Annotated in this window: 54 protein-coding genes and 1 pseudogene (2 of these 55 only partly in view); 15 read left to right on the plus strand and 40 right to left on the minus strand. The window is 52.5% G+C overall.

The genetic code is table 11. The features are described 5' to 3' along the window. Window positions 1–622 carry the 3' portion of a 3-mercaptopyruvate sulfurtransferase gene (gene sseA, locus OH663_RS14590; protein ID WP_045446151.1) on the plus strand. Its footprint begins 221 nt before the window's first position, so the window shows 622 of its 843 coding nt (coding positions 222–843); its start codon lies off the left edge, out of view; it ends in the stop codon at window positions 620–622. A 44-nt stretch (window positions 623–666) separates the two neighbouring features. Here the strand turns inward: sseA and sseB are convergent, their stop codons facing one another. From sseB to trmJ, 11 genes are all read right to left on the minus strand, one after another. Next, window positions 667–1,443 (minus strand): enhanced serine sensitivity protein SseB, encoded by a 777-nt coding sequence (sseB, locus tag OH663_RS14595; RefSeq protein ID WP_200010317.1) that lies wholly within the window; start codon window positions 1,441–1,443, stop codon window positions 667–669. Between the two features lie 70 nt (window positions 1,444–1,513). Further along, on the minus strand, window positions 1,514–2,797 hold the full coding sequence (gene pepB / locus OH663_RS14600; RefSeq protein WP_045446154.1) for an aminopeptidase PepB: 1,284 nt from the start codon (window positions 2,795–2,797) through the stop codon (window positions 1,514–1,516). A 53-nt stretch (window positions 2,798–2,850) separates the two neighbouring features. Further along, window positions 2,851–3,051: a Fe-S cluster assembly protein IscX gene (iscX, locus tag OH663_RS14605; RefSeq protein ID WP_045446157.1), complete on the minus strand. Its 201-nt coding sequence runs from the start codon at window positions 3,049–3,051 to the stop codon at window positions 2,851–2,853. 11 nt (window positions 3,052–3,062) lie between these two features. Beyond that, a complete protein-coding gene (fdx, locus tag OH663_RS14610; protein WP_042317595.1) occupies window positions 3,063–3,398 on the minus strand; it encodes an ISC system 2Fe-2S type ferredoxin in 336 nt (111 codons plus the stop codon). A gap of 1 nt (window position 3,399) precedes the next feature. Then, the gene (gene hscA / locus OH663_RS14615) at window positions 3,400–5,250 is read right to left on the minus strand and encodes a Fe-S protein assembly chaperone HscA (RefSeq protein WP_200010318.1); all 1,851 of its coding nucleotides are present in this window, start codon (window positions 5,248–5,250) and stop codon (window positions 3,400–3,402) included. A 14-nt stretch (window positions 5,251–5,264) separates the two neighbouring features. Further along, window positions 5,265–5,780 carry a co-chaperone HscB gene (hscB, locus tag OH663_RS14620; protein WP_045446165.1) on the minus strand — a complete coding sequence of 172 codons (516 nt, stop codon included), beginning with the start codon at window positions 5,778–5,780 and terminating at the stop codon, window positions 5,265–5,267. A 108-nt stretch (window positions 5,781–5,888) separates the two neighbouring features. After that, window positions 5,889–6,212 (minus strand): iron-sulfur cluster assembly protein IscA, encoded by a 324-nt coding sequence (gene iscA / locus OH663_RS14625; RefSeq protein WP_003037681.1) that lies wholly within the window; start codon window positions 6,210–6,212, stop codon window positions 5,889–5,891. 20 nt (window positions 6,213–6,232) lie between these two features. Beyond that, a complete protein-coding gene (gene iscU / locus OH663_RS14630) occupies window positions 6,233–6,619 on the minus strand; it encodes a Fe-S cluster assembly scaffold IscU (RefSeq protein WP_002913991.1) in 387 nt (128 codons plus the stop codon). Between the two features lie 23 nt (window positions 6,620–6,642). Continuing rightward, complete coding sequence (gene iscS, locus OH663_RS14635) at window positions 6,643–7,857, minus strand: cysteine desulfurase (protein ID WP_045446170.1); 1,215 nt, start codon at window positions 7,855–7,857, stop codon at window positions 6,643–6,645. A 112-nt stretch (window positions 7,858–7,969) separates the two neighbouring features. Next, complete coding sequence (gene iscR, locus OH663_RS14640) at window positions 7,970–8,461, minus strand: Fe-S cluster assembly transcriptional regulator IscR (RefSeq protein ID WP_003037674.1); 492 nt, start codon at window positions 8,459–8,461, stop codon at window positions 7,970–7,972. Window positions 8,462–8,656: 195 nt separating this feature from the next. Continuing rightward, on the minus strand, window positions 8,657–9,388 hold the full coding sequence (trmJ, locus tag OH663_RS14645; protein WP_045446173.1) for a tRNA (cytosine(32)/uridine(32)-2'-O)-methyltransferase TrmJ: 732 nt from the start codon (window positions 9,386–9,388) through the stop codon (window positions 8,657–8,659). A 118-nt stretch (window positions 9,389–9,506) separates the two neighbouring features. Between trmJ and suhB the strand changes: the two genes are divergently transcribed. Further along, on the plus strand, window positions 9,507–10,310 hold the full coding sequence (gene suhB / locus OH663_RS14650; protein WP_045446176.1) for an inositol-1-monophosphatase: 804 nt from the start codon (window positions 9,507–9,509) through the stop codon (window positions 10,308–10,310). A 58-nt stretch (window positions 10,311–10,368) separates the two neighbouring features. Here suhB and OH663_RS14655 read toward each other — a convergent pair whose 3' ends face one another. Together OH663_RS14655 and OH663_RS14660 are read right to left on the minus strand one after the other, a co-directional pair. Beyond that, complete coding sequence (locus OH663_RS14655) at window positions 10,369–11,349, minus strand: nickel/cobalt transporter (RefSeq protein WP_200010319.1); 981 nt, start codon at window positions 11,347–11,349, stop codon at window positions 10,369–10,371. Then, window positions 11,340–11,978: a DUF1007 family protein gene (locus tag OH663_RS14660; protein WP_200010321.1), complete on the minus strand. Its 639-nt coding sequence runs from the start codon at window positions 11,976–11,978 to the stop codon at window positions 11,340–11,342. The genes OH663_RS14655 and OH663_RS14660 overlap by 10 nt, the downstream gene beginning before the upstream one ends. A 422-nt stretch (window positions 11,979–12,400) precedes the next feature. On the opposite strand from OH663_RS14660, the gene OH663_RS14665 reads away from it, so the two are divergent. The 7 genes from OH663_RS14665 to csiE all read left to right on the plus strand — a co-directional run bounded on the left by OH663_RS14665 (window position 12,401) and on the right by csiE (window position 20,708). Then, window positions 12,401–13,384 carry an autoinducer 2 ABC transporter substrate-binding protein gene (locus OH663_RS14665; protein ID WP_045446184.1) on the plus strand — a complete coding sequence of 328 codons (984 nt, stop codon included), beginning with the start codon at window positions 12,401–12,403 and terminating at the stop codon, window positions 13,382–13,384. Window positions 13,385–13,486: 102 nt separating this feature from the next. After that, complete coding sequence (locus tag OH663_RS14670; protein WP_045446187.1) at window positions 13,487–14,995, plus strand: sugar ABC transporter ATP-binding protein; 1,509 nt, start codon at window positions 13,487–13,489, stop codon at window positions 14,993–14,995. Further along, a complete protein-coding gene (locus OH663_RS14675; RefSeq protein ID WP_045446190.1) occupies window positions 14,988–15,977 on the plus strand; it encodes an ABC transporter permease in 990 nt (329 codons plus the stop codon). The genes OH663_RS14670 and OH663_RS14675 overlap by 8 nt, the downstream gene beginning before the upstream one ends. A 1-nt stretch (window position 15,978) precedes the next feature. Continuing rightward, a complete protein-coding gene (locus tag OH663_RS14680; RefSeq protein WP_045446193.1) occupies window positions 15,979–16,932 on the plus strand; it encodes an ABC transporter permease in 954 nt (317 codons plus the stop codon). A gap of 17 nt (window positions 16,933–16,949) precedes the next feature. Further along, window positions 16,950–18,587, plus strand: coding sequence for an FGGY-family carbohydrate kinase (locus OH663_RS14685; protein ID WP_048220814.1), 1,638 nt, complete (start codon window positions 16,950–16,952; stop codon window positions 18,585–18,587). Next, on the plus strand, window positions 18,584–19,189 hold the full coding sequence (locus tag OH663_RS14690) for a KpsF/GutQ family sugar-phosphate isomerase (RefSeq protein ID WP_045446199.1): 606 nt from the start codon (window positions 18,584–18,586) through the stop codon (window positions 19,187–19,189). The genes OH663_RS14685 and OH663_RS14690 overlap by 4 nt, the downstream gene beginning before the upstream one ends. A 241-nt stretch (window positions 19,190–19,430) precedes the next feature. After that, a complete protein-coding gene (gene csiE, locus OH663_RS14695) occupies window positions 19,431–20,708 on the plus strand; it encodes a stationary phase inducible protein CsiE (protein WP_045446202.1) in 1,278 nt (425 codons plus the stop codon). On the opposite strand, the gene OH663_RS14700 is transcribed toward csiE, so the two are convergent. The 4 genes from OH663_RS14700 to OH663_RS14715 all read right to left on the minus strand — a co-directional run bounded on the left by OH663_RS14700 (window position 20,703) and on the right by OH663_RS14715 (window position 27,560). Then, window positions 20,703–21,851 (minus strand): 3-phenylpropionate MFS transporter, encoded by a 1,149-nt coding sequence (locus OH663_RS14700; protein WP_200010329.1) that lies wholly within the window; start codon window positions 21,849–21,851, stop codon window positions 20,703–20,705. The genes csiE and OH663_RS14700 overlap by 6 nt on opposite strands. 88 nt (window positions 21,852–21,939) lie before the next feature. After that, a complete protein-coding gene (locus tag OH663_RS14705; RefSeq protein WP_200010331.1) occupies window positions 21,940–22,782 on the minus strand; it encodes an aldose 1-epimerase in 843 nt (280 codons plus the stop codon). Beyond that, window positions 22,782–24,221, minus strand: coding sequence for a sugar porter family MFS transporter (locus tag OH663_RS14710; protein WP_045446211.1), 1,440 nt, complete (start codon window positions 24,219–24,221; stop codon window positions 22,782–22,784). Before OH663_RS14710 ends, OH663_RS14705 begins: the two co-directional genes overlap by 1 nt. 72 nt (window positions 24,222–24,293) lie before the next feature. Beyond that, window positions 24,294–27,560, minus strand: a complete 3,267-nt coding sequence (locus OH663_RS14715; protein WP_045446216.1) for a DUF5107 domain-containing protein — start codon at window positions 27,558–27,560, stop codon at window positions 24,294–24,296. A gap of 114 nt (window positions 27,561–27,674) precedes the next feature. Here OH663_RS14715 and OH663_RS14720 point away from each other — a divergent pair, with 114 nt between their 5' ends. Then, window positions 27,675–28,868, plus strand: a complete 1,194-nt coding sequence (locus OH663_RS14720; protein ID WP_045446219.1) for an ROK family transcriptional regulator — start codon at window positions 27,675–27,677, stop codon at window positions 28,866–28,868. Here OH663_RS14720 and OH663_RS14725 read toward each other — a convergent pair. Next, window positions 28,832–29,153 (minus strand): annotated as a pseudogene (locus OH663_RS14725) (hypothetical protein); the annotation flags it as partial. The gene OH663_RS14720 and the pseudogene OH663_RS14725 sit on opposite strands and share 37 nt — an antisense overlap. A gap of 150 nt (window positions 29,154–29,303) precedes the next feature. Further along, complete coding sequence (glyA, locus tag OH663_RS14730) at window positions 29,304–30,557, minus strand: serine hydroxymethyltransferase (RefSeq protein ID WP_045446222.1); 1,254 nt, start codon at window positions 30,555–30,557, stop codon at window positions 29,304–29,306. Window positions 30,558–30,883: 326 nt separating this feature from the next. Between glyA and hmpA the strand changes: the two genes are divergently transcribed. Next, entirely contained in the window at window positions 30,884–32,074 is a 1,191-nt protein-coding gene (gene hmpA, locus OH663_RS14735; protein WP_200010334.1) for an NO-inducible flavohemoprotein, read from the plus strand. A 59-nt stretch (window positions 32,075–32,133) separates the two neighbouring features. Here the strand turns inward: hmpA and glnB are convergent, their stop codons facing one another. The 5 genes from glnB to purL form a co-directional block, all read right to left on the minus strand. Continuing rightward, window positions 32,134–32,472: a nitrogen regulatory protein P-II gene (glnB, locus tag OH663_RS14740; protein ID WP_002914032.1), complete on the minus strand. Its 339-nt coding sequence runs from the start codon at window positions 32,470–32,472 to the stop codon at window positions 32,134–32,136. A 112-nt stretch (window positions 32,473–32,584) separates the two neighbouring features. Next, window positions 32,585–33,919 (minus strand): two-component system response regulator GlrR, encoded by a 1,335-nt coding sequence (gene glrR / locus OH663_RS14745; protein ID WP_304413159.1) that lies wholly within the window; start codon window positions 33,917–33,919, stop codon window positions 32,585–32,587. Continuing rightward, entirely contained in the window at window positions 33,919–34,662 is a 744-nt protein-coding gene (qseG, locus tag OH663_RS14750) for a two-component system QseEF-associated lipoprotein QseG (protein ID WP_200010336.1), read from the minus strand. Before qseG ends, glrR begins: the two co-directional genes overlap by 1 nt. A gap of 22 nt (window positions 34,663–34,684) precedes the next feature. Beyond that, the gene (gene qseE / locus OH663_RS14755) at window positions 34,685–36,115 is read right to left on the minus strand and encodes a two component system sensor histidine kinase QseE/GlrK (RefSeq protein ID WP_045446234.1); all 1,431 of its coding nucleotides are present in this window, start codon (window positions 36,113–36,115) and stop codon (window positions 34,685–34,687) included. Between the two features lie 576 nt (window positions 36,116–36,691). Beyond that, entirely contained in the window at window positions 36,692–40,579 is a 3,888-nt protein-coding gene (gene purL, locus OH663_RS14760) for a phosphoribosylformylglycinamidine synthase (RefSeq protein ID WP_200010338.1), read from the minus strand. 268 nt (window positions 40,580–40,847) lie between these two features. On the opposite strand from purL, the gene mltF reads away from it, so the two are divergent. Then, window positions 40,848–42,398, plus strand: a complete 1,551-nt coding sequence (gene mltF, locus OH663_RS14765) for a membrane-bound lytic murein transglycosylase MltF (RefSeq protein ID WP_200010340.1) — start codon at window positions 40,848–40,850, stop codon at window positions 42,396–42,398. A 27-nt stretch (window positions 42,399–42,425) separates the two neighbouring features. Here mltF and tadA read toward each other — a convergent pair whose 3' ends face one another. The 4 genes from tadA to murQ are packed head-to-tail and all read right to left on the minus strand — an operon-like array spanning window position 42,426 to window position 45,885. Beyond that, on the minus strand, window positions 42,426–42,962 hold the full coding sequence (gene tadA / locus OH663_RS14770; RefSeq protein ID WP_200010342.1) for a tRNA adenosine(34) deaminase TadA: 537 nt from the start codon (window positions 42,960–42,962) through the stop codon (window positions 42,426–42,428). Window positions 42,963–42,979: 17 nt separating this feature from the next. Beyond that, window positions 42,980–43,615: a phosphatidylglycerophosphatase C gene (yfhb, locus tag OH663_RS14775; protein WP_200010344.1), complete on the minus strand. Its 636-nt coding sequence runs from the start codon at window positions 43,613–43,615 to the stop codon at window positions 42,980–42,982. A 3-nt stretch (window positions 43,616–43,618) separates the two neighbouring features. Continuing rightward, window positions 43,619–44,983, minus strand: a complete 1,365-nt coding sequence (locus OH663_RS14780; protein WP_045446252.1) for a PTS transporter subunit EIIC — start codon at window positions 44,981–44,983, stop codon at window positions 43,619–43,621. Window positions 44,984–44,991: 8 nt separating this feature from the next. Next, window positions 44,992–45,885, minus strand: a complete 894-nt coding sequence (gene murQ, locus OH663_RS14785; protein ID WP_200010346.1) for an N-acetylmuramic acid 6-phosphate etherase — start codon at window positions 45,883–45,885, stop codon at window positions 44,992–44,994. 117 nt (window positions 45,886–46,002) lie between these two features. Here murQ and OH663_RS14790 point away from each other — a divergent pair, with 117 nt between their 5' ends. Together OH663_RS14790 and OH663_RS14795 are read left to right on the plus strand one after the other, a co-directional pair. Continuing rightward, window positions 46,003–46,851, plus strand: coding sequence for a MurR/RpiR family transcriptional regulator (locus tag OH663_RS14790; protein ID WP_045446258.1), 849 nt, complete (start codon window positions 46,003–46,005; stop codon window positions 46,849–46,851). A 55-nt stretch (window positions 46,852–46,906) separates the two neighbouring features. Continuing rightward, on the plus strand, window positions 46,907–47,167 hold the full coding sequence (locus tag OH663_RS14795; RefSeq protein ID WP_003037590.1) for a YfhL family 4Fe-4S dicluster ferredoxin: 261 nt from the start codon (window positions 46,907–46,909) through the stop codon (window positions 47,165–47,167). Here the strand turns inward: OH663_RS14795 and acpS are convergent. From acpS to rseD, 12 genes are all read right to left on the minus strand, one after another. Further along, window positions 47,164–47,544 (minus strand): holo-ACP synthase, encoded by a 381-nt coding sequence (acpS, locus tag OH663_RS14800; protein WP_045446261.1) that lies wholly within the window; start codon window positions 47,542–47,544, stop codon window positions 47,164–47,166. The genes OH663_RS14795 and acpS overlap by 4 nt on opposite strands. Beyond that, window positions 47,544–48,275 carry a pyridoxine 5'-phosphate synthase gene (pdxJ, locus tag OH663_RS14805; RefSeq protein WP_045446263.1) on the minus strand — a complete coding sequence of 244 codons (732 nt, stop codon included), beginning with the start codon at window positions 48,273–48,275 and terminating at the stop codon, window positions 47,544–47,546. Before pdxJ ends, acpS begins: the two co-directional genes overlap by 1 nt. An 11-nt stretch (window positions 48,276–48,286) precedes the next feature. Further along, on the minus strand, window positions 48,287–49,015 hold the full coding sequence (gene recO / locus OH663_RS14810; protein WP_045449747.1) for a DNA repair protein RecO: 729 nt from the start codon (window positions 49,013–49,015) through the stop codon (window positions 48,287–48,289). 29 nt (window positions 49,016–49,044) lie between these two features. Further along, complete coding sequence (gene era / locus OH663_RS14815; RefSeq protein WP_045446265.1) at window positions 49,045–49,950, minus strand: GTPase Era; 906 nt, start codon at window positions 49,948–49,950, stop codon at window positions 49,045–49,047. Then, the gene (rnc, locus tag OH663_RS14820) at window positions 49,947–50,627 is read right to left on the minus strand and encodes a ribonuclease III (RefSeq protein ID WP_003037579.1); all 681 of its coding nucleotides are present in this window, start codon (window positions 50,625–50,627) and stop codon (window positions 49,947–49,949) included. Before rnc ends, era begins: the two co-directional genes overlap by 4 nt. A 270-nt stretch (window positions 50,628–50,897) precedes the next feature. Further along, window positions 50,898–51,872: a signal peptidase I gene (gene lepB / locus OH663_RS14825; RefSeq protein WP_048220793.1), complete on the minus strand. Its 975-nt coding sequence runs from the start codon at window positions 51,870–51,872 to the stop codon at window positions 50,898–50,900. Between the two features lie 15 nt (window positions 51,873–51,887). Next, a complete protein-coding gene (gene lepA / locus OH663_RS14830; protein WP_048220792.1) occupies window positions 51,888–53,687 on the minus strand; it encodes a translation elongation factor 4 in 1,800 nt (599 codons plus the stop codon). A 275-nt stretch (window positions 53,688–53,962) separates the two neighbouring features. After that, window positions 53,963–54,442, minus strand: a complete 480-nt coding sequence (gene rseC, locus OH663_RS14835) for a SoxR-reducing system protein RseC (protein WP_045446278.1) — start codon at window positions 54,440–54,442, stop codon at window positions 53,963–53,965. Continuing rightward, window positions 54,439–55,395, minus strand: a complete 957-nt coding sequence (rseB, locus tag OH663_RS14840) for a sigma-E factor regulatory protein RseB (RefSeq protein WP_045446281.1) — start codon at window positions 55,393–55,395, stop codon at window positions 54,439–54,441. Before rseB ends, rseC begins: the two co-directional genes overlap by 4 nt. Then, a complete protein-coding gene (rseA, locus tag OH663_RS14845; protein WP_045446284.1) occupies window positions 55,395–56,045 on the minus strand; it encodes an anti-sigma-E factor RseA in 651 nt (216 codons plus the stop codon). Before rseA ends, rseB begins: the two co-directional genes overlap by 1 nt. A 31-nt stretch (window positions 56,046–56,076) precedes the next feature. Beyond that, entirely contained in the window at window positions 56,077–56,652 is a 576-nt protein-coding gene (gene rpoE, locus OH663_RS14850) for an RNA polymerase sigma factor RpoE (protein ID WP_045446287.1), read from the minus strand. Further along, window positions 56,649–56,813 carry a rpoE leader peptide RseD gene (rseD, locus tag OH663_RS14855; protein ID WP_136345495.1) on the minus strand — a complete coding sequence of 55 codons (165 nt, stop codon included), beginning with the start codon at window positions 56,811–56,813 and terminating at the stop codon, window positions 56,649–56,651. Before rseD ends, rpoE begins: the two co-directional genes overlap by 4 nt. A gap of 263 nt (window positions 56,814–57,076) precedes the next feature. Here rseD and nadB point away from each other — a divergent pair, with 263 nt between their 5' ends. Next, window positions 57,077–57,671, plus strand: the 5' portion of a protein-coding gene (gene nadB / locus OH663_RS14860; protein WP_200010348.1) for an L-aspartate oxidase. The gene runs 1,028 nt beyond the window's last position; 595 of the gene's 1,623 nt are visible here — the first part of the coding sequence; its start codon is at window positions 57,077–57,079; the stop codon falls past the right edge of the window.

Genomic DNA, 57,671 nt, shown 5'->3' on the forward strand with positions numbered 1-57,671 from the left:
TTTCGCCGTCGCCATGCGCGAGTCTGGTATTCATCAGGATAAACATTTGGTGATCTACGACGAAGGCAATCTGTTCTCTGCCCCGCGCGCATGGTGGATGCTGAGGACATTTGGCGTAGAAAATGTCTCTATTCTGGCGGGCGGGCTGGCGGGCTGGCAGCGTGATGAGCTACCGCTGCAGGAAGGAATCGTTGATTTACCAGAGGGTGAGTTTGACGTGGCGTTTACACCAGAAGCTGTAGTTAAGGTGACCGATGTCCTGTTGGCCAGCCATGAAAAAACGGCACAGATCGTGGATGCCCGTCCGGCTGCACGTTTTAATGCGCAGATTGACGAACCGCGTCCTGGCCTGAAGCGCGGCCATGTTCCCGGTGCACTGAACGTACCGTGGACAGAACTGGTTCGTGACGGGGAATTAAAAACAACCGACGAGCTGGATGCCATTTTCTTTAGCCACGGCGTCAGTTTCGACAGACCAATCATTGCCAGTTGTGGTTCCGGCGTTACGGCTGCCGTCGTGGTGCTGGCGCTTGCTACTCTTGGCGTCCCCAACGTGGCGTTGTATGACGGCGCGTGGAGCGAATGGGGAGCGCGCAACGATTTACCAGTAGAACCGGCATAACGTTTGAAATGCCGGATAACACTTCGCTTATCCGGCAACATCTTTTAGATAATTCGATTCTGTTTAAAATCGCGCAGGAAACCGCCCCAGCGGCGCTCGTAGAACGGCGCGATGTGCTCGGTAATAAAGTGGCTGACCCCTTTTTCACCTTTCACCACCTGGCAGATATCAATCGGTTCATCACCCGGTAACGTATCCGTTGCTACACTGCCTGTGGCATGAATAATCTCTTCAATATCACCATCGGCTTCAATGCCAATCAGCAGGTTCGGCTGAGCATCAGGACTCTCTTTAATCGAGCAGATAAATGCCCGTTTAACGGGTTTAATGGTTTTAAACAGCGTGGTCAGTGAGTCAATCATCTGTGCCGGCGGTTCCGCAACCTCAGAGAGGATAAGCGACTCGCCGCCTTCCAGTACTTCCTGGGTACTCAGTGGATTGCCTTCCTCTCCCATCAACAAGCTGATCTCGCGCGGCATAAATTCTTTGCCCGTCGGCAGCTTGGCATTGAGAAACAGCGTCTCGCCCAGCGTCATTTCAAACAGTGTACGCACCGGCATGACGACAAACGCCTGCTCATCTTCAACGGCCTGTTCCAGCGCTTCAAGGGAGGTGAAAAACGGGATTACAGTAGTGCCGTCTTCTTTTTCCCAGTGCTGCAAATCCAGCGCACTGTCTTCAACCACCGCCTCACCTTCTGCGGCTGTACCCGGTACCCAGACGGTAGACTCCAGCAAAGTGCGAAAAAATGCCGGACGATGCGCAGGCTCTGTCGCGGCTTTTTCCAGCAACGTTTCTAATTCGTTTTTTGTTTCAGACATAAGAACCACAAATTGGATGAATACGTGCAAGCCGGATGCGCGAAACGCCATCCGGCAATACAGTCATAAGTTACGCGGTTAACAGGTTAGCAATCGTGCGTACACCCAGCCCGGTCGCTCCCGCAGACCATTGCTCAACTGGCGCTTTACGATAAGTTGCAGAGCAGTCGATATGCAACCAGCCTTGCTGATAGTTTTCGACGAAGTGTGACAGGAACCCCGCAGCGGTACTCGCACCTGCTGGATAGGCAGCACTACCGGTATTATTCAGTTCCGCAAAATTAGACGGCAACTGACTCCGGTGGAATTCCGCCAGCGGCAGACGCCAGAACGGTTCGTTTTCCTCAGCAGCGCTTGCCAGCAGGCGAGCCGCTAACTTGTCATCAAAGCTGAATAGCGCGTGATAATCATTACCTAACGCCGTTTTCGCTGCACCTGTCAGGGTAGCGGCATCAATAATCAGCTCCGGCTTCTGCGCACTGGCGTCAATTAAACCATCCGCCAGTACCAGACGCCCTTCAGCGTCAGTGTTCATCACTTCAACATTTTTGCCGTTGCGATAGCGAATGATATCGCCCAGCTTGAACGCGTTACCGCTAATCAGGTTATCCGCACAGCACAGGTACAGCTTCACACGTTTGTTCAGACCACGGGTGATTGCAAACGCCAGCGCGCCGGTCACCGTTGCCGCACCGCCCATGTCAGACTTCATGGAGTCCATAAACGCGCTTTGTTTGATGCTGTAACCACCGGAGTCAAAGGTAATCCCTTTGCCGACCAGGCAGGCATAGACAGGCGCTTCTTTATCGCCTGTCGGGTTGTAGTCCAGCGCCAGCAGTACCGGCGGGCGTTCAGAACCCCGGCCAACCGTATGTAGTCCCATATAATTCTGTTCGCGCAGATCTTCACCTTTGGTGATGCGATAAGAAACGTTATCACACGCCACGCTGCACAGCAGGTCAACAGCACGCTGCGCCAGTTGTTCCGGGCCAAGCTCTTCTGCCGGGGCATTGATGGTGTCTCGTACCCAGTCAATGATTTTCAGGCGGCTGTCCAGCTCTTTGCGCTGCGCCTCATCCAGGGTTGCCCATTCAACTTTGCGGCTGCCTTTAGGCCCTTTGTAGCCTTGCCAGAATGCCCAGCTACGCTCGATATCCCAGCCTTCGCCGTCAAGTTGGGCATGTTTGATACCCAGACCATCAATTTTACGCGCGGCACGCTGAATAAGCCCCAGATCATCTTTTCCATTAAGGTGCAGGGTAATGCCGTCATTATTAATACTGTATGTCGCCTTTTCACCCCAGCGAGCATCGGCCGGTTGCGTGGAAAGCGTAATTTTCATGGCTTCTGTCATTTTATTTATCCTTATTAGCAAACGGGCCGCCATATGGCAGCCCGTTATGTGACTTACTCTGCTTCATCTAACCAGACTAGCAGAATCGCCTCCAGAATTTTTTCATTGGATGCGCCAGGGTCGTCATCAAATTCCTCAAGATCGCAGATCCACTGATGAAGATCGGTGAAACGAACGGTCTTAGGATCGAGATCGGGGAACGCATCATACAGCGCCTCACCGATTTCGCGGCTATCGGTCCACTTCAGTCCCATACTACCCTCTGTTAATGCTCACGCGCATGATTGATTGTGTAACGTGGGATTTCGACCACTAAATCATCCCCGGTGACGCGCGCCTGACAGCTTAAACGGCTCTCCGGCTCCAGCCCCCAGGCTTTATCCAGCATGTCGTCTTCTTCTTCCGTACTTTCCGGTAAAGAGTCAAAACCTTCACGTACGATGCAGTGACAGGTAGTGCAGGCACAGGATTTTTCACAGGCGTGTTCAATCTCAATGCCGTTACGCAGGGCAACGTCGAGAATAGTTTCGCCGGTCTCAGCTTCCAGAACTGCGCCATCGGGACAGAGATCCTGATGAGGCAAAATAACAATCTTTGGCATATTAAACCTCGTCCACGGAATGGCCTTTCAGCGCGCTACGGACGGATTTATCCATACGGCGAGCGGCAAATTCCTGGGTTTGTTTGTCTACGTTTTTAATGGCTTGTTCGATAGCGTCAACATCGTCGCCCTGTGCAACCTCGCTCAAATGCGCGGCGGCGGCGTCGATAGCCTGACGTTCTGCGGCGCTTAACAGCGCGGCATCAGCAGCGAGCGCACCGGATAAACTTTCCAGCACACGTGCCGCTTCGACTTTTTGTTCTGCCAACATGCGGGCTTTGACATCCTGCTCGGCAAAACTCATCGAATCCTGAATCATTGAGGCGATTTCACCGTCGGTCAATCCGTAGGATGGTTTGACCTGGATGGAGGATTCCACGCCAGTGGATTTCTCCATGGCGGTCACGCTTAGCAGTCCGTCCGCATCGACCTGGAAGGTGACGCGGATATGCGCGCCGCCTGCTGGCAGCGCCGGAATACCACGCAGCGCAAAACGCGCCAGTGAACGGCAGTCCTGCACCAGCTCACGCTCGCCCTGCATCACGTGGATGGACATCGCGGTTTGACCGTCTTTAAAGGTGGTGAAATCCTGTGCGCGCGCCACCGGAATAGTGGTGTTACGCGGGATCACTTTTTCCACCAGACCGCCCATGGTTTCAAGCCCCAGGGACAGAGGGATAACGTCCAGCAACAGCATTTCGCTGTCTGGTTTATTCCCGACCAGAATATCAGCCTGGATTGCCGCGCCGATGGCGACCACTTTATCCGGATCAATAGAAGTCAGCGGCGTACGGCCAAAGAATTCACCCACGCGCTCACGCACCAGCGGCACGCGCGTTGAACCACCGACCATCACCACTTCCAGCACATCCTGCGGCTCTACGCCCGCATCTTTCAACGCGCGACGACAGGCCAGCAGCGTACGCTTAACCAGTGCGGAGATCAGTTCATTAAAGGTTTCACGGGAGATTTCACCCTGCCATCCCGCCACGTTGACCGTCACGGACCCGGCGTCGCTGAGCGCAATTTTAGCGGCAATGGCGGCATCCAGCAGTTCACGCTGCACGCGATTATCGCTGCGATCGGCAACGCCCGCCTGCTCGCGAATGTAATCAGCCAGCAGGTGGTCGAAGTCGTCGCCGCCGAGCGCGGAATCACCACCGGTCGCCAGTACTTCGAACACGCCACGGCTCAGACGCAGAATAGAAATATCAAAAGTACCGCCACCGAGGTCATAAACGGCAATCACACCTTCCTGACCGGAATCCAGGCCATAGGCGATTGCCGCAGCTGTCGGTTCGTTCAACAGGCGCAGCACGTGCAAGCCAGCCAGGCGCGCGGCGTCTTTCGTCCCCTGACGCTGAGCATCATCAAAGTAAGCCGGAACAGTGATCACCACGCCATCCAGTTCGCCGGACAGCGCTTCGGTCGCCCGCGCGGCCAGCGCTTTCAGTATGTCGGCTGAGACGCGTACCGGATTGAGCAAACCGGCAGCGGTTTCGATCATCGGCAAGCCGTTTTCGCTCGCCTGGAACGAATAAGGTAAATGCGGGTAGCGCGCCTGGATATCCGCCAGCGAGCGGCCCATCATACGTTTTACCGAGCTAACAGTGTTTGCCGTATCAAGCGCAGCGTTGGCACGAGCATCGTAACCAACCGAATACCCCTGCTGCTGATAGTGAACCACTGACGGCAACAGGTGGCGACCTTCGTGGTCAGCCAGCGTTTCGGCCTGGCCGCTGCGTACGGTCGCGACCAGAGAGTTGGTGGTGCCTAAGTCGATGCCTGCCGCCAGACGACGCTGGTGTGGCGCAGCGCTCAGACCAGGCTCACTAATTTGTAATAAGGCCATTTTCGCTTCCGAAATTAAAAATCGAGCAGTTTTTCTTCGAGTTGTTCTGCACTGCTTCGCAGTTTATCGAGAAAACGCAGTTTACGCACGGTATCTGCCGCCACGTCCCACGCCTCGCTATCCAGCTGTTCCACCATCAGTTGATGACGAACGGTGTACATGTCATTGATGCGTTTCATCAATGCATCCAGACGTTCACTGTCTTTTGCCTGTTCAATTTCATCCAGCTCTTCGCGCAGTTCGAGCTGCTCCATCAGGAACGCGGTATCACGCACCGTATGCTGCTCGCTTTGGATATCAAAGCCGTGTAAAGACAGTAAATATTCGGCGCGCATCAAGGGATGGCGCAGCGTTTGCCAGGCCTGGTTGATAGTGGCGGACTGCGAAACAGCAGCGAGTTGTTCCGCCTGGGAACCGCTGGCGAATTTATCAGGATGATACTGACGTTGTAGATCCTGAAAACGTAGGCTCAGCGCCTGAGTATCGAGCTGATAACGGGCCGGTAAGCCAAAGAGGGTGAAGTAGTCCATAACATTCTCAGGGCATCGATTCTCTGTTGTTCGATGTGGCAAAACCAGAGAGTCAGGTAAAACAAACCCCACGCGCAGGCGACCACGGTGGGGTTATCGGTAAGCGCGTTACACGTGGAAGCTTTCGCCGCACCCACATTCGTCTTTCACGTTCGGGTTGGTGAACTTAAACCCTTCGTTCAGACCTTCTTTGACGAAGTCTAACTGCGTACCGTCGAGGAATTGCAGGCTCTTGCCGTCGACCACAACTTTAACGCCTTTGTCTTCAAACACGGTATCTTCAGCCGCCGGCTCGTCAACAAATTCCAGTACATAGGCCATACCTGAGCAGCCGGAGGTTCTCACGCCCAGACGCAGACCAAACCCTTTACCGCGGTTTGCCAGGAAGGTATTTACACGCGCTGCTGCACTGTCGCTTAAGGTAATCGACATAATAAAACCTCAACTCTTAATTATTTTGCTTCACGTTTGCTTTTGTAATCCGCAATCGCGGCTTTGATCGCGTCTTCAGCCAGAATAGAACAGTGAATTTTCACTGGTGGCAGTTCAAGCTCGTCAGCGATATCGGTATTTTTAATCGCCTGTGCTTCGTCCAGTGATTTCCCTTTCACCCATTCGGTGACCAGAGAACTGGAGGCAATCGCGGAACCGCAGCCATAAGTCTTGAAACGCGCGTCTTCAATGATACCCTCATTGTTGACTTTGATCTGCAACTTCATCACGTCGCCACAAGCAGGTGCACCCACCATGCCGCTGCCCACGTTCTCGTCGCTATTGTCAAAAGAGCCCACGTTACGTGGATTCTCGTAATGATCGATTACTTTTTCGCTGTAAGCCATGATGAATTCTCCTTATCTACCGATTAGTGATGTGACCATTCAATGCTGTTCAGGTCCACGCCCTGTTTGAACATTTCCCACAGCGGAGAAAGGTCACGCAGACGGCCGATGGAGTTGCGAACCAGATTGATGGTGTAGTCAATCTCTTCTTCGGTAGTAAAACGACCTAAAGAGAAACGGATTGAGCTGTGTGCCAGCTCGTCAGTCATACCCAGCGCGCGCAGCACGTAGGATGGTTCCAGACTTGCAGAAGTACAAGCAGAACCGGAGGATACAGCCAGATCTTTCAGCGCCATAATCAACGACTCACCTTCAACAAAGTTGAAGCTGACGTTGAGAATGTTCGGAGCGCCATGCTCGAGATCACCGTTGAGGTACACCTCTTCCATATCTTTAACGCCGTTCCACAGACGGTTACGCAGACCGCGCAGACGCGCCATCTCGGTTTCCATCTCTTCTTTCGCGATACGGTAAGCTTCACCCATACCAACGATCTGGTGGACAGGCAGCGTACCGGAACGCATACCGCGCTCGTGACCACCGCCGTGCATCTGAGCTTCGATGCGAATACGTGGTTTACGACGAACGTACAGCGCACCAATACCTTTCGGACCGTAAATTTTGTGACCGGAGAAGGACATCAGGTCAACTTTCAGCTGGCTCAGATCGATAGGCAGTTTGCCCACGCTCTGGGTCGCATCAACGTGGTAGATGATGCCACGCGCACGGCACATTTCGCCGATAGTCGCGATATCCTGTACCACACCGATTTCGTTGTTCACGTGCATGATAGAAACCAGAATGGTGTCATCACGCATCGCCGCTTCAAGCTCTTTCAGATCGATGATGCCGTTGCGCTGTGGGGCGAGGTAAGTCACTTCAAACCCTTCACGCTCCAGTTGACGACAGGTGTCCAGCACGGCTTTGTGTTCCGTTTTGCTGGTGATGATGTGCTTGCCTTTTTTCTGATAAAAGTTGGCAGCACCTTTAATCGCCAGGTTGTCGGATTCAGTCGCACCAGAGGTAAAGACGATTTCACGCGGATCGGCACCGACCAGATCAGCAATCTGATTACGGGCGATATCTACCGCTTCTTCTGCTTGCCAGCCGAAACGGTGTGAACGAGAGGCCGGGTTACCAAAGGTTCCGTCCAGGGTCAAAAACTGCATCATTTTCTCGGCAACACGCGGGTCCACCGGCGTGGTTGCGGAGTAATCGAGATAGATCGGTAATTTCATTGCTCTATAAACTCCGTACATCGCTTCAATGCAAGGAATCAGGCAACCGGCTGGATGTACGACCGAGTTAACGGGGTGTGCAACACCCCGGCCTGATTCTGAAATACTATTATTAAGCGCGTAACTTAACGTCGATCGCGTCTTGTGCACGGTTAGTGCGTGGAGCGTCATGCGTGTGCTGGCGACCAGACACATCCAGTACTTCCTGGTTATTCACCAGTTCACCTAAGGTTATGTTGTTGAGGAAACCGGTCAGACGGTCACTCAAATCACGCCACAGCGCATGTGTCAGGCACTTATCACCACCCTGACAACCACCTTTGCCCTGGCAACGAGTGGCGTCAACCGACTCGTCAACAGCGCTGATTACTTCACCTACTGCGATGCTACCTGCATCTTTACCCAGCAGATACCCGCCGCCTGGTCCACGTACGCTGGAAACCAGACCGTTTTTACGCAAACGGGAGAACAGCTGCTCCAGATATGACAGGGAAATTCCCTGACGTTCAGAAATATCAGCCAACGGTACCGGGCCCGTTTCGGAGTTGAGCGCAACGTCCAACATTGCGGTCACGGCATAACGCCCTTTTGATGTCAGTCTCATGTCTTACTTAGCCTCAAACTCGCCCCTGCCCGGGGTTTTTTATTGTAAAATGGGGGTATTGCATAGCAGGGGCAAGTCTGACATTCCCGACTAAATCAGTCAACTATTTACTTGACTAATTTAGTCAAGTATTTAACTTTCAGTGCGCTATTCTTAGCGCCGGATAAGCGCAGCGCCATCCAGCATTAAAGCGGTCTATTTTCCTTTATTCTGCTGCTCAATAGATGCAAGCATTCCACGCAGAATATTCAGCTCCTGGCTCTCCGGGCGCGCACGGGTAAACAGACGGCGCAGTTTATTCATTACCTGCCCCGGATGGTTCTCACGAATAAAGCCCGTCGACAACAGCGTCTGTTCCAGATGACCGTAAAAACGTTCTAAATCATCCACCAACGGATACTGAGTTTCTTCATAGTCCGCAGCCTTACCGCTTTCCTGCGTTGCCAGCCAGGCCATACGCACTTCATAAGAAATGACCTGCACTGCCATCGCCAGATTAAGCGAACTGTATTCCGGGTTAGCAGCAATGGCGACGTGATAATGGCATTTCTGCAGTTCGTCGTTGGTCAACCCAACGCGCTCACGACCAAAGACCAGCGCCACAGGAGTATTCGCCGCTTCAGCGACGCTTTTTAATCCGCATTCGCGTGGGTCGAGCATCGGCCACGGTAATGTACGCGAACGCGCACTGGTACCGACAACCAGACTGCAACCGGCCAGCGCTTCATCAAGCGTGTCAACGATTTGCGCACTGCCAATCACGTCACTGGCACCGGCCGCCAGGGCGATGGCCTGGGAGTCCGGTTTTACCAGTGGATTTACCAGCCACAGATTGGTTAAACCCATGGTTTTCATGGCACGGGCGACAGAACCCATATTGCCAGTGTGAGAAGTCTCCACCAGCACAATTCGAATATTTTGCAGCATTGTATTTCTTCAGCTTAAGATTATTCGGCCATATTATCATAAAACGAAGACATATTCCGAACTCGCTGCTATACTCTGCGCCGTTTTCCCGTTCTTTAACATCCAGTGAGAGAGACCGATGCATCCGATGCTGACCATCGCCGTGCGCGCAGCGCGCAAGGCGGGTAATGTAATTGCCAAACACTACGAAACGCCTGACTCTGTAGAAACCAGCCAGAAAGGCAGCAATGATTTCGTGACTAACGTCGATAAAGCCGCAGAAGCGATTATTATCGAAACGATCCGCAAATCTTACCCACAGCACACCATCATCACCGAAGAAAGCGGTGAACATGTTGGTGAAGATCTGGATGTTCAATGGGTTATCGATCCACTGGATGGCACTACCAACTTCGTAAAACGTCTGCCGCACTTCGCGGTATCCATCGCAGTACGCATCAAAGGCCGTACTGAAGTCGCTGTTGTTTACGATCCAATGCGTAACGAACTCTTCACCGCAACTCGCGGCCAGGGCGCACAGCTGAATGGTTACCGTCTGCGTGGTAGCACCGCTCGCGATCTGGACGGCACTATCATCGCTACTGGTTTCCCGTTTAAAGCGAAGCAACACGCCGCCTCTTACATGAAGATCCTTGGCAAAATGTTTACCGAGTGCGCTGACTTCCGTCGCACCGGCTCTGCTGCGCTGGATCTGGCCTATGTTGCCGCCGCTCGTGTTGACGGTTACTTCGAAATCGGCCTTAAGCCGTGGGATTTTGCCGCAGGTGAACTGATTGCTCGTGAAGCAGGCGCACTGGTGTGCGACTTCACCGGTGGTCATAACTACATGTCAACCGGCAACATCGTTGCAGGCAATCCGCGCGTCGTTAAAGCTATGCTGGCGAACATGCGTGACGAACTGAGTGATGCGCTGAAGCGTTAATCTCAGCAGTGCCCGGTGGCGTTACCGCCTGCCGGGCCTGAAAACTATCCGGCACTTTTCAAAACGGTCTTAATCCCCTGCCAACCGGTACTGCACTTACCCACATCACCACAGCAGCAACAATCAACACCGCCCCCCCGGCTAATGCCAGCGTGCTCCAGCCGACCTGACGCCATAACACCGGTGCCTTATTTCTACTGAGCCTCACCGCCAGCGTACGGAAAAAGTGTACCAGTAATGCCAGAGAAGAAATGGTAAGGGATGTTCCCGCCGCCATTGCCAGCGCCGATGCCATTCCCCAGCTAAATACACCAACCACTTTACTGAACAGCAACACCATAATCGCCCCGGAACACGGGCGCATACCCATTGAGAGAATAATCATCATCCGGGCGCGCCAGTCATCACCGCTCTGTATCTGTTCAGGGTCAGGTAAATGCTGATGCCCACAACCACAACCGTCGTGATGTACATGATGGGCCGTGAAGGAGGTAAATTTGGGGCGACGCAACAGCTTGCTTAATTTTTTCAGCGCCCGCCAGCACAGCAAAACGCCCAGTGTGCCCACCAGCGCATAACTCCCCTTTTCCAGCCAGAAACTGCTCATGTGTAGCTGTCGAGCCGGCAATTGCAGAACTGTCAGCACCGCAACCACCAGCCCAATCGCTACCAGCCCCTGTAATAAGGAAGAGGCGAGCGTCAGTCCGATACTCGATTTAAGCTTAGAAGGGTGCGTCGCCAGCCAGGTGGTGATGACGATTTTTCCATGCCCCGGCCCCAGCGCGTGCAATACTCCATAAACAAAACTAAACAACAGCAACGAACCACCTGCCTGGGTGGGGCTGGCGGCGACGGCTTTAAGCAAGCCACTCATTTGCTGATTGACCTCACGCTGCCAGAGAATACTTTTCACCATGACCTGCGGCCAGGCATGCCATAACCACAGCCCACCGCCTGTCGCCAGCAGCAAAAACACGACCAACGGCCACAGTGTCAGCCAGCGGCGGCCGAATATGCGTTGTTGCCAGATTACTGACATTCCACCGTTACCTTCTGTGCAAACTGTTTACCCAAATCCATATCCTCCGGCGGCGCATCTTCTTTATCCAGCGACTGCGCAAAACTCAGCGTTTCTTCATCAGGCGTAGGCGTGTGCACGCTAATCCGGCATTGCTTGCTTATGGCCGGCGCCAGGGTGGCATCGCTGTCTTTGTCGTAGCTCATATCCACGTAATAGGTTGGATCAAACGTGGATATGACATAGGTCTGTCCACCCAGCGGCTGCGGTTCGGCCAGCGGCAAAACAAACGTCAGCACCGCCTGGTGTTCCTTACGCTCCATGCCATATTCTGTCGGGCGATTTTTAAATTTTACCTTTTGCCCGGCATGCCACACTTCGGTGAAGTAGTGTTGTCCGAGTACATTCGCCATCACTTCTGCCGCCAGTTTTTTCCACACTTCATCTCCCGGTTTGGCATTGCCCGCGTCATATAGCAGGTCGGCCGAGGTGATTTCGTCCATTGTCCAGCGCATTTTCAACGCCACAAACTGGTTATTTTCGCTGACTATCTCGGTTTTCAGATGAATAAAGCTATGCGGATGCGCGCCAGCACTAAAGGACAGAACAGCGAGAAGCAACGTTATGACAATATGTTTAACGCGTTGCATGAGTTCTCCACGATAAAAATACAGGCCGCCACAATCGCAATGATGACGTCTTTGGCGAAAGTGTGGTGAGCATACCATTGAACGGAAGAATATTTAGCCCCTCTTTGTGGTCTCGATTCAGTTCTCAATTTTGAAATTTTGTTTCCCGACGATAAAGGCAAAAATGCTTCCATGAGGCATTAACTTAAGGGAGATGATAATTAATTGTTAATTAATGGTTTCATTTTAATTGTTTATTAACAAACAATTGAAGTGCATGAATGCTCAACCATTCATATTTAACTAAAATTTAACCATTTTTTATCTAAAAAATCACAAAAACGGGCGCAGATCACATTTACCAAACTTATGATTCATTCCCTCTTCCATTCGTTGTTAACTTCACGCCGTGACATGCCCTGCCCCCTACTAAAGGTACAACTATGAAATTCAAACTCGCATTACTCAGTGCAACCCTGGTTTCTGCATGCATGTTGTCCGGTACGTCCTTTGCGGCGGAAAAATATGAGATTGCTGTGGTTGCTAAAGTCACCGGTATTCCATGGTTTAACCGCATGGAAACCGGCGTCAATGAAGCAGCAAAAAAATTGGATGTAAATGCTTACCAGACCGGTCCTTCTACGCCGGATCCGGCTCAGCAAGTAAAAGTGATTGAAGATCTGATCGCCAAAAACGTCAACGCGATAATCGTAGTGCCGAATGACGCCAAGGTCCTTGAGCCTGTCCTGAAAAAAGCTCGCGAGAAAGGCATTGTCGTTCTGACCCACGAATCCCCGGACGAACAAATTGGTCAGTGGGATATCGAAACCATCGACAGTGAAAAATACGCACAGGCCAACGTCGATGAGCTGGCAAAAAATATGGGCGGCAAAGGCGGTTATGCCATCTATGTAGGCTCGCTGACGGTGCCGCTGCATAACGCATGGGCTGACTACGCGATTAAATATCAGAAAGAAAAATACCCTGAGATGTTTGAAGTCACTTCGCGCCTGCCAGTAGCGGAGAGTATCGATAAATCCTACTCCACTACGCTGGATCTGATGAAAACCTATCCGCAGATGAAAGGCATCATTGGTTTCGGCTCACTGGGTCCTATCGGAGCAGGTCAGGCCGTTCAGAAAAAACGCGCTAAAGACAAGATTGCCGTTGTTGGTATCGCCATGCCAGCACAGGCTGCACCTTACCTGATGCGCGGCGATATCAAAAAAGCGCTGCTGTGGGATCCGAAAGACGCTGGCTACGCACTGGTCACGGTTGCCGATCAACTGTTGCAGGGTAAAGAAGTCAACGCCGATCTAAGTATCGATAGTTTAGGGAAAGCCGATGTCGACATGGAGAAGAAAGTGATCCGCTTTAACAAGATCCTCGAAGTCACCAAAGATAACGCACAATCACTCGGTTTCTAAGGCCTTAGCCAACACCAGGGAACCTCACGCCGACCGCCTGGTCGGCGTTATCCACAAAACTAACACTCAGCGTCCAGCAGGACGCTCGCAGGGGTATTGTCCATGACAGACACCACCGCATTTATCACTCTTGAGAATATCAGCAAACAATTCCCGGGCGTGCTGGCGCTGGATAACGTGAATCTGACGCTGAAAAAAGGCGAAGTTCACTGTCTGGCAGGTCAGAACGGCTGTGGCAAAAGCACCATTATTAAAGTGATCTCCGGGGTTTATCATCCTGAAAAAGGTGCGCAGATTTTACTCGACGGCAAATTGTTCCACCACCTGACGCCACAGCTGTCTTCACATTACGGCATTCAGGTTATTTATCAGGACCTGTCGTTATTTCCAAATTTTAGCGTCGCGGAAAATATTGCGGTCAACCGCTACCTGCCGGGTGGTGATATCTGGGTGCGTCGCGGGTCCATGAAGCAACAGGCTCTGGCCGCAATGAAGCGTATCGGTGTGACCATCGATCCTGATAAAAAAGTCGAAAAACTCTCTATTGCCGATCGCCAGTTAGTGGCTATTTGTCGGGCAATTGCTGCCGACGCCCGTCTGGTGATCATGGATGAACCAACCGCCTCCCTGACCCGCCAGGAAGTGAATGGTCTGCTGCGGGTAGTCAACGAATTAAAAGCAGCCGGGATCTGCGTTGTCTTTGTCAGCCATCGCCTTGATGAAGTGATGGAAGTCGCAGACCGTATCAGCGTAATGCGCGACGGTAAGCTGGTGGGGACTTTCCCTGCCAGTGAACTTGACAGTCACGAACTGGCCTTCCTGATGACCGGGCAGCGCTTCCACTACAGCCCGTTGCCAGAGAAACCGCCCGTCGAACAGGAACCGTTACTGGAACTGCGCGATCTCAGTCGTAGAGGAAAATACCAAAATATCAATCTGTCTCTGCGTAGCGGTGAGATTGTTTCCATTGTCGGCCTGCTGGGAGCCGGGAGAACCGAGCTATGCCTGAGCCTGTTCGGCATGACGCATCCTGAAAGCGGTGAGATCCGTATTAACGGTCAGCCGGTTCAGCTTCGCAATAACCACGACGCTATTAAACACGGGATCGGCTATGTCTCGGAAGATCGCCTGACGCAAGGGCTGATCATGGAGCAGTCGATCTACGACAACACCATCGTCACCGTATTTGACCAACTGCACACTCGCAGCGGTCTGCTCGATCATCGCAAAGCGCAGAAGCTGGTCTCTGATTTGATCCGCGAGCTGAACATTAAAGTCTCCGATCCGCATCTGCCAGTGAAAACACTTTCCGGCGGCAATGCCCAGCGCATTGCCATTGCCAAATGGGTGGCGACTAATCCGCGCATCCTGATCCTTGACTCACCAACCGTTGGCGTGGACATCGCTAACAAAGAGGGCATTTACCAGATCGCCCGCGATCTGGCCGAACAGGGAATGGCAGTGCTAATGATTTGCGATGAAATTCCGGAAGCGTATTACAACAGCCACCGCGTGCTGGTGATGCGCCGCGGCAAGCTGGTGGCGGAATTTAATCCTCATCACTGTAGTGAAGAGGAGATTGCTGAAGTGGTTGAGGTAATCAATGAATAGTATGCGTATCTCCCGTTTAATCGGGCAACATGAGTTCTGGCTGGGGCTGCTGGTGGTTGCCCTTGCCGTCGGACTGAGCGTCAGCACCGATGAGTTCCTGTCACTGGGGAACCTGACGGACGTCGCCACCAGCTACGCCATTCTCGGCATCCTTGCCTGTGGGCTGTTTGTAGTACTGATTTCCGGCGGAATCGATATTTCATTCCCTGCTATGACCGCCATTGCCCAATACGCGATGGCCAGTTGGGTTATCGGCCACGGCGGCAACTTCGCGCTGGCGCTGGTTATCGCGATTGCTGTCGGTCTACTGCTCGGGCTTATCAACGGTTTTCTGGTCTACTGGCTGCGTGTTCCGGCGATCATCATTACCATTGCCACGCTGAACGTCTACTACGGTCTGCTGGTTTACACAACGAAGGGCACCTGGCTGTACGGTTTTCCAGACTGGTTTATGAACGGTATCAACTGGTTCTCGTTCACTGCTGCGGACGGCTACGACTACGGCCTTACTCTCCCTTTGTTGTGTCTGGCAGCAGTGATTATTTTTACTGCCGTGCTAATGAACTATACCCGCCTCGGTCGCCAGGTTTACGCCATGGGCGGCAACCGCGACGCGGCTTCACGCCTAGGGCTGAACCTACTGAAGCTGCATTTCTACGTGTATGGCTATATGGGTATTCTCGCAGGCATCGCCGCAGTGGTTCAGGCACAAATCACTCAATCGGTCGCTCCCAATTCACTGCTCGGCTTTGAGCTAACCGTTCTGGCGGCGGTCGTTCTCGGCGGAACCAGCATGAGCGGCGGGCGCGGGACGCTGACGGGAACTCTGCTCGGCGTTGTCCTGTTGGCTTTCTTACAAAATGGCCTGACGCTGCTGAGCGTCTCCTCTTACTGGCACACTGTTTTCAGCGGCGCCATTATCCTGGTCAGTATTAGCGCCACGGCCTGGAACGAAAAACGCAAACTGGCAAAGGAGCTTTGAGATGAAAACATTCGCCAGATTTTTACCCGGTGATGCCATCATTCGCCTGCAATGCGTCATTATTGTGGTCGTGGCGCTGGTTTTCTCGGCCCTGCTGGGTAGCCGCTTTTTCAGCGTCGCTAACTTCCAGTCTATTGGCTCACAATTACCGATCCTCGGGATGCTGGCGCTCGGGATGGGCATGACCATGCTGACCGGGGGCATTAACCTGTCGATTATTGCCGGTGCTAACGCCTGCTCGCTGGTAATGGCTGCGGTGATTGTCACCCACCCGGATAATCCACTATTTCTGGTTCTCGCTCTGCTGGCGGGCGCCGCGGTAGCAGTTGCCATTGGCACACTGAACGGCGCGCTGATCGCCTGGGTGGGCGTTTCACCGATTCTCGCCACCCTCGGCACGATGACGCTTATCTCAGGGCTGAATATTCTGCTCTCCAACGGGACGGTGATCTCCGGATTCCCGCCGGTCATTCAATATCTCGGTAATGCCACCATTGCCGGTATCCCTGTGGCGCTATTGCTCTTTTTCCTGGTCGCCATATTGCTGTGGGTACTGCTGGAGCACACCACGCTGGGACGCAGCCTGTATCTTGTCGGCTCCAATGAACAGGCTACCCGCTACAGCGGTGTGAATACCGTTCGCGTACAAATTTCCGTGTATGTCATATCTGCTCTGCTCGGCTGGGTAGCGGCCATTCTGATGATGGCGAAATTCAACTCGGCAAAAGCCGGATACGGTGAATCATACCTGCTGGTAACCATCCTCGCCTCCGTGCTTGGCGGTATCAATCCGGATGGTGGCTTTGGGCGCATTATCGGCCTGGTGCTGGCGCTCATTGTGCTGCAAATGCTGGAAAGCGGCCTTAACTTGCTGGGGATCAGTAGCTATCTGACGATGGCTCTCTGGGGCGCAGTACTGATCCTCTTTATCGCATTACAGAATCGTAAAGCCTGATTTCAGGAGAAAAAATTATGGCAAGTTACTTTATTGGTGTGGATGTCGGAACCGGAAGCGCCCGCGCAGGGGTATTTGATCTCAACGGCAGGATGGTCGGGCAGGCCAGTCGGGCCATTGAGATCTACCGTCCGCAAGCTGATTTCGTTGAGCAGTCCTCTGATAATATCTGGCAGGCTGTGTGTAACGCGGTTCGCGACGCGATTAACCAGTCAGATATAAACCCTATCCAGGTTAAAGGTCTGGGTTTCGACGCTACCTGTTCACTGGTGGTTCTGGATAAAGAAGGTAAGCCGCTGACTATCAGCCCTTCCGGGCGCAGCGAGCAGAACATTATTGTGTGGATGGATCACCGGGCCATTACCCAGGCCGAGCGTATTAACGCCCTGCACCATCGGGTGCTGGACTACGTCGGAGGAATTATTTCTCCGGAAATGCAGACCCCAAAACTGCTATGGCTGAAACAGCATATGCCCAACACCTGGGCAAACGCGGGTTACTATTTTGATCTGCCTGATTTCCTGACCTGGCGCGCCACCGGAGATGACACGCGCTCACTGTGTTCAACCGTGTGTAAATGGACCTACATGGGTCATGAAGACAAATGGGACGCCAGCTATTTCCGCCAGATTGGGCTGGAAGACCTGCTGGAGCACGATGCCGCCAAAATTGGTCGTTACGTGAAAACCATGGGCGAACCGCTCGGGCACGGGTTGTCAGCACGTGCCGCCAGCGAACTGGGTCTGATCCCGGGGACTGCGGTCAGCGTATCAATTATCGATGCGCACGCTGGTACGCTCGGCACGCTTGGGGCCTGCGGCGTTTCTGGAGAAGTGGCTGATTTTGACCGCCGCGTTGCGCTAATTGGCGGCACATCTACCGGGCATATGGCGATTTCCAAAGAACCGCGTTTTATCGGCGGCGTCTGGGGGCCTTACTACTCTGCTGTGCTGCCGGAATACTGGCTCAACGAAGGCGGGCAGTCTGCAACAGGAGCGTTAATCGACCACGTCATTCAGTCGCACCCATGCTACGAAACGCTGCTGGCACAGGCAAAATCTCAGGGACAGACTATTTACGAAGTACTGAATTCATTGCTACGTAAAATGGCTGGCGAACCGGAAGACATCGCGTTCCTGACCCGTGATATGCATATTCTTCCCTATTTCCACGGCAACCGCTCACCGCGCGCGAACCCGACACTCACCGGCGCTATCACCGGGCTGAAGCTGTCCCGCACGCCCGAGGATATGGCGTTGCAGTATCTGGCAACCATCCAGTCCATTGCCCTGGGAACGCGTCATATTATCGAAACGATGAATCAAAGCGGTTACAACATCGATACGATTATGGCCAGTGGCGGCGGCACGAAAAACCCAATCTTTGTTCAGGAACATGCCAATGCCACCGGCTGCGCCATGCTGCTGCCGGAAGAGAGCGAAGCCATGCTGCTGGGCAGCGCAATGATGGGAACTATCGCGGCAGGGGTATTCGAAACTTTCCCGGAAGCAATGTCGGCAATGAGCCGCATTGGTAAAACAGTCACGCCACAGACCAACCGGATTAAGCAGTACTATGACCGTAAATATCGCGTCTTCCACGAGATGTATCAGGATCATATGAAATACCGCAAGCTGATGCAGGAGGACGCATGAGTGATTCATGGTCTCAGGCCACCCACGTGTGGCATCTCTACAGCGATGCCCTCGCAGGTCTTCAACATCATTTGAATGAACAGGTCTGGCAAGATCTGCTGACAGAACTGCGCAGTTGCAAAGGTAAAATAGTGGTAACCGGCGTGGGTACTTCTGGCATTGCGGCGCGCAAAGTGGCGCATATGCTTGCCTGCGTTGAGCGTCCGGCGATATACCTCAATGCCACCGATGCAGCTCATGGCGACCTGGGTTTTTTGGATACTGGCGATCTGGTCATTATGCTGTCGCGCGGAGGCAACTCCGATGAACTCACCCGACTGCTGCCTGGGCTGGCAGCGAGAAAGGTACCGATTCTGAGCGTAACTGAAAACGCGAATTCAGCCATCGCCAGCGCTTCCAGACTGGTGATTTCCACGGGCGTGCAGCGCGAGGCCGATCCGCTGAATATGCTGGCAACCACATCTATTATTTTGGTTCTGGCTATCTTTGATGCCGCCTGTGCCTGTCTGATGAGCGAGAGTGGATACTCAAAAGAAACCCTGCTGGCGGTGCATCCAGGCGGTGATGTAGGATTAACGCTAAGTCAGAAGCAGAAAGTCTAAACCGCGCATTTCCGCTCACTTTTCCAACCCCGTCACCCGCTGGCGGGGTTTTTGTTGTTTAAACAAAGATAAAACAGCGAAAAAACAGGTTAACGCGCTGCGTTTAACTACGACCTTCTGTTCCTTACGTTAAAAATTCTGTGACGTCTCCCAGCATTCCTGGCGGAAAGGATTCCATTCTCCATTTCTATCAGCAAACTTTAGCTATTCTTATCAAAAATACTTTCGGGAGACCTTACAGATGATGTCAACGCTTGCCCCGCCATCTGTACTTTCTGCTCCCCAACGTCGCTGCCAGATGTTGCTGACGCTTTTTCTGCCGGGACAAAGCGCCACCGCGCAGACCTTCAGCAGTCTCAATGGCGTCGATGACAATATTGTCCGCGAGGATATCATTGGCGCGGGCCTCGAAATCCAGCGCTATCACCGGCTCGCGATTACCTCGACTCAAAACGGTCGCTATCAAATCGAAGGGACCCCGCTGAATCAACGCCTGTGCCTGTTACATTGGCTTCGACGTGGACTGCGCCTGTGTCCGACGTTTATCAACCAACAATTTACACCAGCATTAAAAATGGAGCTGAAACAACAGGGTATCGCACGCCAGCTGTATGACGATACTAATTTGCAGGCGCTCATCAACCTCTGTTCCCGGCGGTTGCAGAAACCATTTGAGTGTCGTGATATCCAGTTCCTGCGGCTTTTTTTGCAGTATTGCCTGCTGCAACACCATACAGGGATCACCCCGGAGTTTAATCCGGTACAGCAGGTCTGGGCACAATCTTGCGCCGAGTATCCGCTCGCCGAAGAAATTGGCCGTCACTGGCAACGCCACGTAATGCAGACTGCCCCCCTGGGCGAGTCGCTGTTCATGGCGCTGCTATTTTCGATGATCCGTATTCCTGACCCTATTCGTGATAACCATCAGCAGGACCGCCGTCTGCGTCTGGCCATCGCCCGGCTGGTACTGCGTTTTCGCGAGTATGGCAACGTTCGCTTCAGCGACGAGCAAGGACTGAACGACCAGTTGTATATACACCTTGCTCAGGCGCTTAACCGAAGCTTATTTGCCATCGGTATTGATAACACCCTGCCGGAAGAGTTCAGCCGGCTTTATCCCCGGCTGGTGCGCACCACACGCGAGGCATTAAACGGGTTCGAAGCAGAATACGATGTGCAGTTTTCAGAGGAAGAAGCGGGGCTGGTCGCGGTGATTTTCGGCGCATGGCTGATGCAGGAGAAGGATTTACACGAGAAGCAAATTATCCTGCTGACGGGCAATAATGAACGGCTTGAGACACATATTGAACAACAGCTACGTGAGCTGACCCTGCTGCCGCTGAACGTAAAACATATGCCGATGCAGGATTTTCAGAAACAGGGTTCACCGCGTGGCGTGGCGCTGATTATCACACCGTACACCACGCCGCTACCGCTGTTTTCACCGCCGTTAATTCATGCGGACCTGGCGCTTACGCCTCATCAGCAACAACAGATCCGCAAAATACTGGAATCATAACGCCGGAGATTGCGCCTGCACTTTAGGTCGCAAGACGATGGCAGGCAGAGCAACCAGCGCCATCACCCAGAATACGCCGCTACCCAAATGCTGATACAGGAAGCCTGCGAACACTGTCATGATGGCGATACTCCCCCCCATCGCAATAGCAGAATAAACCGCCTGCAGGCGAATCACTTCACTGCCCTGGCGCGCAGCAATATAACGCATGGCCGCCAGGTGGCAGACGGTAAACGTACCGCAATGCAGGATCTGCACCACAATCAGCCACGGTAATTCTGTGCTCCAACCCATCAGTCCCCAACGTACAACGCCACAAACAGCAGAAAGCAGTAGCAGATCTCGAGCGCTAAAGCGGCGGAACAGCTTGTGGCTCAGTGCGAAGATAATCACTTCGGCAACCACGCCCAGCGACCATAAATAACCGACCGCCGAGGCGGAATACCCGGCGGACTGCCAGTAAATTGCGCTAAAACCGTAATAGGCAGCATGTGCGCCTTGCAGCAGGCTCACACAGGCAAGAAAACGCCAACTCTGCGTGATCAGCAAACGCCAGGCTGGCCATCCGGCACTCTCCTGTTGGCGGCTTTCACCCTGCGGCTGCACGCTCGGTCGAATCATCATACCCAGCAGCATTGAAGCCATCCCAAGCGTCAGCAGCACCAGGATAACCCGGTAATCAAACAGGCTCACCAGTTTACCGGTTAGCGCCGAACCAATCACAAAGGCCACCGATCCCCACAAACGTACCCGACCATAATCCATGGTGATCTGTTTTTGCCAGGTGTTAGCCAGCGCATCCGTTAGCGGCACCAGCGGTGAGAAAAACAGGTTAAACCCGACCATCACCACCATCAGCCATGCCACATGCGTACCCGCCCAAAATGCCAGAGCAAACACCAGCGTCAGCAGCGCCAGAATACGTAAAGCGGTAATCAAACGAGAGGGATCACTCACGCGCGGCGCAATCAGCAAACTACCGAGAAAACGTGCAATCAGCCCCGCGCCCAGCAGCAAACCGATGGTTTCCGGCGTCAGCCCCAAACCTTTGAGCCAGACGCTCCAGAAAGGCAGAAAAATACCGTAGCTAAAAAAGTAGGTGAAATAACCGAGCGCCAGCCAGCGCGTGGAATGCAAAGCCATGATTCCCTCCCGTTTGGTGGCGATAGTCTGGCGATAAACACGGGCTGGCGCAAGAGAGCATTAACAGGCAGATAACATGATTCTTGCCCTACTCTACGCAAATTTGCATCGAAAAATGGCACTGTTCTCCCTGGCCTAATACCCTTAACCCCGGCAGTCCCTGCATGTTGTGGGCATTCACCGGATGCGTCTGCGGCTCAAGGCAAAGGAACTCGCCACCCGACATTCTGAACAGCATCAGCCAGGGAGTTTGCGCTAAAAGCGTGACCTTCATCACATCATGTTGGATAACAGCCCGTCCGCTCCAGCCGGAATATCCCACATTTAACCAGTCATCTTCGCCATATTGCGCGTGTATGAAATCTGCAGGCGGCGGAATATCACTTTGCCAGCTCAGTGGCAGGTGCTGCTCCCCCTCCGGCCAGTAACCACCGGCGGTAAACTGCGCCGTACTGTGCGAATCAAAGGCAAAAAACGGATGGAACCCACAGCCATAGATCATCGACTGCACGCCGCAATGGGTTATCATTAACGAGGCGTAAAGGCTTGACTCTTCCAACTGATAGCAAAGATCCGCTATATAGTCATAGCCACATGCGTGCTGGCTGCGCAACCGCAGTAAACAATGACTTTCGGTAGCAACAACAACCTCCCAGCGTTTCAGCCAACCGTCACCATGTAAATAGAAAACATCGTCCGCATCATGTTGGGGTAAAACCACCCGGTTTCCACACAGCAGAAAACGATTGTCCGCCACACGATTAGCAACAGGTAGCATAGGGAACAGGCCGCAATCACCAGGCTTCTTGCCTTGCCCTTCACGTAAGACAGGTTGTTGATGTTGTAACGAAACCAGACTCAGCAACGAACCGCCCTGAGGGTCAACGCACATCCGCAGATGTGCGTTTTGCAACGTCAGCGCGTCGTTCATTATCGGGCGCTTCGTTGTTGGGCTGATGCACTAACCTTCGTATGCTGTGCCGCCAGTTTTTCTTCCAGTGCCTCCAGCGTTACGCCTTTAGTTTCCGGCACATTGCGTAGCACATAAACGTAACCCATGGCACAAATAACACCGTAGAGCAGGAAGCTTCCTGATGCGCCGAGACTCGCATTAAGCAACGGGAAAGTGTAAGTCAGCAGGAAACAGGCAATCCACAGCGCCAGTGTGCCCAGCGACATTGCCAGCCCACGCACACGGTTAGGGAAAATTTCTGACAGTAATACCCAGGTAACCGGAGCCAGCGTCAGGGCATAAATGGCAATCGCTGCCAGCACCAGGACCAGTACCGGCCAGCCGAGAATACCTAACCCATACGCACCGGCAATCAACACGTAGATGACCGTAAGTCCAGAGGCCCCAAACAGCATCAGTTTACGGCGACCAATTTTATCCACCAGCGGTAACGCGGCCAGGGTAAAGACCAGGTTAATAATCCCCGTCGCCACAATAGATTTTAGTGTCCCATTGATATCGAACCCGGCGGACGCAAAGATCTCCTGGGCATAGTTGAAGATAACGTTGATCCCACACCATTGCTGGAATACAGCCAGTACCATTCCAATAATGACGATCGGTTTGATCTGCGGTTGTAATAGCGTTGACCAGGCCACCCTATGATTATCTTTTTGCAGAGTATGTTCGATCTCTTGCAAAGTTTGTCCGGCATATTCGGCAGAACCAATCCGTTGCAACATAGCTCGCGCACGCTCGACCTTCCCGGCCTTCACCAGCCAGCGCGGTGATTCCGGTACAAAGAACATCAAAACCAGGAACACCACCGCAGGCACTAACTCGGCGCCAAACATCCAGCGCCAGCCCATCTGGCCATTCCAGCTTTCAACAATCGCCTGCTGCGTGGCGCCGGTTGCAACCGGTTCCGCAATCATCAGGTTGATCAGTTGTGCTGCCAGCACGCCAATTACGATGGTCAGTTGGTTGACCGCCACAAAGCGACCGCGCTTTTCAGCCGGGCTGACCTCGGCGATATAAAGTGGGCTGAGCGCCGACGCCAGACCAATCCCTACACCACCAACAATTCGATAGACAATAAACATGTCGAAGTTGCTGGCTACGGCGGTACCCCAGGCCGAAGCGCTGAAGAGTATCGCTGAGAGAATAAGCGGCATTTTGCGGCCGAACTTGTCGGCGCACCAACCGGAAATCAACGCACCAAAGATACAGCCCACCAGCGCCGAACTCATCGCCCAACCAGACTGTGCCGGATCGGTTATAGAGAAGTAAGCTTCATAGAAGGGTTTTGCCCCGCCAATCACCACCCAGTCATAGCCAAACAGTAAACCACCGCAAGCCGCAACCAGGCAGATAGTCCAGACATAGCCAATCTTTAAATGTGTCTGCGCGTTATTCATTATGATTCCTCTTTCAGGGAAACGCAGGGGACAGAAGGTTTCGGGTGGAGTCGCCCCCACCCGATCAGAGCGTTACAGGAATAGCTTTACGTTAATGGCGTGACGCAGCAGTTGCGCCTTGTCATGCGCCGGATTGAGTTGCAGAAGCGCATCCAGGAAGTGCCGGGAGTCAGGAATATTTCCCAGTCCCAGATGCCCAAGCGCATTGATGAACAGACAGTGTTGCTGGTGTTTCGCTTGTGCAGAGGTATCCAGCACTACAAGATCGGGAAGCGATACTGCAAAGAAATCGACTTCAGGAACCTTATCGTGTTGCGACTCGACCCATTGCAGGAAGCTGTGAAACAGGTTGTCTGCTTCTGCGTTATCGCTCAACGCTCTCAATGCCATACCCTGCCAGAAGAGATAATCCACCGGCTGATCGTTGTAATAGCGTCCGGCATCAAGCGAACTGCCACCGCGAGTTGCTCGCACAAAATACTGCCGGGCTTCTTCGATATATCCCTGCTGTTTGGTGCAATAACCCAGCAAATACCAGATGTCATTATCCGTTTGTCCGGGTAAACGTCCTTCCCCCAGGTTCTGCGGGTAGTGCAATGCCTGCTGCAACAAAATGATGGCAGTTTGGTAGTCGCCTGCCTGAATAGCAGCCAGCGCCCGATGTTGTTGATTAAGCAGATATTGTCCGGTGGCTTTGCCTTCACCACCTTCCCAGGGGTGAAATACGCGCTCACTCAGCACTGCCGCAGCAGCATCATAGTGCCCCAGCCCATTCCACAGACTGAGCAGTTCTACCGTCAGATCATCGCGATGGAATACCACGTCTTTACTGGCTTCAAGTTTTGCTAAACGCTGTTCAGCCGGTTGCGCCATCAGCTTATTGAGATAATCGAGTTCAAACAGGAAACGCGCATTTTGTGGCTCCAGCGCCACAGCCTGAGACAGATAGCGTTTCGCCAGCGATGCATCGTGCTGTTTGTTCCAGGCGTAAATCCCCAGTAATCGGTGCACCGGGGCAAAATCCGGCTCCTGCTCAAGGGTAAATTGCCAGCAAGAAACCGCTTCGGTATAACGCCGTTTGCTGTACCAGAAACACCCCAACAAGTAGCGGGCAAAGGCACTCTGCGCCAGCGTTTGCAGCATCTGCACTTCATCCAGCGTATTAGGGAAACGCACGCGTTTTTGCAGACACTTACGGGCACGGTCAATGAAAGGCTGCGGATCCTCGCTCAGTGAGGCTCGCCACAACATCGGTAATGTTTCCTGGCTGTCGAGCAGTTCCAGCACATCACGGGCGGCATCCTGCTGACCAAATGAGGTCAGCCATCCTGCCAGCTCGCAGGCATTCGTGCCACGTCGACCGGTAATGGAGATAAGCGCTTGTGCTGAGTCATCATCCTGGCTGATTGCCCAGCGCGCGTAGTGCAGGGTATAACTCAGCGGATAATCAACAAGCTGTTGGGTAATATAGTCCAGTGCTTTCGCAGGAAGATTCAGTTTCGCCAGCGCGAGGGCTTTCAACCCCATGGCGAGGTTATTACTACCGTTAAAACGCAGGCTCTGTTCTACCTTTTCCAGCGCACCGGCGTAGTCCTGGCGTTTCATCGCCAGGCGTGATAATGACCAGAACGCCGCATCGCGACAGTTGCCGCTCCAGCTTGCCTTATAGTAATTTTCCCAGGCGCTGTCATCGTCACCCTGACGCTCCAGCGCAGCGGCCAGCAACATGCTCGCTTCACCATCGCGCGGATTCTTATTAAGCTTATGCGCACGTTCCAGCGCCTTGCGCGCGCAACGTTCGGCCAGGATCCAGTCAGCACGGTTTAGTGCCAGCGTTCCCAGCGCCACATTATTGCGATAGTCCTGTGGGTCTACCTCGAGCGCACGGCGATAATAGTCCTCCGCATAGCGGCTGGCGTGGTTGTACTGTTCCAGATGCTGCCCAATAAAATAGAGTTCATCGGTATTGGACAATGCTTCTGGTTGCGCAGGGGCAACAGCCGCCTTAGGCAGTGGTAGCTCTTCGGCAATGTGCTCTTCATAATCCAGAAGCGTAACACCATCAGCCCGCGTCACGCTCATCATCACCCGAGTATGACCGCCATCAGACACGTCAACCAGCCAGCTTTGCCCCGGCGCCAGGGTCAGCGTATTTTCATAGAATGGTTCTCCCTTTGCAGAAAGCGTAACCTGCACATCCCGCAGCGGCGCAATGGCATAGACACCAATAGAGAGCTGGCTGCCATCACGCTCCAGACGAAGCGCCAGCTGCGTGCTGGCGTTTTGCACCATGCCAAGTTCACTGTAGGGCAGAAAATTTTGTACGAAGACTTTCTCTTCGTACGGAGCAAGCCAGGTAAAGTCAGGCTGGTTATCGGTAAAGACCCCTGTCATCAGTTCAATATACGGACCGTTGTCATCGGTGAGGTTACGATCCCAGGCGACGCCAAAATCACCGTATCCCCAGGTCCACTGCTTTTTCCCCGGTGAAACGTGGTGATCTGCAACGTGCAACAATCCTCCACGTTCCCCGTGATGCCATGCGCCGACAAAATCATAGTTTGATTTTTCAGCCATATAGGAGGTTGGAACCGGGACGTTTTTGTAGCGGGAGATATCCACGCCAGCGGAGTAATCCACTTTGTAGTAAGTACCGGTAGCGATAGGGAACGCAGACACATCGCGCTTACCATGATCGAAAACTGCGGTCACATCCGGCGGGAAAACGCTCTGGTGATCGTCACCGCCCTTCACTGCCGGATTCGCCCACCATAAAAAGTGGCGCGGAGTGGCATTGCCATTAAACACCTTACCGGTTATTTCAATCAGAGCGCGATCCGGGTACAGCGTGAATCCGGTCATGACCTGTAAACCACGCATGGGTTCAACTTCTCCCATCCACACGGTGTATTCACCCTGCTCACCTTGCTGTTGCGTAAAATCAACCGGCATAAACGTGGTTGGGCGGTGGTGCTGCGGCCAGTTAAATTCAATACCGCCAGAAATCCATGGCCCGAGCAGCCCTACCAGCGCAGGTTTGACCACTTCGTTGTAGTAAACGAAATCGCGCTGCTGCACTTTGTCATATGCACGGTGAATGCGCCCGCCCAGCTCCGGTAACAGCATAATGCGAATGAAATCATTCTCCATCCACACCGCCTGGTAATCGCGCATTTCACGCTTACCAGTCAGCGTATCAATCACGCCATAGGGATAAACCGCGCCTGAAGATCCCTGATAAACCCGTTTCTCCAGAAACATCGGGTTAGCGTCTTCCTCGCCCGCAGTCCATGTTGGGAGGGTGATCGTTTCCTGCCAAACCTTAACTGAACCGTACATGCCGCTCTCCACTCAATAAACAAAAGTAAAAACTTAACCTGATGCTATTCTGCGGCAGTTAAGTGGCGTTAAAATGCGCAATGCTCACGCAATACAGTTAAGGGAGTTAAGTGAATGCAGCGACCGGGATTCAATAACGCCAGAGTTCGCCAGGCGAATAAACAGATTTTTTTGTCGCATCTGTGGCGGGAAAAACAGCTCAGTAAGTCACAGCTGGCGCAGCTCACCAGTCTGTCGATCCCGGCGGTGAGCAACATCCTCGAAGAGTTAATGGATGAAGGGAGAATCAGCCACTCCCGGGAAACGTTAAGCCAGCGCGGTTTGAGCAGCGGCAGCTATCATTTGCCGGAAAAAGGCGCCTGGACGTTGTGTATTAACGTCACTCCCACCAGCATCATCAGCCAACTGGCGGACGCACGGTTGATGGCCGTCGGTGACTGGCGACATGAAGTTATCACTCCAGAGACGCCAAAAGCGTTACTGGCTGCATTAGCGACACACTGGCGGGAGTATCGTCGGCAGTATCCCGAGGTGACCATTAACCTCGCTCTGGGCGTTCACGGGCAGGTTGATCCTGTTACCGGTGCCTCCAAAACGATGCCGCAGGCACCGTGGAAAACACCGGTTGAAATAAAATATCTGCTGGAGGAAATGCTGGGTGTACAGGTACGTCTGGATAATGACTGTGTCATGCTGGCACTGGCTGAAAAGTGGCAGAATCCGGCAGCTAACGGCGACTTTTGTGTCATTAACGTCGATTACGGGATTGGTTCATCGTTCGTGATCAACGACAGTATCTGGCGTGGCAGTTTGTATGGCAGCGGCCAGATTGGTCATACCATCATTGATCCCGATGGGATTGCCTGTGACTGTGGGCGTTACGGTTGTCTGGAGACAGTGGCATCTCTTAGTGCACTGAAAAAACAGGCCAGAGTGTGGATGAAATCTCAACCGGCACCCCATTATGATCCGGAAACACTGACTACCGATCAACTAATTGATGCCTGGAAACACGGAGATGTGCGTATTCAGGCCTGGGCCGAACACGCAGCCAGTGCAATTGGACTGAGTCTGTATAACTTTCTGAATATATTGAATATTAATCAAATATGGCTGTACGGCCGTAGCTGCGCCTTTGGTGATAGTTGGTTACATACTCTGGTACAGCAAACCGGATTTAATCCGTTCGACCACGGCGATAATCCGCGTGCCAGAGCAACACAGATAAGCTTCGGTCAACTTAACCGCGCTCAGCAATTGATGGGAATTGGTTATCTGTATGTGGAATCACAGCTTAGCGAGCTGTAGTCATTACCCGTCATAGTCACTGCCAAACATCCCTGTACCGTAGCGATAAAATCCGCCAGCGCAGATTTTATCGCCGACTTTTGGCCTGAAAACCACCAGCTCGGTATTAAAATTATTCATATAACCGGGCATCAAAGCCTCTCCTGTACCGGCCAGGCTCATGATCACCTGAATATTCGTAGAGACCTGAACAATAATGGGCTAACTTTGTTGCTGTTTAAACCACGCCTTCACAGCTATCGCTAACGAGCCGGAACAGGGCGGAGCAATACTGACATAGCTCAAAAATCAGGGGCGTAAAATGCAATTACTGAGGCAGTGGATTCAGGCAGAAAAAAAGCCGCAGATAGCGGCTTTATTAGATGAGTCAGTGACGCTTAAATCGATATAACTACCGGATGTGATGTTAAACCACCATCCGGCAATAAAAATGACTTACGCGTAAACAGGGAAGCGTGCGCAGATATCCAGGACTTTCGCTTTGACGCGCTCGATTACAGCTTCATCATTGATGTTGTCCAGAACATCGCACATCCAGCCAGCCAGCTCTTTCACTTCGGCTTCTTTGAAACCACGACGGGTCACAGCCGGGGAACCGATACGAATACCGGAAGTGACGAACGGGCTCTTCGGATCGTTCGGTACGCTGTTTTTGTTAACGGTGATGTTAGCACGGCCCAGCGCAGCGTCAGCTTCTTTACCGGTCAGGTTTTTGTCTACCAGATCCAGCAGGAACAGGTGGTTCTCAGTACCGCCAGAAACCACTTTGTAGCCACGGTTCAGGAACACTTCCACCATCGCTTTGGCGTTTTTCGCAACCTGCTGCTGGTAGACTTTGAACTCTGGCTCCATCGCTTCTTTCAGTGCCACCGCTTTCGCCGCGATAACGTGCATCAGTGGGCCGCCCTGCGCGCTAGGGAATACAGCAGAGTTCAGTTTTTTGTACAGCTCTTCGCTACCGTCTTTTGCCAGGATCAGGCCGCCGCGCGGACCCGCCAGGGTTTTGTGGGTAGTAGTGGTAACAACATGAGCATGCGGAACCGGGTTCGGGTACACGCCTGCGGCAATCAGACCGGCAACGTGCGCCATGTCGACGAACAGGTATGCGCCAATGCTGTCGGCGATTTCACGCATTTTTGCCCAATCAACCACTCCGGAGTAAGCAGAGAAGCCACCGATAATCATCTTCGGTTTGTGCTCCTGAGCCTGCTTCGCCATGTCTTCGTAGTCAATTTTACCGGACTCATCGATGCCGTAAGGGACGATGTTGTACAGTTTACCTGAGAAGTTTACCGGGGAACCGTGAGTCAGGTGACCGCCTTGCGCCAGGTTCATACCCAGAACGGTATCACCCGGTTGCAGCAGAGCAGTGTAGACAGCGAAGTTAGCCTGAGAACCGGAGTGCGGCTGGACGTTAGCGTAGTCTGCGCCAAACAGCTCTTTGGCGCGATCAATCGCCAGTTGCTCAACAATATCAACGTATTCACAACCACCGTAGTAACGCTTGCCCGGATAACCTTCAGCGTATTTGTTGGTCAGCTGAGACCCCTGCGCCTGCATCACGCGCGGGCTGGTGTAGTTTTCGGAGGCGATCAGTTCGATGTGCTCTTCCTGACGTACTTTTTCCTGCTCCATAGCCTGCCACAGTTCGGCATCATAATCGGCAATGTTCATTTCACGCTTTAACATCCGCATCTCCTGACTCAGCTAACAATAGAATTTCGGCCTAAAAAGGCAGTCCCGTTGGACTTCGGCCAACAGTATAACCGAATCATTCTTCGATAACAGGTCTTGACAAAGGATTTTACGCAAACGATTACCTTCAGAGCACACAAGGCTTTGGAGAACAAAGGTCTGCTTAATTTCAACGGATTTCTTTTCAGGTTTGTGATGCAGATTTTTCACGTTGTAACCATTACAACGCAAAGTTACAAAGAACCATTTACAATGCAGGGGTATTTTTTATAAGATGCATTTGACATACATCATTAAAGTCTCAGATAAAGGAAGACAGTATGCTTGACGCACAAACCATCGCTACAGTGAAAGCCACCATTCCCCTGCTGGTTGAGACAGGCCCGAAGCTGACCGCCCATTTCTACGATCGCATGTTTACGCATAACCCCGAACTCAAAGAAATTTTCAACATGAGTAACCAGCGTAATGGCGATCAACGTGAAGCGTTATTTAACGCCATCGCCGCTTACGCCAGCAATATCGAAAACCTGGCGGCGTTGCTGCCTGCGGTTGAGAAAATAGCCCAGAAGCATACCAGCTTCCAGATTAAGCCCGAGCAGTACAACATCGTGGGCGGTCACCTGCTAGCAACGCTGGACGAAATGTTCAGTCCAGGTCAGGAAGTGCTGGATGCCTGGGGAAAAGCGTATGGCGTGCTGGCTAACGTCTTCATCAACCGCGAAGCACAGATTTACAGTGAAAACGCCAACAAAAATGGTGGCTGGGAAGGTACTCGTCCGTTCCGTATCGTGGCAAAAACCCCGCGTAGCGCGTTGATCACCAGCTTTGAGTTTGAGCCGGTCGATGGCGGTGCGGTGGCAGAATACCATCCGGGGCAATATCTGGGCGTCTGGCTGAAGCCGGAAGGTTTCCCGCATCAGGAAATTCGTCAGTACTCTCTGACCCGCAAACCGGATGGTAAAGGCTATCGTATTGCCGTTAAACGCGAAGACGGCGGCCAGGTTTCTACCTGGTTGCATAACCACGCGAATATCGGTGACATCGTTCATTTAGCCGCACCAGCGGGCGATTTTTTCATGGATGTGGCAACCGATACGCCAATATCTCTGATTTCTGCGGGTGTTGGTCAGACGCCGATGCTGGCCATGCTGGATACGCTGGCAAAATCCGGGCACACCGCACAGGTTAACTGGTTCCACGCGGCAGAAAACGGCGATGTGCATGCTTTTGCCGATGAAGTAAGTGAACTGGGTAAAACGCTGCCGCGCTTTACCGCACATACCTGGTATCGTGAGCCGAACGAAGCGGATCGCGAAAAAGGTGGATATGACAGCGAAGGACTGATGGATTTAAACAAGATGGAAGGTGCAATCAGCGACCCGTCAATGCAGTTTTATCTGTGCGGTCCGGTTGGCTTTATGCAGTTTGCCGCGAAGCAACTGGTCGGTCTGGGCGTGAAGAACGAAAACATTCACTACGAATGTTTCGGTCCACATAAAGTGCTGTAATTCGTTATAAAGCAGGCCTGATGGCGCTACGCCTGTCAGGCCTGCTAAGCAGACCCGACTTAAATTGCCGCGTCGTCTTCTTCACCGGTACGAATACGAATAACGCGTGCCACGTCAAAGACAAAAATCTTGCCGTCGCCAATTTTACCCGTTTGTGCAGTACGAATAATGGTATCGACGCAGGTATCAACAATATCGTCAGTTACCACAATTTCAATTTTCACCTTCGGCAGGAAATCCACCATATATTCCGCGCCGCGATACAGTTCGGTATGGCCTTTCTGACGGCCAAATCCTTTCACTTCCGTCACAGTCATACCGGTAATGCCGACTTCTGCCAGCGCTTCGCGGACGTCGTCCAGCTTGAAGGGTTTAATAATCGCATCAATCTTTTTCATGCTATTCCTTGAAAAGGTCGCCTGTCTTTTGATCGGATAAACCTAACACATTAAACGATTACACAAAATCATTCATGATGCCTGGCAGCAGCTTGAATGATGCAGTGTAAAATTATTCTTTGAAATCGTTCGCATCCAGTTCGTGTCGAGAGAGCAACTTATAGAACTCCGTCCGGTTGCGCCCCGCCATTCTCGCCGCATGAGTAACGTTGCCTTTGGTAATTTGCAACAACTTACGCAAGTAGTTGAGTTCAAACTGGTTACGCGCTTCGACAAAGGTTGGCAGCGCAGTATTTTCGCCTTCCAGCGCCTGCTCCACCAGCGCATCGCTGATTACCGGTGAAGAAGTTAGCGCCACACACTGTTCAATCACGTTGACCAACTGACGCACGTTTCCTGGCCAACTGGCTGTCATTAAACGTTTCATCGCGTCAGTCGAAAATGCACGCACGAACGGTTTGTGCCGCTCAGCAGACTGGCGTAGCAGATGGTTTGCCAGTAGTGGGATGTCTTCAGTACGCTCGGCCAGCGTCGGGATCTTCAAACTCACGACATTGAGGCGATAGAATAAATCTTCGCGAAACTCACCCCGCGCCATCGCTTTGGGCAGATCACGGTGCGTCGCAGAAACGATCCGCACATCAATGTCGATATCACGATTGCTGCCAAGGGGGCGGACTTTACGCTCTTGCAACACGCGCAATAATTTGACCTGTAATGGCGCGGGCATGTCACCTATCTCATCGAGAAACAGCGTCCCGCCTTCAGCGGCCTGAAATAACCCTTCACGGTTGCTCACCGCGCCGGTAAAGGCGCCGCGCGCATGACCAAACAGTTCAGACTCGAGCAGTTGTTCCGGCAACGCGCCGCAGTTAATCGCAATGAAAGGTTTGTGGCTTCGCGGGCTGGCGTTGTGAATAGCCTGAGCGAAAACCTCTTTCCCGGTACCGCTTTGACCGTTGATCAGTACGCTGACGTCTGATTGCGCCACCATCCGTGCCTGCTCCAACAAACGCAACATCAGAGGACTGCGGGTAACGATTGATTCACGCCAGCGGTCATCAGTGGCGGGCGCAGACTGTTCCAGCGCCCCGTCAATGGCATTGTATAACGCGTCTTTATCGACCGGCTTAGTGAGAAAACTGAAAACACCCTGCTGAGTAGCGGCAACAGCATCAGGAATAGAACCATGAGCCGTAAGAATAATAACCGGCATCCCAGGCTGGACTTTCTGGATTTCAGTAAACAGTTGCATACCGTCCATTTCATCCATGCGCAGATCGCTAATAACCAGATCCACCTTTTCACGGTTCAGGATCCGCAGTCCTTCCAGACCGCTTTCCGCCGTTACGACACTGTAACCTTCGCTGGTCAGTCGCATTCCGAGCAATTTCAACAACCCAGGATCGTCATCTACAAGCAGTAAATGCGCGGGTTTACGGCTTATCATGGCGTTACCTCATCAGATGACGACACCGCACCATCCCCGTTGTCAGGTGTGGTGAGTTTATCACTCCCATGCTGCGTATCGGGACTGTAGTTACCGGCAGGTTTGCGGGTAGAAAGCTGGCGTTCAATATCCGTCAGATTCTCCAGTTTGCGGGTAGTCAGATCGAGCTGGGCTTGCAAATGCTGTTGTTGTAAACGCAGCGTATCAAGATCGCTGTCTGATGCCTGCTGGAGTTTGCTATAGCGCATGCGTTCTTCTGCAAGCTGTAACTGCAGCGTTTGGCTGCTGCGCCAGACCTGATAAAGCGGTCGTACCTGAGCGGGGATTTGCGGGCTTAACGCATCAAGGCGCGTAATCGCGTCCCGCCGTTCTGGTGGGGTAATATTGGCACTGCCTAGCAGGATCCCACGTTTGAAAGCGCCCTGCCAGGTATCCGCCAGCATGGCACTGGCTTCACTGCGCGCCTGAACCGCCATCATGCGATCGGCACAATCCATTGCCCGCAGCCAATACAGCGGATTAGATTCTGTGGACTGACCCTGTAGTGACCAGATATCCGCACATTCTGTTGAAAGGTAATCGGCCAATTGATGAGGAGGAATTTTCTCCTGCGAAGGATCACCGATAATATGATTCACCGCATTCGGTACACACCCTACCAGCGCCAGGCACGGCAAGCTCACCCATAAGGCGCGGCGGAAAAAATGTCGTTTAAGCATTCGGACAACAACGTGTGGCATACTCACCAGACTTAGGTTGATTTTAGTGTTTTTTCGTTGCAGATAGCGGCAGTTCTATGCGAAAGCAAACACCTTGCGCATTATCATCGACCAGATACAGTTTTCCCCGCATACGGCGGATGCAATCTCTGGCGATACTAAGCCCCAACCCGCTTCCTTTTACCGCCCCTTTCCGCTGATGACTCCCCTGGAAAAAAGGCTCGAAGATCATGGTCTTTTCTGCTTCTGGAATCGGTGTGCCGGTATTCACTATATCTATATATACCGTAGAGCCATGCAAACTGCTGCGGATACAAATGGTACCGGATTCAGCCCCATAGTGCACCGCATTGGAATAAAGATTGTCCAGCACGCTCATTAACAGCCCAGGCTCTGCCAGACAGGAACTCGCAGCCAGCGCAACATCAGTATGTATCATTTTTGAGCGAGCGGGCAGGCTATGTGCAGAAACAACGCCATCCACCAGCGGCGCTATCTCAACGTTCTTAAGCTCAATCACCTCATCAGCCAGTTTCCGGTTGTAATCCAGCAACTGCTCAATCAGTTTCTGCAGATTGCGGCTGCTGTCATCCAGAATACCGACAACCTCTTTCTGCTCCGCAGTCAGAGGACCAACCACCTGATCTGCCAGCAGTTCTGTTCCCTCACGCATACTTGCCAGCGGTGTTTTCAGCTCGTGTGAAAGGTGGCGTAAAAACTGATGCCGCTGAGACTCCAGCCATGAAAGGCGCTCGCTCAGCCAGATAATTCGCTGACCAACCGAGCGCAGTTCCCGAGGGCCGGTGAACAGTACGCTATCACCCAGCGAGCGCCCTTCCCCCAGACGGTTGATCATCCGTTCTATACCTTTAACTGGTCCGATAATCATCCGCGTGAACAGCAACACCATCGCCAGGCTGACGAGAAACAGCACCAGTGCCTGCCAGCCAAAGAACTGCCCACGCTCCGCTATATCTTGTTGTAATTGTTGCCCGCGAGAGAAAACCACCGTACGCGTTGCCTGAACCATCTCCGTATTGGCGCTGGCAAAAGCTTCAAGTCGTGCCGCCGCCACACTATCAGGGCCGCTATTTTTACACTGTAGCTGTGCGAGGTCGTTCAAATCCTGGCGCAGCGCCTGATAGAGTTTGTCATCCGGTAAAACGCCCGCATGCGCATCCAGCATATCGCTGTAGCGTTTGCGCTGACTTTGATAGACCTTCGCCAGGGTCGGATCATCAAGCACGCAGTATTGCCGATAGCTACGTTCCATCTCCAGTGCTGCATTGGTCATCGCCTCGCTTCGTCGGGCATCAATCAACGTCGTTCGGTTCGTTAACGCAGCCTGGGCGCTAAGCACGTTCAGACTCTGCCATGCCTGCCAGGCCAGCACTAACAAAGGCAGCAGGATCAGCAAAAAAGCCAACGTCACCAACTGGCGTAAAGAACGGGGGAAAACAGACCAGCGCTTCAAGGCGTTACCTCAACGGACACGAATAAGAAGATGCTAACTGAGGGAAACGCCAGATACAACAAAGCCGGGATTAACCCGGCTTTGTTATGGAATAAGGCGGTGCCTAACTCGACGTTTCGCCCGGAGATTGATATGAGCAACGCTAATATCAGAAGTTGGACGGCAGGCACCTTGTTGTGCGTCATTCGAAGTTTATGTAGCACGTCCCGAAGGGGCTGACATAAGAGGGTGAATGAGCCACTGGTTATTATTATGCAGCAACTGTGCCAACAATCAAAACATTTTATTAACACAATGATAAATATAAGAAATATGTTTAAATATGCTAAAAAGTTTTCCGTCTGTTTTTTGCACCTTTTGTCGCTAATTAGCAACACATATAACACTAAAAAATAAATAATATATAAATCAATTAATTAACTGTCTCTTTTAGGCGACACCCCGGTCGTGCCATTGTCGGCATTTGCCGACACCCTGGAGGTGTAAACGCCTCATCCCCTAACAGGATTTACGTCGCTCAACTGGACCAGACAAAAAAACCCCTCGCGAAGAGGGGCTTGATGTCTATCGTTAAGATTAGCCGAGTTGCTTACGCGCATTGCGGAAGATACGCATCCACGGGCTGTCCTCGCCCCAGTTTTCCGGGTGCCAGGAGTTGCTCACAGTACGGAATACTCGTTCCGGATGTGGCATCATAATCGTCACACGACCATTTTCGGTCGTCACCGCAGTGATCCCGTTTGGCGAACCATTCGGGTTCGCTGGATAGGTTTCAGTCACCTTGCCAAAGTTATCAACATAGCGCAGCGCTACCAGACCTTTGCTTTCCAGCCCCGCCAGATGTGCATCATCACGTACTTCCACGCGCCCTTCACCATGAGAAACGGCAATCGGCATCATTGACCCGACCATTCCCTGCAACAGCAGAGACGGGCTTTGCGTCACTTCCACCAGGCTAAAACGAGCTTCGAAACGATCAGAGTGGTTACGTACAAAGCGCGGCCACAGTTCGCTACCCGGGATCAATTCGCGCAGGTTGGACATCATCTGACAGCCGTTACATACACCAAGCGCCAGCGTCTGTGGGCGATGGAAGAAGGTTTCAAACTCATCACGCACACGGTTGTTGAACAGTATTGATTTCGCCCAGCCTTCACCGGCACCCAGTACATCACCGTAAGAGAAACCGCCACAGGCAACCAGCGCCTGGAAATTCCCCAGGCCGATACGTCCGCCCAGCAGATCGCTCATGTGAACGTCGATGGCGTCAAAGCCAGCACGGTGGAAAGCCGCGGCCATCTCAACGTGGGAGTTAACACCTTGCTCACGCAACACAGCCACTTTTGGACGCGCACCGGTGGCAATATACGGCGCGGCAACATCTTCGTTGATATCAAACGACAGTTTTACGTTAAGGCCTGGATCCGCATCGTTCGCCTTGGCATCGTGTTCCTGATCGGCACATTCCGGGTTGTCACGCAGACGCTGCATCTGCCAGGTGGTTTCTGCCCACCACATACGAAGCGTAGTGCGGCTTTCACTGAATACGGACTGGCCGTTGGCTGTCAGAGTGAAACGATCACCTGCGACTGCCTGTCCGAGGTAATGTACACAATCTGTCAGACCGTTAGCTGCGAGAACAGCCTCTACTGCATCGCGATCTGTCGCACGCACCTGAATCACTGCACCCAGCTCTTCATTAAACAGAGCAGACAGAGCGTCATCGCCAAGTGTGCTGATTTCAGCCTGAATACCACAGTGACCGGCAAATGCCATCTCAGCCAGAGTCACCAACAGACCGCCGTCTGAACGGTCATGGTAGGCCAGCAGCTTACGCTGCGCCACCAGCGCCTGAATGGCGTCATAGAAGCCCTTCAGTTGCGCGACGTCGCGTACATCAGCCGGTTTGTCACCCAACTGGCGGTAAACCTGCGCCAGTGATGTCGCACCCAGCGCATTGTGGCCAAGGCCCAGGTCAATCAACAGCAGCGCGTTCTCTTCGGTCGAGAGCTGCGGTGTAATGGTATGACGCACATCTTCCACGCGGGCAAAAGCGGTAATCACCAGCGACAGCGGCGAGGTCATCTCACGCTGTTCGTTACCTTCTTGCCAGCGGGTTTTCATCGACATGGAGTCTTTGCCCACCGGGATGGTCAGACCAAGTGCAGGGCATAATTCTTCCCCTACCGCTTTTACCGCTTCGTACAACCCGGCATCTTCACCAGGGTGACCGGCGGCCGCCATCCAGTTTGCGGACAGTTTGATACGTTTGATATCACCTATTTGCGTTGCCGCAATGTTGGTCAGCGCTTCACCTACCGCGAGGCGTGCCGAAGCGGAGAAGTCCAGCAGCGCAACCGGTGCGCGCTCGCCGATTGACATCGCTTCGCCATAGTAGCTGTCAAGGCTGGCAGTCGTCACCGCGCAGTTCGCGACCGGGATCTGCCACGGCCCCACCATCTGATCACGTGCAACCATGCCGGTAACGGTACGGTCGCCAATTGTCACCAGGAAAGTTTTTTCTGCAACTGCGGGCAGGTGCAGCACGCGTTTGACCGCATCTGCAATCGTGATATCGCTTCGATTTAACGCATCGCCTTTCGCTTTCAGCGTCTGTACATCGCGGGTCATTTTCGGTGTCTTGCCGAGCAATACATCGAGTGGCAGATCGATCGGCTGATTGTCAAAATGACGGTCATTCATAGAAAGGTGCTGTTCTTCGGTGGCTTCACCGATCACTGCATATGGTGCGCGCTCACGCTTACACAGCTCGTCAAACAACGCTAACTGGTCAGCGGCAACCGCCAGCACGTAACGTTCCTGAGATTCGTTACACCAGATTTCCAGCGGGCTCATGCCCGGCTCATCGCTGAGGATATCACGCAGTTCAAACTTACCACCGCGCCCGCCGTCGCTGACCAGCTCAGGCATAGCATTAGACAGTCCGCCTGCCCCCACATCGTGGATAAACAGAATCGGGTTGGCATCGCCCATCTGCCAGCAACGGTCAATAACCTCCTGGCAACGACGTTCCATTTCCGGATTGTCACGTTGCACGGAAGCAAAATCGAGATCGGCGTCGGACTGGCCGGAAGCCATCGAAGAGGCCGCGCCGCCGCCAAGACCGATGTTCATTGCCGGGCCTCCGAGGACGATCAGTTTCGCACCCACGACGATCTCACCTTTCTGTACGTGATCGGCGCGGATATTACCGATCCCACCGGCCAGCATGATTGGCTTGTGGTAACCGCGCAGCTCTTCGCCGTTGTGGCTGTTAACTTTTTCTTCGTAGGTACGGAAGTAACCGGTCAGCGCCGGACGACCAAATTCATTGTTAAACGCCGCCCCCCCCAGAGGACCATCGGTCATGATATCCAGCGCGGTAACAATACGTTCTGGTTTACCGAAATCTTCTTCCCACGGCTGTTCAAAGCCAGGAATTCGCAGGTTGGAGACGGAAAAACCAACCAGGCCCGCTTTCGGCTTTGCGCCGCGTCCGGTTGCGCCTTCATCACGAATTTCGCCACCGGAACCGGTCGCCGCGCCCGGCCATGGCGAGATCGCCGTCGGGTGGTTGTGAGTTTCTACTTTCATCAGGATATGTGCCGGCTCCTGATGGAAGTCATAGCGACCCGTTTGATGGTCGGCAAAGTAGCGGCCCACTTCAGAACCTTCCATCACCGCCGCGTTGTCTTTATAAGCAGACAGCACGTGATCCGGTGTGGTTTCGAAGGTGTTTTTAATCATCTTGAACAGCGACTTCGGCTGTTGTTTTCCGTCGATAACCCAGTCGGCGTTAAAAATTTTATGACGGCAGTGCTCAGAGTTGGCCTGCGCAAACATATACAATTCGATGTCGTTCGGATTGCGTCCCAGTTTGGTAAACGCATCCTGCAGATAATCAATTTCATCGTCCGCCAGCGCCAGCCCCAGGCGCAGGTTAGCGTCAATTAGCGCCTGGCGGCCTTGACCCAGCAGATCGACACTAGAAACCGGTGCCGGCTGGTGATGCACAAACAGTTTTTCCGCTTCGTCCAGCGAAGAGAATACCGTTTCCATCATGCGATCATGCAGTACGGCAGCAACGTCCTGCCACTCTTCTGCAGTCAGCGTAGAGGCTTCTACATAATAGGCGACGCCACGTTCCAGACGGCTAATCTGCTGCAGACCGCAGTTGTGGGCAATATCAGTCGCTTTAGAAGACCAGGGGGAGATGGTGCCAGGGCGAGGCGTTACCAGCAGCAGTTTGCCCTCAGGGACATGGCTGCGAAGAACAGGACCATACTTCAACAGGCGTGCAAGTTGCGCATGCTCATCCTCGTTTAACGGGGCATTCAGGTCAGCAAAATGGACATACTCGGCGTAAATATTGTGGACCTGAAGATTGGCCGCCTGAAAACGCGCCAGCAGTTTGTTAATACGGAATGCAGACAGTGCAGGCGAACCACGCAGAATTTCCATCATAAGTCTCTCGTCTTCGAAGCGCCTGAGGCGCTTATAAGTGTGCGCAAGGGGGGAAACGGGCGTCATTATAAAGAATCTACCGCAGAGACGAAACCGTTTGCGTCGAAATAAAATCACGACTTTCTCTTATCATCAAATGCGGTCAGTTTTCTGAATAAGTTGCCAACTGGCGCAAGTTTAAGCAAAATGCCGCTCATTAATGACTACTTCACTTCTTAATCAATATCACAGCAGGCTAAGATTACGCACGATTCAGAGAATTAACTAATTGAAAAAATTAAAGATTAATTATCTGTTCATCGGCATATTGACGCTGCTGCTGGCAGCGGCCCTCTGGCCATCTATCCCCTGGTTCGGTAAAGCCGACAATCGTATCGCCGCGATTCAAGCTCGGGGAGAATTGCGCGTCAGTACAATCGACTCGCCTTTAACGCACTCCACCCTTAACGGGAAAACCTTTGGTCTGGATTATGAGCTGACCCAACAGTTCGCCAGCTATTTAGGGGTGAAGTTAAAAGTCACTGTACGTCAGAATATCAGCCAACTTTTTGACGACCTGGATAACGGCGATGCCGATCTGTTAGCCGCAGGCCTGGTCTATAACAGCGAACGCGTTAAAAACTACCAGCCGGGTCCGACTTACTATTCGGTTTCGCAGCAACTGGTGTATCGGGTCGGAAAATATCGCCCCCGCACCCTTGCCAGCGTGAATGAAAATCAGCTGACTATCGCCCCCGGACATGTCGTGGTGAATGATTTGCAGCAGCTGAAAGCGAAAGAATTTCCCGAATTGAGCTGGAAGATCGATGACAAAAAAGGAACGACAGAACTGCTTGATGATGTCATCTCCGGTAAGCTCGACTATACCATTGCCGATTCAGTCGCTATCAGCCTGTACCAACGCGTGCACCCGGAGCTTGCCGTGGCGCTGGATGTTTCAGACGAACAGCCAGTAACCTGGTTTAGTCCTCTGGATGACGACAACACACTCTCCGCTGCCCTGCTGGATTTCTTTAACACTATTAATGAAGACGGTTCACTGGCGCGACTGGAAGAAAAGTATCTCGGACATGGCGATGATTTCGATTATGTCGATACTCGCACTTTTTTACGCGCTGTAGATAGCGTACTGCCTGATCTCAAACCATTGTTTGAAAAATATGCACAGGAGATAGACTGGCGGCTGCTGGCGGCTATTTCCTATCAGGAATCCCATTGGGATGCGCAGGCTACTTCCCCGACCGGCGTACGTGGCCTGATGATGTTAACCAAAAATACCGCCCAAAGCCTGGGGCTGACCGACCGGACCGACGCTGAACAGAGCATCAGCGGTGGAGCGCGTTATCTACAGGACATGATGAGTAAAGTGCCGGATACCGTACCGGAAGGAGAGCGCATCTGGTTTGCGCTTGCCGCATATAATATGGGATATGCACATATGCTGGATGCCCGGGCGTTAACGGTTAAAACCAAAGGCAATCCGGACAGCTGGGCCGATGTGAAGCAGCGCCTGCCACTGCTCAGCCAGAAGCCATATTACAACAAGCTGACGTATGGCTATGCTCGTGGCCACGAAGCCTACGCATATGTAGAAAATATTCGTAAATACCAGATAAGCCTGGTGGGATATCTGCAAGAGAAAGAAAAACAGGCGACAGAAACGCAGCAACTGGCACAGGATTACCCGGCGGTATCTCTGGCAGAATTATTAGACCAGGAGAAATTTCCTCTCTCTGCGTTTCTGTCTCAGACATCGTCTAATTACCTGACGCACTCCCCTTCACTGCTGTTTTCCTCACAGAAGAAAGAGGAAAAATAGCCGCATCCGGCTTGCTGGAACACGTAATCACTCACTTGCAGACTTTTTCAGGTTTTTGATTTCCTGACGACGCATGCGGAAGAAATCACTAAGCAGCGTGGCACATTCATCCCGTAGTATACCCTCAGTGACCTCAACCCGATGGTTCATTCCTGGATGATGTAGCACATCCATCAGCGAACCTGCGGCCCCCGTTTTCGCATCGCGCGCACCAAATACTACGCGTCCGATGCGACTATGTACCATCGCGCCAGCGCACATAACGCACGGCTCCAGGGTGACGTACAGAGTGGCGTTCAGTAAGCGGTAATTTTGTAGCACCAGACCGCCCTGACGCAGCGCCATAATTTCAGCGTGGGCTGTTGGATCATGGTGACCAATCGGCCGGTTCCAGCCTTCGCCAATAACGCGATTGTTATGTACTAATACCGCACCTACCGGGACTTCCCGCTCATCCCAGGCGCGTTTAGCCAGCGTTAAGGCGTGGCGCATCCAGTACTCATGGCTAAATTCAACATCAGACAAAGGCAGAACTCCGGTAATCAAAGCGGGCGCATTATACACAGACGCTATCGTTTACTCTATTCGAGTTGCTGAAGCTCACCGCGTGGCGTAACGCGCCAGCGATGCTGGCAAAATGAAAGCAGCGGATTGTCCTGTTTGCTATCGCTATAGCCACTGTAAAGGCGCAGCGGAGCGCCAATATGACGTTCCAGTTGCGTCACTTTCTCATGGCCCAGGCAGCGCAGAGGTAGCACCCAACCGCCGTACCCCCGCTCAATTTGGCTGGCGATAAGATTAACGCGCGGTAGCCATGGGGTGTCGAAGTAGACCTGTTCGACCAGTGACCTTGGGGATCCGGTAATCAACCAGATATCAGCGTCAGAGCTTAACAGGTAAGTCGTTAGACGCTGTTGCACGGCCGGAAAAGCCGTTACGTGCTGTCGAAACCAGCGCACGAAATCGGCCTGATGAGATTTCAGGCGCGCTTCACTCCGACCAAAAGTGCATCCCCAAAGGAGCAAGCTCATCGGCCAGCGGGCGGCGCGCCCCTGAATCAACAACCCCAGCGCAATAATCGGTAGCAGGGGCAGCACAAGCAACGCATTCAGCGGTTGGCGACGTAGCAGGTAGCGCAGAAAACTGCCGAACATATCCTGCTGGTGTAACGTACCATCCAAATCAAAAAAGACAACGCGACGCTCGTGATTGGTCAAACCTTATTCCTCTGGATCGTTGAACCCCAATAGCCAGGTAAAAAGAAACCCGGCGATAACCGCTACCAGATAGCCTAACAGATAGAACATCACTTTTCCGGCAACAATCGTCAGAGCCAGCGGTAACCCTGAGATCCCAAAAGTAATAACCGTCGCGACCTTCCAGTAACTGATCAGCGCCCCGCCGACCGCTCCGCCAAGACAAGCGCCAATAAATGGCTTACCCAGCGGCAACGTCACACCAAAAATCAGCGGCTCACCGATCCCCAGTAATCCTACTGGTAACGCACCTTTAATCACTTTTTTCAGCCGTGCGTTACGGGTTTTCATCAGAACAGCAATCGCGGCACCAATCTGCCCCACTCCCGCCATCGCCAGAATGGGAAAGAGCGCGTTATAGCCATGTGCCTGCACCAGCTCAACATGGATGGGCACCAGCCCCTGATGCAAACCGGTGAGTACCAGCGGTAGAAATGTTCCCGCCAGTACCGCGCCGACGAGGAAACCGCCGCGATCGATAGCCCAGGATGCGCCATGAGCAATGGATTCCGAAATCCAGCCACCGAGCGGTTGCAGTGCCACAATCGCGATTGTCCCGGTGATGATAGTCGTCAGCAAAGGGTTCAGGATAAGCTCCAACGAGCCCGGCAGCACCTCACGAAATTTACGCTCAATCCAGCACATCAGCGCGACCACTAACAACACCGCGATAACTCCACCGCGGCCAGGCTGTAGTGCTTCGCCAAACAGAGTAATCTGTGCCAGCTGCGGACTGGAGAGGATCCCAGCCATTACGCCGCCCATCGCTAACGAACCGCCAAACACTTTGGCGGTGTTTACCCCGACCAGGATGTTCATGATGGCAAATACGGCGCTACCGAAGATACCCATCAACCCCAGCATATTCGGATAGTGAGTAGCAAAATCACCCACAATATCCGGTCGTTTGAGGATGTTAATGATGCCGGTAATCAAACCGGAGGCGATAAACGCCGGGATCAGCGGAATAAAGACATTCGCCAGCTTGCGCAGCGCATCGCTCATTGGCGCTTTGTACTTCGCTTTCACCTGAGACTTCGTGCGTTCAATGTCATTTACATTCGGACGTTCGCCGTCATCAGCAATCAGAGAACGCATGGCATCCACCACTTTGGCGGCCTTACCGGGACCAACAATAATCTGATGCTGCGCCCCCTGCTTCACATAGCCACTGACACCGGGTAACTGCTTCAGCCGGGAAATGTCCAGTTGGTCGTCATCCTGCACTTCCACCCTGACGCGCGTCATACAGTTTTCCAGGCGCAGAATATTTTTCTCTCCGCCAATCCCCAGCAGGATGTCGCTGGCAAGAACCGCCGTTTTGTCCATATGCACCTCTAGTGTTCTAACGCCGCGCGCAAAAAACCCTGGTGAGCGGAAAGTTTGGCTCTGGCTGCGGTTGCATCCAACCCGGTTAGCGCCATCAGTATGGCGGGTTTAACATCAAAGTCAGTCTGTTTCAGCAGTGTCTCGGCCTCTTCACGCGCAATGCCGGTAGCTTCCACCACCATGCGACACGCCCGGTCTACCAGCTTGACGTTGGTCGCTTTCATATCCACCATCAGGTTCTGATATACCTTGCCAAATTTCACCATTGCCCCAGTGGATATCATATTGAGCACCAGCTTTTGCGCAGTACCTGACTTCAGACGCGTTGACCCCGTCAGGGCCTCCGGACCTACAACCGGAGAGATGGCGATATCAGCTTCACGGGCGACAGGGGAATCCGGATTACAGGAGATCGCCACCGTCGTGCAGCCCACTTTGCGAGCATATTGCAGACCGCCTATCACGTACGGCGTACGTCCTGACGCCGCCAGACCAACAACCAGGTCCTGCATGCGAAGATTGAGTGCCCGAAGATCATCTTCTCCCAACTGAGGGTTATCTTCTGCGCCTTCAACCGCCTTCAGCAACGCGCCCGGACCTCCGGCAATAAGCCCGACAACCAGACCATGTTGCACACCAAAGGTCGGTGGACATTCAGAAGCATCCAGCACGCCAAGACGACCGCTGGTGCCTGCACCCATGTAAATAATCCGCCCGCCTGCTTTTAACGCGTCAGCTGCCGCATCGACCGCATGCGCAACTTCAGAAAGCGTTGCTTTTACTGCTTCCGCTACCAGCGTATCCTGTTGATTAAAACGATGAACCAGCTCAAGCGTGGATAAAGCATCGAGATCCATCGTCTGTGGATTGCGGGTTTCTGATACTAACGCACCGAGATTCATTTTTTGTTCCTTAGGAATTTTTAATTCATAATAATCCGCCATAATGGAATATTATATTCACCCAGGCGAGTGAAATTTTGTTTTGTAATCGCCATCACGTTTTCGCCAGGAGACAGCATGAACTGTTTGATTCGCATTCGTCAGCGTTACCCGGACCTCGCGCAAAGCGATAAAAAGCTTGCGGATTACCTCCTTGCTCATCCGGATGATGCGCGTCATCTCAGCTCACAGCAACTGGCCTGCGAGGCAGGCGTCAGCCAGTCCAGCGTCGTGAAGTTCGCACAGAAAATGGGATTCAAAGGATTTCCGGCACTAAAACTGGCGATCAGCGAAGCGCTGGCCAGTAATCCCAATCCACATTCTGTTCCAGTGCACAATCAGATCCGCGGTGACGATCCCATGCTTCTGGTCGGAGATAAACTGATTAAAGAGAATGTGGCAGCAATGCATGCAACTCTGGATATCAACAGTGAAGAGAAGCTGATGGAAAGCGTTACAATGCTGCGGTCTGCCCGTCGCATTGTACTGACAGGTATTGGCGCATCCGGTCTGGTCGCGCAGAATTTTGCCTGGAAGCTGTTGAAGATTGGATTTAATGCGGTAGTTGAACGCGATATGCACGCCTTGCTGGCGACCGTACAGGCAATGTCACCAAACGATCTCTTGCTGGCAATTTCGTATACAGGGGAGCGACGCGAGCTCAATCTGGCTGCCGATGAAACATTACGCACCGGAGCAAAAATCCTCGCCATCACCGGATTTACCCCCAATGCTCTGCAGCAACGTGCAACCCGTTGCCTGTACACCATTGCAGAGGAGCAGGCCACTCGGAGCGCTGCGATTTCATCCACTCATGCGCAAATGATGCTTACCGATTTGTTGTTTATGGCGCTGGTTCAGCAGGATCTGGAGCACGCGCCGGAGCGTATCCGTCACAGCGAAGCGTTGGTAAAAAAACTGGTCTGAGCAAAGAATGCGCGTATAATGCCCGCCCGATTTGTGATGTTTTGAGAGTTTCCTGATGGCCCTGTTAATCACTAAAAAGTGTATCAATTGCGATATGTGCGAACCCGAATGCCCGAACGAGGCGATTTCGATGGGTGACAGCATCTACGAGATTAACAGCGACAAATGTACCGAATGTGTAGGACATTACGACACGCCGACCTGCCAGAAAGTGTGCCCAATCCCCAATACTATTTTGAAAGATCCGGCACATGTCGAAACAGAAGAACAGCTGTGGGATAAGTTTGTATTAATGCACCACGCAGACAAACTTTAACTCTCGATAATCACCGTGGCACAGGCGTAGTGACGTTCATCAGCCAGCGTCACATGCATATGCGCCACACCGAGCTTTTCTGCCAGCTTTAACGCCTCTCCCCACAACCGCAGACTCGGTTTGCCAAGTTCATCGTTAAACACCTCGAACTGATTGAACGCCAGTCCGTTGCGGATACCGGTACCAAAAGCTTTTGCCGCCGCCTCTTTTACCGCAAACCGCTTTGCCAGAAAACGCACCGGCTGCTGATGCGTTTCCCAGATAGCCCATTCGTTATCGCTCAGAACCCGTCTGGCAAGACGATCGCCGGTACGAGAGATCACCGCCTCAATGCGAGCAATCTCCACGATATCCGTACCTAATCCCAGAATTGCCATTAGCCACGCGCTTCCAGCATCAGGCGTTTCATTTCCACAACCGCATCTTTCAGGCCGCTCATTACCGCGCGTCCGATGATCGCATGGCCGATGTTCAGTTCGTGCATTTCCGGGATCCGTGCAATCGCTTTGACGTTATGGTAAGTCAGACCGTGACCAGCATTAACCTTCAGCCCCAGACTGGCTGCGAAGGTCGCAGCCTTAGAGATACGCGCCAGTTCATTGGCCTGTTCCGCGTCGTTTTTTGCATCGGCATAGCAGCCAGTATGAATTTCAATGTACGGCGCGCCCACTTCGGCGGCTGCTTTAATCTGATCTTCGTCGGCATCAATAAACAGCGATACCAGGATCCCCGCATCCGCAAGTCGTTTGCAGGCATCACGCATTTTGTCACGCTGACCTGCTACGTCCAGGCCACCTTCGGTGGTGACTTCCTGGCGTTTTTCCGGCACCAGGCAGCAAAAATGCGGCTTTGTCTCAACGGCGATGGCCAGCATCTCTTCCGTCACAGCCATTTCCAGGTTCATGCGCGTATCCAGCGTTTGACGCAGTATACGCACATCTCTGTCGGTAATATGGCGTCGATCTTCACGCAGATGTACGGTAATACCATCCGCACCTGCTTGCTCAACGATAAACGCCGCCTGAACCGGATCCGGATATGCGGTGCCGCGTGCATTACGTAAAGTGGCAATATGGTCAATGTTGACGCCTAACAGTAATTCAGCCATGACAATCCTCGTTAATCATTATTTGTTTTTACTGCGCGTTTTGGCATAAATTGCCGGAACAGTTCCCGGCTTTTTAACGGTTTACCACCAAGATACGGCTTTAACGCCATGCGGGTAAAGCGTTTCGCGGCACGTAGCGTATCAGCATCCGGAAATTCTCGCGACTCAAGTGCTTTCAAATGCCGCCCGGTAAAGGTGCTGTTATCGATCACCACACTGGCGATAAATCCTTTTTCTTCACGATAACGGTAGGTCATGGTGTCTTCGACCGACTCGCCGCTACCGGCACAGTGGGTGAAATCCACGCCATAGCCCAGATGACCAAGTAAAGCCAGCTCAAAACGACGCAAGGCGGGCTCAGGTGAGCCAGTCGCGCCAGCCAGCGCCTGAATGCAATTCAGGTAGTCGAAGAAGAGTTCGGAAAAGCGGGTCTCGTACTCAAGCACCCGAGAAATGAGTTCGTTGATATAAAGACCGCTGTAAAGCGTGATACCACTTAGAGGAAGCGCCAGAGAGACGGCTTCAGCGCTACGCAGGGTTTTGACCTCACCACGTCCACCAAAGCGAAGTAATAGCGGCGTAAAAGGCTGAAGTGCGCCTTTAAGATTGGAACGTTTGGAACGTGCGCCTTTAGCCACAAGGCGCACGCGACCCGACTCTTCCGTGAAGACGTCCAGCACCAGGCTGGTTTCGCTCCACGGGCGGCTATGTAAGACAAAGGCTCGTTGCCATCCTTCCATCATATCCGCCGTCTTTTCAGAACAGGGAATTAAACGTCGTCGCCGTAACCGAGACTGCGCAGTGCTCGCTCGTCATCAGCCCAGCCAGATTTTACTTTCACCCACAGTTCAAGGTGCACAGGCGCTTCGAACATCTCCTGCATGTCTTTACGCGCTTCGATACCGATGGTTTTGATTTTGGCCCCTTTGTTGCCAATCACCATCTTCTTCTGCCCTTCACGTTCAACAAGGATCAGGCCGTTGATATCGTAGCCGCCACGTTCGTTAGAGACAAAACGCTCAATCTCAACGGTAACGGAATACGGCAGTTCAGCCCCCAGAAAACGCATCAGCTTTTCGCGAATGATTTCTGAAGCCATAAAGCGCTGAGAGCGATCGGTAATGTAATCTTCCGGGAAGTGATGAATCGCTTCTGGCAGATGCTTACGCACGATACCTGCAACGGTATCGACATTCATGCCGGTTTCGGCAGAAATGGGGACGATATCCAGGAAGTTCATCTGGCTTGCCAGGAACTGCAGGTGCGGCAGCAGATCGGCCTTCTCCTGTACGTTATCAACTTTGTTGATCGCCAGGATAACCGGTGCTTTACCGTCACGCAGTTTATTCAGCACCATCTCGTCGTCCGGCGTCCAACGAGTGCCTTCCACGACAAAAATAACCAGCTCAACGTCGCCAATAGAACTGCTGGCAGCCTTGTTCATCAGACGGTTGATGGCTCGTTTCTCTTCCATATGCAGGCCCGGGGTATCAACATAAATAGCCTGATACGCGCCTTCAGTATGGATCCCGACAATACGGTGACGTGTTGTCTGCGCCTTACGTGAGGTGATGGAAATCTTCTGCCCAAGCAGATTATTCAACAGGGTGGATTTACCAACGTTCGGACGACCGACGATGGCAATAAATCCGCAATAGGTTTTTTCTTCGCTCATTCCAGCTCCAGTTTTTTTAACGCCTGTTCGGCGGCAGCTTGCTCAGCCTTACGACGGCTTGAACCTGTGCCAACCACCGGTTCACTCAGGCCGCTAACCTGGCAGTGGATAGTAAATTCTTGATCGTGCGCTTCGCCCCGGACCTGTACTACCAGATAAGACGGCAGCGGCAGGTGGCGACCCTGCAAATATTCCTGCAAACGCGTTTTCGGATCTTTTTGTTTATCGCCGGGACTAATTTCATCCAGACGGGTTTGATACCAGTTAAGAATAAGTTGTTCAACAGTCTGAATATCGCTGTCGAGGAAGACACCGCCGATCAATGCTTCGACAGTATCAGCCAGGATAGATTCACGACGAAAACCGCCGCTTTTCAGCTCACCAGGCCCCAAACGTAAACATTCACCGAGGTCAAACTCACGGGCTAATTCCGCCAGCGTATTACCACGTACCAGCGTGGCACGCATGCGGCTCATATCACCTTCGTCCACACGAGGGAAACGATGATATAGCGCATTAGCGATAACAAAGCTCAAAATAGAGTCGCCTAAAAATTCTAAACGCTCGTTATGTTTGCTGCTGGCGCTACGGTGAGTTAATGCCTGCTGCAACAGCTCCTGATGATTAAAAGTGTAGCCCAGCTTCCGTTGAAGCCGATTAATTACGATGGGGTTCATGCGATACCAATAAATGAATGCGTCAACAATCCAGCACACGAAACAGACCTGATATACACAATCCGGGTAGCCGTTTCGGCATAGCCAGAATGCTTATGTATACGAACCAACGCTGTTTCGTGTGCCGTGGCAACCTAACGCTGCCAACCTAAAACTTCGGGGGAATATTCTATACACAACGACAAGGGATGTCGTTAGTCTGCGGGAATTTATCCAAGAAATAATTCACGCTGTCGCCATAATGACGACAACGTGAACGATTATCAGAGATTAGTGAATACCACCAATACGGCTTAAACGAACACCGGTCGGCCACTCACCTTCCTGCTTATCAAAGCTCATCCAGATAGCTGTCGCTTTACCCACCAGATTCGCTTCCGGTACAAATCCCCAGTAACGGCTGTCCGCGCTGTTATCACGGTTATCACCCATCATGAAGTATTGTCCCGGCGGGACTATCCAGGTCGCGAGTTGCTGCCCTGGCTGACGGAAATACATCCCCACCTGATCCTGCGCGATCGGCACGGTCAGAATGCGATGCGTTACATCACCCAGAGTCTCTTTACGCTCGGTCAGACGAATCCCGTTTTCTTTTGTTTCGTTCAGCGGAACCTCGAAGAAACCACTGGTAGCTTCTCCGCCATTACGACGAGCAAACGTCTGCACGAAATCACTCGGCTGAACATCAGAATACGTTACCGGCAATGCGTTTTCACATGCCTGACCGGAGCTGCACCCGGGCTGAATGGTGACCTCTTTAGCCACTGGATCGTACGTCACTTTGTCTCCCGGTAAACCGACAGCGCGTTTGATGTAATCCAGACGCGGATCTTCCGGGTATTTAAACACCACGATATCACCACGTTTCGGATGGCCTGTTTCAATTAACGTTTTCTGATAAATCGGATCTTTAATTCCGTAGGCAAATTTCTCTACCAGTATAAAGTCGCCAATTAACAGTGTCGGCATCATCGAACCCGACGGGATCTGAAACGGTTCATAAATAAACGAGCGCACCACCAGCACAATCGCCAGCACCGGAAAAACAGATGCCCCCGTCTCCAGCCAGCCCGGCTTAGGGGAGACTTTTTTCAGCGTTGCGTTATCCAGTGAATCACCCGCTGCAGCTTGTGCCGCCGCCTGACGCTCCCGGCGTTTTGGTGCAAAGACAAATTTATCAATGCACCATAAAATGCCCGTCACCAGTGTGGCAATCACCAGAATCAGGGCAAACATATTCGCCATGCCAACTCCTTAGGATTATTTACTGTCTTTACCGACATGCAGAATGGCGAGGAACGCTTCCTGCGGCAGTTCGACGTTACCGATCTGCTTCATGCGCTTTTTACCTTCTTTCTGTTTCTGCAGCAGCTTTTTCTTACGGCTGATATCACCACCGTAGCACTTCGCCAGAACGTTTTTACGCAACTGCTTAACCGTTGAACGCGCGATAATATGCGTACCAATGGCCGCCTGAATCGCGATATCAAACTGCTGGCGAGGGATCAGATCTTTCATCTTCTCTACCAGTTCGCGACCACGGCTCTGAGAGTTATCGCGATGGGTAATCAGCGCCAGCGCATCGACACGTTCATTGTTGATGAGTACATCAACACGCACCATGTCAGAGGTCTGGAAGCGTTTGAAGTTATAATCCAGCGACGCATAGCCGCGAGAGGTCGACTTCAGACGGTCGAAGAAGTCGAGCACCACTTCTGCCATCGGAATTTCATAGGTCAGCGCAACCTGGTTACCGTGGTAAACCATGTTGGTCTGTACGCCACGCTTCTCAATACACAGTGTAATAACGTTGCCCAGGTAAGCCTGAGGCAGCAGCATGTGACACTCAGCGATCGGCTCACGCAGTTCGTAAATGTTATTCAGCGGCGGCAGCTTGGACGGGCTATCGACATAGATAGTTTCTTTCGACGTGGTTTCCACTTCGTAGACTACAGTCGGCGCGGTGGTGATCAGATCCAGATCGTATTCACGTTCCAGACGTTCCTGAATGATCTCCATGTGCAGCAGGCCAAGGAAGCCACAGCGGAAACCGAAGCCCAGTGCGGTAGAGCTCTCCGGCTCGTAAAAAAGCGAAGCATCGTTCAGGCTCAGCTTACCAAGCGCATCACGGAAGTTTTCGTAATCGTCAGAGCTGACCGGGAACAAACCGGCATATACCTGCGGTTTCACTTTTTTAAAACCTGGCAACGCTTTGTCTGCCGGGTTACGAGCCTGTGTCAGCGTATCGCCAACCGGTGCGCCGAGAATGTCTTTAATTGCACAAACCAGCCAGCCCACTTCACCACATTTCAGTTCGGTACGGTCAACCTGTTTTGGTGTGAAGATCCCCAGACGATCGGCGTTATAAACCTGTCCGGTACTCATCACTTTGATTTTGTCACCTTTACGCATAGTGCCGTTTTTAATACGCACTAGCGAAACCACGCCGAGGTAGTTATCGAACCAGGAGTCAATGATCAGCGCCTGTAACGGACCTTCCGGATCACCTTCCGGCGGTGGAATATCTCGTACCAGACGTTCCAGAACGTCTGTCACGCCAACCCCGGTTTTCGCTGAGCAGCGAACGGCATCAGTCGCATCAATACCGACGATATCTTCAATCTCTTCCGCCACACGCTCAGGATCAGCGGCAGGCAGGTCAATTTTGTTTAATACCGGCACCACTTCGAGATCCATTTCCATGGCGGTATAGCAGTTAGCCAGCGTTTGCGCTTCAACACCCTGCCCGGCGTCGACAACCAGCAGTGCGCCTTCACAGGCAGCAAGCGAGCGGGAAACTTCATACGAGAAGTCAACGTGTCCCGGGGTGTCGATAAAGTTAAGCTGATAGGTTTCACCATCAGATGCTTTGAAATCGAGCGTCACGCTCTGCGCTTTGATAGTAATACCGCGCTCACGCTCAAGATCCATCGAGTCGAGAACCTGCGCTTCCATTTCACGGTCAGACAGGCCACCGCAGATCTGGATAATACGGTCAGACAGCGTCGATTTACCGTGGTCGATGTGAGCTATGATTGAAAAGTTACGTATGTTCTTCATATAGAGTAGTTATTGTGCCTTACGCCTGATTCGACAGGCTCTGAGAAGTCGCTGTTCTGAGCTTAACGTCTGTTTAAGTGAAACGCCGCATTCTACACTACAACGCTGAGGCGAGGAAATGTTCATAGAGCAAGGATAGCGGGAACTGGAAACAACTTCGCTTTTCTAATGCAAAGCTCGCAAGGGTAACGTTATGCCCGATGGAGCACGCTTATCGGGCCGACAAATACAATATGTACATTATTGCCACTTGCAGGCCAGATCAGACGAAGATATCACTGGCTTGTTTCGGTAGAGGATGTGTCGACACGCAGTATTCCAGGCGGGAGAGCAACGTTTAAAATAACCGGTTGCCAGGCTTCACGTACTGCCAGTTTTCGTGAAAAACCGCGTGCAATCAGAAATCCACCCACGCCGCCCAGTATCGCACCGCTTAACGCTGCGATATCACTACCAAACAGCACCTGAAACAGCGCTGCAAAAACAAAAAGCCCCGCCAATGGTGACATATAGACCAACATTGCCGAGCCCAACAGGCTGCCTTCCGCAATCCCAAGTTCAACTTTCTGACCTGGAGCCAGTGGTTCGTCGCTGGGCACCACAATAGTATGCGTCGTCTGCGGCCCCAGTTTGTTCAACACACGGCTTCCGCAGCCTGCTCGTGAGGCACAACTGCTGCAAGACGCTTTAACGTCACAGCTGACCGTTGCCAGACCGTTCTGCCAGGAAACAACCGTTGCCCACTCTTTAATCATTGTGCAGCCCTGAACTTAATATTGTCCGCAATACGCTTCGCCGTCTGTGGCGGAAGCTCACCCACAATGGTGATTTCGGCATTATCACGCACGCTGGTGCTGACTGTCCGGCGTCCTGTACGCAGCAGTTGATCGGCACTGTTTTGCATTGCACGGTTAACGTTCACGGAGAAACTGAACAGACCATCAGAGTAAAGACGAGATTCAATAGGCATATTATCCATCGTCGGTAGCGGACGACGGCTGCTGGATACTTCACTGAATCCTTGCGGCAACCACGACGGGCTCCAGTTAAAATTCGTTTTCTCGCCCGCAGGAACGGACAGCAGCGGTGGTAAGTTCGCTTTCGCCAGCGTCTGCATACTGTCACCGACACCGCTATTCACGGTAAAGGAGATAACACGAAACTGTTCGAGCGTTTCACCATCACGATCGAGCAGATCGACACGCATCGGCAACTTGGTTTCGGTGTCCATCCAGACAATGTAGCTATAACGAGTACCGTCACGCGCCACCACGCGGATCACTTCACAGAGTCTGTCGGCAATACGGGTGCGGCCTACTGAAATAAAATCATAGTAGGGCGAAAGGCGTTTAAAGTCGGTATAAATCAGAGACGGCAGGGAATCAACGATATAGTCACCGTTCAGCGTGAACGGCTCCAGCCCAGGCTCAAAATAGCTGATTTCGTTCCCACGCTGCACCACTTCCCGGCGCGGTCCATCCATTTGCAACAACTGTGCAAGAGGACGGTTGTCCAGGCGTGCATGGCGATAACGTAGGGATTCAACACCCTGCTTATTGATGCTGACAAATGACAGCTCATAGGTTAGCGACTGGCTGGCCAGATTCATCTGCTGCAACAACGCCCCGGACGCAGGATTGGCCGAGGCGTTTACAGAGAAGAACAGGCTACCAGCCACAAGTGACATGGCAAACCAAAGTTGCTTCATTACTGCGATTGCGTTCCTAAAGTTTGAATTCCTGGCACCTGTACAGCGGCTTGCTGTGTTTGCGCCTGCTCAAACTGAAGCTGTTCGGAGTGCAGTCGGCGTTGCAGTTCGTAATCCTGCAACATGGCATTGATACGACGACGCTGCTCCTGTACCTGCTGTTGCTGACCGCCGCTGGCCGTCGCGTCAGAAGGTACACCCAAGCTCACCGGACTGGCTTTACCCATCATCGGTAATGTATTAAATACCGGCGTTTCGGGCTGCTGGGACATTTCAGATTGTCCATTATAGTGCTGGACGCCAACAATAACTGCAAGCGATACGCACGCAGCCACGCCCATTTGGGTAAGCTGCGCGGCCCACGGACGCATTTTCTTCCAGAATGGCATTTTCTGCCACTGATGCGGTGCGGGCTGGGCCTCAGGGATCAACGGCGCCGTCTGGCGTACTGGCTCAGCTTCAATAGCAGCCATAACGCGGGCGGAAATATCGAAATGGAGAACGTCGGCAGTATCACCTCGCATGGAATCGCGGATCAGGTGATAACTCTCCCAGGTTTTTTGCATTTCCGGGTTGTGAGTCAACTCTTTGAGTAACTCAGTGTCCAGCGTTTCGCCATCCATTAAAGCGGAAAGTTTTTCTTTCTGCATGCCTAATACCTTTTCCAGTATCCCGCTATCGTCAACGCCTGATAAGCGGTTGAACTTTATTATCAATAGCTTCCCTCGCTCGGAAGATACGTGAACGCACCGTACCTACCGGACAATCCATGATAGCGGCTATATCTTCATAGCTCAGGCCATCTAGCTCCCGCAAGGTTATTGCCATGCGTAAATCTTCCGGGAGGGACTCAATAGTTCGGAAAACTATCTGTCTCAGTTCTTCTGACAACATTAAGTTCTCAGGGTTCGAAATTTCTTTCAGTGCTCCGCCACTTTCGTAGTTTTCAGCTTCAATCGCATCTATATCACTGGAAGGTGGACGACGCCCCTGAGCGACCAGGTAATTCTTCGCTGTATTGACTGCAATACGATACAGCCAGGTATAAAAAGCACTATCTCCCCGGAACGAATCCAGCGCACGATAGGCCTTAATAAATGCTTCTTGTACCACATCAGGAACATCGCCCGATGGTACATAGCGAGAAACCAGACTCGCCACCTTATGCTGATAGCGTACTACCAGTAAGTTAAAGGCTTTCTGATCTCCCTTCTGGACCCGTTCAACCAGGACCTGGTCCGTTAACTGCTCGCTCATCCGAGGTAAAGTCTCCCCAAACCAAATTTCCACGCGCTTTCGAAACGCCACTCCATCAGCTGCACTATGAGCAAGCAACGAGTTAGAGTGCTCAAGTTTCGTAAAGTTCCGTTACGCATTTGTTTTTGTTTGTCATGTTGTAGACAGGTCTTATCTATCATTATAAGTCTACATAACCCGATCAACGCACTATCTGTTCAGAAATGCCCATTAAACCGCTTGCAGAGTAACCCAACGGCTACTTTATTTCATCACCTAATCTGTTGCTAACGGCCTGCTTCGCAAAATATTTTTCGTATTTTACTCCTCATCGTACATTTCTTTAATGTTTAGTCATTGCAACACAATCAAAAATAAAACGTGCAGTATCGCGCAATGTGGTGCTATGGTGACCAAACACTGTTTAGTAAATTAAACAAAAATCATGAATACGACCCCTGAATTATCCTGTGATGTGTTGATCATTGGCAGCGGAGCTGCCGGACTCTCGCTGGCGTTACGCCTGGCTGAAAAACATCAGGTCATTGTGCTGAGTAAAGGGCCGGTAAGTGAAGGCTCAACGTTCTATGCTCAGGGTGGCATCGCCGCTGTTTTCGATGAAACTGACAGTATCGACTCCCACGTTGAAGACACGCTGATTGCAGGAGCTGGTCTTTGCGATCGACATGCGGTTGAGTTTGTTGCCAGCAATGCCCGCACGTGCGTCCAGTGGTTGATTGATCAGGGCGTCCTTTTTGATACCCAGGTTCAGCCCAACGGCGAAGAAAGCTATCACCTGACCCGAGAAGGTGGCCATAGCCACCGACGTATCCTGCATACCGCCGACGCTACTGGCAAAGAGGTCGAAACCACGCTGGTCAGCCAGGCACAAAATCATCCCAATATTCAGGTTCTGGAGCGTAGCAACGCCGTGGACCTGATTATCTCCGATAAAATCGGCCTGCCGGGTACGCGTCGCGTTGTCGGTGCCTGGATCTGGAACCGTAATAAAGAAGCCGTCGAAACCTGCCACGCTAAAT

Source organism: Citrobacter sp. Marseille-Q5395 (assembly GCF_947057495.1).
In the GTDB taxonomy this organism is placed as follows: Bacteria; Pseudomonadota; Gammaproteobacteria; order Enterobacterales; family Enterobacteriaceae; genus Citrobacter; species Citrobacter murliniae.

What these genes read in the sequence shown, in the direction of transcription:
- sseB (WP_200010317.1), bottom strand. Translation starts at nt 1,443, where the DNA reads ATGTCTGAAACAAAAAACGAATTAGAAACGTTGCTGGAAAAAGCCGCG.
- pepB (WP_045446154.1), bottom strand. Translation starts at nt 2,797, where the DNA reads ATGACAGAAGCCATGAAAATTACGCTTTCCACGCAACCGGCCGATGCT.
- iscX (WP_045446157.1), bottom strand. Translation starts at nt 3,051, where the DNA reads ATGGGACTGAAGTGGACCGATAGCCGCGAAATCGGTGAGGCGCTGTAT.
- fdx (WP_042317595.1), bottom strand. Translation starts at nt 3,398, where the DNA reads ATGCCAAAGATTGTTATTTTGCCTCATCAGGATCTCTGTCCCGATGGC.
- hscA (WP_200010318.1), bottom strand. Translation starts at nt 5,250, where the DNA reads ATGGCCTTATTACAAATTAGTGAGCCTGGTCTGAGCGCTGCGCCACAC.
- hscB (WP_045446165.1), bottom strand. Translation starts at nt 5,780, where the DNA reads ATGGACTACTTCACCCTCTTTGGCTTACCGGCCCGTTATCAGCTCGAT.
- iscA (WP_003037681.1), bottom strand. Translation starts at nt 6,212, where the DNA reads ATGTCGATTACCTTAAGCGACAGTGCAGCAGCGCGTGTAAATACCTTC.
- iscU (WP_002913991.1), bottom strand. Translation starts at nt 6,619, where the DNA reads ATGGCTTACAGCGAAAAAGTAATCGATCATTACGAGAATCCACGTAAC.
- iscS (WP_045446170.1), bottom strand. Translation starts at nt 7,857, where the DNA reads ATGAAATTACCGATCTATCTCGATTACTCCGCAACCACGCCGGTGGAC.
- iscR (WP_003037674.1), bottom strand. Translation starts at nt 8,461, where the DNA reads ATGAGACTGACATCAAAAGGGCGTTATGCCGTGACCGCAATGTTGGAC.
- trmJ (WP_045446173.1), bottom strand. Translation starts at nt 9,388, where the DNA reads ATGCTGCAAAATATTCGAATTGTGCTGGTGGAGACTTCTCACACTGGC.
- suhB (WP_045446176.1), top strand. Translation starts at nt 9,507, where the DNA reads ATGCATCCGATGCTGACCATCGCCGTGCGCGCAGCGCGCAAGGCGGGT.
- OH663_RS14655 (WP_200010319.1), bottom strand. Translation starts at nt 11,349, where the DNA reads ATGTCAGTAATCTGGCAACAACGCATATTCGGCCGCCGCTGGCTGACA.
- OH663_RS14660 (WP_200010321.1), bottom strand. Translation starts at nt 11,978, where the DNA reads ATGCAACGCGTTAAACATATTGTCATAACGTTGCTTCTCGCTGTTCTG.
- OH663_RS14665 (WP_045446184.1), top strand. Translation starts at nt 12,401, where the DNA reads ATGAAATTCAAACTCGCATTACTCAGTGCAACCCTGGTTTCTGCATGC.
- OH663_RS14670 (WP_045446187.1), top strand. Translation starts at nt 13,487, where the DNA reads ATGACAGACACCACCGCATTTATCACTCTTGAGAATATCAGCAAACAA.
- OH663_RS14675 (WP_045446190.1), top strand. Translation starts at nt 14,988, where the DNA reads ATGAATAGTATGCGTATCTCCCGTTTAATCGGGCAACATGAGTTCTGG.
- OH663_RS14680 (WP_045446193.1), top strand. Translation starts at nt 15,979, where the DNA reads ATGAAAACATTCGCCAGATTTTTACCCGGTGATGCCATCATTCGCCTG.
- OH663_RS14685 (WP_048220814.1), top strand. Translation starts at nt 16,950, where the DNA reads ATGGCAAGTTACTTTATTGGTGTGGATGTCGGAACCGGAAGCGCCCGC.
- OH663_RS14690 (WP_045446199.1), top strand. Translation starts at nt 18,584, where the DNA reads ATGAGTGATTCATGGTCTCAGGCCACCCACGTGTGGCATCTCTACAGC.
- csiE (WP_045446202.1), top strand. Translation starts at nt 19,431, where the DNA reads ATGATGTCAACGCTTGCCCCGCCATCTGTACTTTCTGCTCCCCAACGT.
- OH663_RS14700 (WP_200010329.1), bottom strand. Translation starts at nt 21,851, where the DNA reads ATGGCTTTGCATTCCACGCGCTGGCTGGCGCTCGGTTATTTCACCTAC.
- OH663_RS14705 (WP_200010331.1), bottom strand. Translation starts at nt 22,782, where the DNA reads ATGAACGACGCGCTGACGTTGCAAAACGCACATCTGCGGATGTGCGTT.
- OH663_RS14710 (WP_045446211.1), bottom strand. Translation starts at nt 24,221, where the DNA reads ATGAATAACGCGCAGACACATTTAAAGATTGGCTATGTCTGGACTATC.
- OH663_RS14715 (WP_045446216.1), bottom strand. Translation starts at nt 27,560, where the DNA reads ATGTACGGTTCAGTTAAGGTTTGGCAGGAAACGATCACCCTCCCAACA.
- OH663_RS14720 (WP_045446219.1), top strand. Translation starts at nt 27,675, where the DNA reads ATGCAGCGACCGGGATTCAATAACGCCAGAGTTCGCCAGGCGAATAAA.
- glyA (WP_045446222.1), bottom strand. Translation starts at nt 30,557, where the DNA reads ATGTTAAAGCGTGAAATGAACATTGCCGATTATGATGCCGAACTGTGG.
- hmpA (WP_200010334.1), top strand. Translation starts at nt 30,884, where the DNA reads ATGCTTGACGCACAAACCATCGCTACAGTGAAAGCCACCATTCCCCTG.
- glnB (WP_002914032.1), bottom strand. Translation starts at nt 32,472, where the DNA reads ATGAAAAAGATTGATGCGATTATTAAACCCTTCAAGCTGGACGACGTC.
- qseG (WP_200010336.1), bottom strand. Translation starts at nt 34,662, where the DNA reads ATGCCACACGTTGTTGTCCGAATGCTTAAACGACATTTTTTCCGCCGC.
- purL (WP_200010338.1), bottom strand. Translation starts at nt 40,579, where the DNA reads ATGATGGAAATTCTGCGTGGTTCGCCTGCACTGTCTGCATTCCGTATT.
- OH663_RS14780 (WP_045446252.1), bottom strand. Translation starts at nt 44,983, where the DNA reads ATGGACAAAACGGCGGTTCTTGCCAGCGACATCCTGCTGGGGATTGGC.
- murQ (WP_200010346.1), bottom strand. Translation starts at nt 45,885, where the DNA reads ATGAATCTCGGTGCGTTAGTATCAGAAACCCGCAATCCACAGACGATG.
- OH663_RS14790 (WP_045446258.1), top strand. Translation starts at nt 46,003, where the DNA reads ATGAACTGTTTGATTCGCATTCGTCAGCGTTACCCGGACCTCGCGCAA.
- OH663_RS14795 (WP_003037590.1), top strand. Translation starts at nt 46,907, where the DNA reads ATGGCCCTGTTAATCACTAAAAAGTGTATCAATTGCGATATGTGCGAA.
- acpS (WP_045446261.1), bottom strand. Translation starts at nt 47,544, where the DNA reads ATGGCAATTCTGGGATTAGGTACGGATATCGTGGAGATTGCTCGCATT.
- pdxJ (WP_045446263.1), bottom strand. Translation starts at nt 48,275, where the DNA reads ATGGCTGAATTACTGTTAGGCGTCAACATTGACCATATTGCCACTTTA.
- recO (WP_045449747.1), bottom strand. Translation starts at nt 49,015, where the DNA reads ATGGAAGGATGGCAACGAGCCTTTGTCTTACATAGCCGCCCGTGGAGC.
- era (WP_045446265.1), bottom strand. Translation starts at nt 49,950, where the DNA reads ATGAGCGAAGAAAAAACCTATTGCGGATTTATTGCCATCGTCGGTCGT.
- rnc (WP_003037579.1), bottom strand. Translation starts at nt 50,627, where the DNA reads ATGAACCCCATCGTAATTAATCGGCTTCAACGGAAGCTGGGCTACACT.
- lepB (WP_048220793.1), bottom strand. Translation starts at nt 51,872, where the DNA reads ATGGCGAATATGTTTGCCCTGATTCTGGTGATTGCCACACTGGTGACG.
- lepA (WP_048220792.1), bottom strand. Translation starts at nt 53,687, where the DNA reads ATGAAGAACATACGTAACTTTTCAATCATAGCTCACATCGACCACGGT.
- rseC (WP_045446278.1), bottom strand. Translation starts at nt 54,442, where the DNA reads ATGATTAAAGAGTGGGCAACGGTTGTTTCCTGGCAGAACGGTCTGGCA.
- rseB (WP_045446281.1), bottom strand. Translation starts at nt 55,395, where the DNA reads ATGAAGCAACTTTGGTTTGCCATGTCACTTGTGGCTGGTAGCCTGTTC.
- rseA (WP_045446284.1), bottom strand. Translation starts at nt 56,045, where the DNA reads ATGCAGAAAGAAAAACTTTCCGCTTTAATGGATGGCGAAACGCTGGAC.
- rpoE (WP_045446287.1), bottom strand. Translation starts at nt 56,652, where the DNA reads ATGAGCGAGCAGTTAACGGACCAGGTCCTGGTTGAACGGGTCCAGAAG.
- rseD (WP_136345495.1), bottom strand. Translation starts at nt 56,813, where the DNA reads ATGATAGATAAGACCTGTCTACAACATGACAAACAAAAACAAATGCGT.